55 protein-coding genes and 2 pseudogenes (2 of these 57 cut by a window edge) are annotated in these 57,671 nt (G+C 42.4%); 19 read left to right on the top strand and 38 right to left on the bottom strand.

Annotation, left to right across the window (positions count from 1 at the left end; translation table 11 throughout):
* The 3 genes from J7I96_RS08430 to J7I96_RS08420 form a co-directional block, all read right to left on the bottom strand.
* Window positions 1-154 carry the beginning of a hypothetical protein gene (locus J7I96_RS08430; protein ID WP_214922495.1) on the bottom strand. 371 nt of this gene lie to the left of the window's left edge, so 154 of the gene's 525 nt are visible here — the first part of the coding sequence; it begins with the start codon at window positions 152-154; its stop codon lies off the left edge, out of view.
* 245 nt (window positions 155-399) lie between these two features.
* Entirely contained in the window at window positions 400-1,500 is a 1,101-nt protein-coding gene (locus J7I96_RS08425) for a CaiB/BaiF CoA transferase family protein (RefSeq protein ID WP_214922496.1), read from the bottom strand.
* Window positions 1,501-1,742: 242 nt separating this feature from the next.
* On the bottom strand, window positions 1,743-3,224 hold the full coding sequence (locus tag J7I96_RS08420; protein WP_048683255.1) for an amino acid permease: 1,482 nt from the start codon (window positions 3,222-3,224) through the stop codon (window positions 1,743-1,745).
* 444 nt (window positions 3,225-3,668) lie between these two features.
* Here J7I96_RS08420 and J7I96_RS08415 point away from each other — a divergent pair, with 444 nt between their 5' ends.
* Complete coding sequence (locus J7I96_RS08415) at window positions 3,669-5,294, top strand: M4 family metallopeptidase (protein WP_214773158.1); 1,626 nt, start codon at window positions 3,669-3,671, stop codon at window positions 5,292-5,294.
* Window positions 5,295-5,576: 282 nt separating this feature from the next.
* On the top strand, window positions 5,577-5,978 hold the full coding sequence (locus J7I96_RS08410) for an SET domain-containing protein (protein ID WP_034310428.1): 402 nt from the start codon (window positions 5,577-5,579) through the stop codon (window positions 5,976-5,978).
* A 404-nt stretch (window positions 5,979-6,382) separates the two neighbouring features.
* Here J7I96_RS08410 and J7I96_RS08405 read toward each other — a convergent pair whose 3' ends face one another.
* Together J7I96_RS08405 and nagZ are read right to left on the bottom strand one after the other, a co-directional pair.
* A complete protein-coding gene (locus tag J7I96_RS08405; protein WP_034310424.1) occupies window positions 6,383-6,571 on the bottom strand; it encodes a hypothetical protein in 189 nt (62 codons plus the stop codon).
* 91 nt (window positions 6,572-6,662) lie between these two features.
* The gene (nagZ, locus tag J7I96_RS08400; RefSeq protein WP_214922498.1) at window positions 6,663-7,898 is read right to left on the bottom strand and encodes a beta-N-acetylhexosaminidase; all 1,236 of its coding nucleotides are present in this window, start codon (window positions 7,896-7,898) and stop codon (window positions 6,663-6,665) included.
* Window positions 7,899-8,065: 167 nt separating this feature from the next.
* Between nagZ and J7I96_RS08395 the strand changes: the two genes are divergently transcribed.
* A complete protein-coding gene (locus J7I96_RS08395; protein ID WP_214922500.1) occupies window positions 8,066-8,419 on the top strand; it encodes a hypothetical protein in 354 nt (117 codons plus the stop codon).
* Window positions 8,420-8,484: 65 nt separating this feature from the next.
* Here J7I96_RS08395 and J7I96_RS08390 read toward each other — a convergent pair whose 3' ends face one another.
* Window positions 8,485-9,267 (bottom strand): TrmB family transcriptional regulator, encoded by a 783-nt coding sequence (locus J7I96_RS08390; protein WP_214922501.1) that lies wholly within the window; start codon window positions 9,265-9,267, stop codon window positions 8,485-8,487.
* Between the two features lie 217 nt (window positions 9,268-9,484).
* On the opposite strand from J7I96_RS08390, the gene J7I96_RS08385 reads away from it, so the two are divergent.
* Together J7I96_RS08385 and J7I96_RS08380 are read left to right on the top strand one after the other, a co-directional pair.
* Entirely contained in the window at window positions 9,485-10,255 is a 771-nt protein-coding gene (locus J7I96_RS08385) for a sulfite exporter TauE/SafE family protein (RefSeq protein WP_214773154.1), read from the top strand.
* Between the two features lie 107 nt (window positions 10,256-10,362).
* Window positions 10,363-11,301, top strand: a complete 939-nt coding sequence (locus J7I96_RS08380) for an oxidoreductase (RefSeq protein ID WP_214922503.1) — start codon at window positions 10,363-10,365, stop codon at window positions 11,299-11,301.
* A 71-nt stretch (window positions 11,302-11,372) separates the two neighbouring features.
* Here the strand turns inward: J7I96_RS08380 and J7I96_RS08375 are convergent, their stop codons facing one another.
* Window positions 11,373-11,813 carry a peptidylprolyl isomerase gene (locus tag J7I96_RS08375; RefSeq protein ID WP_053536682.1) on the bottom strand — a complete coding sequence of 147 codons (441 nt, stop codon included), beginning with the start codon at window positions 11,811-11,813 and terminating at the stop codon, window positions 11,373-11,375.
* A gap of 162 nt (window positions 11,814-11,975) precedes the next feature.
* Between J7I96_RS08375 and J7I96_RS08370 the strand changes: the two genes are divergently transcribed.
* Window positions 11,976-12,968 carry an NADPH:quinone oxidoreductase family protein gene (locus tag J7I96_RS08370; RefSeq protein WP_214922505.1) on the top strand — a complete coding sequence of 331 codons (993 nt, stop codon included), beginning with the start codon at window positions 11,976-11,978 and terminating at the stop codon, window positions 12,966-12,968.
* Window positions 12,969-13,005: 37 nt separating this feature from the next.
* Here J7I96_RS08370 and J7I96_RS08365 read toward each other — a convergent pair whose 3' ends face one another.
* The 3 genes from J7I96_RS08365 to J7I96_RS08355 all read right to left on the bottom strand — a co-directional run bounded on the left by J7I96_RS08365 (window position 13,006) and on the right by J7I96_RS08355 (window position 15,540).
* The gene (locus J7I96_RS08365; protein WP_214922506.1) at window positions 13,006-14,472 is read right to left on the bottom strand and encodes a PAS domain-containing sensor histidine kinase; all 1,467 of its coding nucleotides are present in this window, start codon (window positions 14,470-14,472) and stop codon (window positions 13,006-13,008) included.
* 146 nt (window positions 14,473-14,618) lie between these two features.
* Window positions 14,619-15,047: a cell wall hydrolase gene (locus J7I96_RS08360; RefSeq protein ID WP_214922508.1), complete on the bottom strand. Its 429-nt coding sequence runs from the start codon at window positions 15,045-15,047 to the stop codon at window positions 14,619-14,621.
* A gap of 223 nt (window positions 15,048-15,270) precedes the next feature.
* Complete coding sequence (locus J7I96_RS08355) at window positions 15,271-15,540, bottom strand: DUF1292 domain-containing protein (protein WP_034310405.1); 270 nt, start codon at window positions 15,538-15,540, stop codon at window positions 15,271-15,273.
* 296 nt (window positions 15,541-15,836) lie between these two features.
* Between J7I96_RS08355 and J7I96_RS08350 the strand changes: the two genes are divergently transcribed.
* The gene (locus J7I96_RS08350) at window positions 15,837-16,241 is read left to right on the top strand and encodes a VOC family protein (RefSeq protein ID WP_214922510.1); all 405 of its coding nucleotides are present in this window, start codon (window positions 15,837-15,839) and stop codon (window positions 16,239-16,241) included.
* Between the two features lie 176 nt (window positions 16,242-16,417).
* Window positions 16,418-18,069 (top strand): annotated as a pseudogene (locus J7I96_RS08345) (alkaline phosphatase).
* 274 nt (window positions 18,070-18,343) lie between these two features.
* On the opposite strand, the gene J7I96_RS08340 reads toward J7I96_RS08345, so the two are convergent.
* The 13 genes from J7I96_RS08340 to katA all read right to left on the bottom strand — a co-directional run bounded on the left by J7I96_RS08340 (window position 18,344) and on the right by katA (window position 30,728).
* Window positions 18,344-18,616 (bottom strand): hypothetical protein, encoded by a 273-nt coding sequence (locus J7I96_RS08340; protein ID WP_214922511.1) that lies wholly within the window; start codon window positions 18,614-18,616, stop codon window positions 18,344-18,346.
* On the bottom strand, window positions 18,594-18,863 hold the full coding sequence (gene rpsN / locus J7I96_RS08335; RefSeq protein ID WP_214773148.1) for a 30S ribosomal protein S14: 270 nt from the start codon (window positions 18,861-18,863) through the stop codon (window positions 18,594-18,596). Before rpsN ends, J7I96_RS08340 begins: the two co-directional genes overlap by 23 nt.
* A 279-nt stretch (window positions 18,864-19,142) precedes the next feature.
* The gene (rpmG, locus tag J7I96_RS08330) at window positions 19,143-19,292 is read right to left on the bottom strand and encodes a 50S ribosomal protein L33 (RefSeq protein WP_214922513.1); all 150 of its coding nucleotides are present in this window, start codon (window positions 19,290-19,292) and stop codon (window positions 19,143-19,145) included.
* Between the two features lie 22 nt (window positions 19,293-19,314).
* Window positions 19,315-20,508: a GTP-binding protein gene (locus J7I96_RS08325; protein WP_285292094.1), complete on the bottom strand. Its 1,194-nt coding sequence runs from the start codon at window positions 20,506-20,508 to the stop codon at window positions 19,315-19,317.
* Between the two features lie 402 nt (window positions 20,509-20,910).
* Window positions 20,911-21,081: a hypothetical protein gene (locus tag J7I96_RS08320; protein WP_214773146.1), complete on the bottom strand. Its 171-nt coding sequence runs from the start codon at window positions 21,079-21,081 to the stop codon at window positions 20,911-20,913.
* Between the two features lie 154 nt (window positions 21,082-21,235).
* Window positions 21,236-21,616: a nucleotide excision repair endonuclease gene (locus tag J7I96_RS08315; protein WP_214773199.1), complete on the bottom strand. Its 381-nt coding sequence runs from the start codon at window positions 21,614-21,616 to the stop codon at window positions 21,236-21,238.
* Window positions 21,617-21,816: 200 nt separating this feature from the next.
* Window positions 21,817-21,969, bottom strand: a complete 153-nt coding sequence (locus tag J7I96_RS08310) for a YpzG family protein (RefSeq protein WP_072272311.1) — start codon at window positions 21,967-21,969, stop codon at window positions 21,817-21,819.
* Between the two features lie 103 nt (window positions 21,970-22,072).
* Window positions 22,073-22,720 (bottom strand): DUF4352 domain-containing protein, encoded by a 648-nt coding sequence (locus J7I96_RS08305; RefSeq protein ID WP_214922514.1) that lies wholly within the window; start codon window positions 22,718-22,720, stop codon window positions 22,073-22,075.
* A 20-nt stretch (window positions 22,721-22,740) separates the two neighbouring features.
* The gene (locus J7I96_RS08300; protein WP_214922516.1) at window positions 22,741-24,108 is read right to left on the bottom strand and encodes an alkaline phosphatase; all 1,368 of its coding nucleotides are present in this window, start codon (window positions 24,106-24,108) and stop codon (window positions 22,741-22,743) included.
* A 405-nt stretch (window positions 24,109-24,513) separates the two neighbouring features.
* Complete coding sequence (purT, locus tag J7I96_RS08295; RefSeq protein WP_214922517.1) at window positions 24,514-25,674, bottom strand: phosphoribosylglycinamide formyltransferase 2; 1,161 nt, start codon at window positions 25,672-25,674, stop codon at window positions 24,514-24,516.
* Window positions 25,675-26,292: 618 nt separating this feature from the next.
* Window positions 26,293-27,486, bottom strand: coding sequence for a M14 family metallopeptidase (locus J7I96_RS08290; protein WP_214922519.1), 1,194 nt, complete (start codon window positions 27,484-27,486; stop codon window positions 26,293-26,295).
* A gap of 60 nt (window positions 27,487-27,546) precedes the next feature.
* Entirely contained in the window at window positions 27,547-29,076 is a 1,530-nt protein-coding gene (locus J7I96_RS08285; protein ID WP_214922521.1) for a glycosyltransferase family 2 protein, read from the bottom strand.
* A gap of 197 nt (window positions 29,077-29,273) precedes the next feature.
* A complete protein-coding gene (gene katA, locus J7I96_RS08280) occupies window positions 29,274-30,728 on the bottom strand; it encodes a catalase KatA (protein WP_034310374.1) in 1,455 nt (484 codons plus the stop codon).
* A gap of 622 nt (window positions 30,729-31,350) precedes the next feature.
* On the opposite strand from katA, the gene J7I96_RS08275 reads away from it, so the two are divergent.
* The 4 genes from J7I96_RS08275 to J7I96_RS08260 all read left to right on the top strand — a co-directional run bounded on the left by J7I96_RS08275 (window position 31,351) and on the right by J7I96_RS08260 (window position 36,078).
* Window positions 31,351-32,241 carry a TetR/AcrR family transcriptional regulator gene (locus J7I96_RS08275; RefSeq protein ID WP_134782527.1) on the top strand — a complete coding sequence of 297 codons (891 nt, stop codon included), beginning with the start codon at window positions 31,351-31,353 and terminating at the stop codon, window positions 32,239-32,241.
* A 444-nt stretch (window positions 32,242-32,685) separates the two neighbouring features.
* Window positions 32,686-33,033, top strand: coding sequence for a phage holin family protein (locus J7I96_RS08270; RefSeq protein WP_214922523.1), 348 nt, complete (start codon window positions 32,686-32,688; stop codon window positions 33,031-33,033).
* A 201-nt stretch (window positions 33,034-33,234) separates the two neighbouring features.
* On the top strand, window positions 33,235-34,392 hold the full coding sequence (locus tag J7I96_RS08265; protein ID WP_214922525.1) for an endonuclease: 1,158 nt from the start codon (window positions 33,235-33,237) through the stop codon (window positions 34,390-34,392).
* Between the two features lie 318 nt (window positions 34,393-34,710).
* Entirely contained in the window at window positions 34,711-36,078 is a 1,368-nt protein-coding gene (locus tag J7I96_RS08260) for an amino acid permease (protein WP_214773137.1), read from the top strand.
* 46 nt (window positions 36,079-36,124) lie between these two features.
* On the opposite strand, the gene J7I96_RS08255 is transcribed toward J7I96_RS08260, so the two are convergent.
* Window positions 36,125-36,988: a DUF4349 domain-containing protein gene (locus J7I96_RS08255; protein ID WP_214922527.1), complete on the bottom strand. Its 864-nt coding sequence runs from the start codon at window positions 36,986-36,988 to the stop codon at window positions 36,125-36,127.
* Between the two features lie 304 nt (window positions 36,989-37,292).
* Here J7I96_RS08255 and J7I96_RS27975 point away from each other — a divergent pair.
* Window positions 37,293-37,580: pseudogene (locus J7I96_RS27975) on the top strand (TspO/MBR family protein).
* A gap of 40 nt (window positions 37,581-37,620) precedes the next feature.
* Here the strand turns inward: J7I96_RS27975 and J7I96_RS08245 are convergent.
* The 5 genes from J7I96_RS08245 to J7I96_RS08225 form a co-directional block, all read right to left on the bottom strand.
* Entirely contained in the window at window positions 37,621-37,779 is a 159-nt protein-coding gene (locus J7I96_RS08245) for a hypothetical protein (RefSeq protein ID WP_214922529.1), read from the bottom strand.
* A gap of 13 nt (window positions 37,780-37,792) precedes the next feature.
* Window positions 37,793-41,611: a bifunctional 2',3'-cyclic-nucleotide 2'-phosphodiesterase/3'-nucleotidase gene (locus tag J7I96_RS08240; RefSeq protein WP_251029117.1), complete on the bottom strand. Its 3,819-nt coding sequence runs from the start codon at window positions 41,609-41,611 to the stop codon at window positions 37,793-37,795.
* A 321-nt stretch (window positions 41,612-41,932) separates the two neighbouring features.
* Window positions 41,933-42,391 carry a DinB family protein gene (locus tag J7I96_RS08235; protein WP_214922531.1) on the bottom strand — a complete coding sequence of 153 codons (459 nt, stop codon included), beginning with the start codon at window positions 42,389-42,391 and terminating at the stop codon, window positions 41,933-41,935.
* A gap of 39 nt (window positions 42,392-42,430) precedes the next feature.
* A complete protein-coding gene (locus J7I96_RS08230) occupies window positions 42,431-43,249 on the bottom strand; it encodes a GNAT family N-acetyltransferase (RefSeq protein WP_214773126.1) in 819 nt (272 codons plus the stop codon).
* Between the two features lie 410 nt (window positions 43,250-43,659).
* Complete coding sequence (locus J7I96_RS08225) at window positions 43,660-43,824, bottom strand: YvrJ family protein (protein WP_081088496.1); 165 nt, start codon at window positions 43,822-43,824, stop codon at window positions 43,660-43,662.
* A gap of 156 nt (window positions 43,825-43,980) precedes the next feature.
* Here J7I96_RS08225 and J7I96_RS08220 point away from each other — a divergent pair, with 156 nt between their 5' ends.
* Window positions 43,981-44,604, top strand: coding sequence for a sigma-70 family RNA polymerase sigma factor (locus J7I96_RS08220; RefSeq protein WP_127777746.1), 624 nt, complete (start codon window positions 43,981-43,983; stop codon window positions 44,602-44,604).
* Window positions 44,597-44,815, top strand: a complete 219-nt coding sequence (locus tag J7I96_RS08215) for a hypothetical protein (RefSeq protein WP_214773125.1) — start codon at window positions 44,597-44,599, stop codon at window positions 44,813-44,815. Before J7I96_RS08220 ends, J7I96_RS08215 begins: the two co-directional genes overlap by 8 nt.
* 51 nt (window positions 44,816-44,866) lie before the next feature.
* Here the strand turns inward: J7I96_RS08215 and J7I96_RS08210 are convergent, their stop codons facing one another.
* The 3 genes from J7I96_RS08210 to J7I96_RS08200 form a co-directional block, all read right to left on the bottom strand.
* Window positions 44,867-47,236 (bottom strand): penicillin acylase family protein, encoded by a 2,370-nt coding sequence (locus tag J7I96_RS08210; RefSeq protein ID WP_214922533.1) that lies wholly within the window; start codon window positions 47,234-47,236, stop codon window positions 44,867-44,869.
* A gap of 274 nt (window positions 47,237-47,510) precedes the next feature.
* On the bottom strand, window positions 47,511-47,948 hold the full coding sequence (locus J7I96_RS08205) for a hypothetical protein (RefSeq protein WP_214922535.1): 438 nt from the start codon (window positions 47,946-47,948) through the stop codon (window positions 47,511-47,513).
* A gap of 167 nt (window positions 47,949-48,115) precedes the next feature.
* Window positions 48,116-48,979: an STAS domain-containing protein gene (locus J7I96_RS08200; protein WP_214773122.1), complete on the bottom strand. Its 864-nt coding sequence runs from the start codon at window positions 48,977-48,979 to the stop codon at window positions 48,116-48,118.
* Window positions 48,980-49,124: 145 nt separating this feature from the next.
* On the opposite strand from J7I96_RS08200, the gene J7I96_RS08195 reads away from it, so the two are divergent.
* A complete protein-coding gene (locus tag J7I96_RS08195) occupies window positions 49,125-49,268 on the top strand; it encodes a hypothetical protein (RefSeq protein WP_153246076.1) in 144 nt (47 codons plus the stop codon).
* Window positions 49,269-49,377: 109 nt separating this feature from the next.
* On the opposite strand, the gene J7I96_RS08190 is transcribed toward J7I96_RS08195, so the two are convergent.
* The 4 genes from J7I96_RS08190 to J7I96_RS08175 form a co-directional block, all read right to left on the bottom strand.
* Window positions 49,378-49,707 (bottom strand): hypothetical protein, encoded by a 330-nt coding sequence (locus J7I96_RS08190; RefSeq protein WP_096339280.1) that lies wholly within the window; start codon window positions 49,705-49,707, stop codon window positions 49,378-49,380.
* A gap of 99 nt (window positions 49,708-49,806) precedes the next feature.
* Window positions 49,807-51,000, bottom strand: a complete 1,194-nt coding sequence (locus J7I96_RS08185) for an MFS transporter (protein WP_214922537.1) — start codon at window positions 50,998-51,000, stop codon at window positions 49,807-49,809.
* A gap of 145 nt (window positions 51,001-51,145) precedes the next feature.
* Complete coding sequence (locus tag J7I96_RS08180; RefSeq protein ID WP_214922538.1) at window positions 51,146-52,468, bottom strand: APC family permease; 1,323 nt, start codon at window positions 52,466-52,468, stop codon at window positions 51,146-51,148.
* Between the two features lie 375 nt (window positions 52,469-52,843).
* Window positions 52,844-53,671 carry an undecaprenyl-diphosphate phosphatase gene (locus tag J7I96_RS08175; protein ID WP_285289444.1) on the bottom strand — a complete coding sequence of 276 codons (828 nt, stop codon included), beginning with the start codon at window positions 53,669-53,671 and terminating at the stop codon, window positions 52,844-52,846.
* Between the two features lie 147 nt (window positions 53,672-53,818).
* Here J7I96_RS08175 and J7I96_RS08170 point away from each other — a divergent pair, with 147 nt between their 5' ends.
* On the top strand, window positions 53,819-54,568 hold the full coding sequence (locus J7I96_RS08170; protein WP_214922540.1) for a glycerophosphodiester phosphodiesterase: 750 nt from the start codon (window positions 53,819-53,821) through the stop codon (window positions 54,566-54,568).
* Window positions 54,569-54,628: 60 nt separating this feature from the next.
* Here J7I96_RS08170 and J7I96_RS08165 read toward each other — a convergent pair whose 3' ends face one another.
* Complete coding sequence (locus J7I96_RS08165; protein ID WP_034310322.1) at window positions 54,629-54,838, bottom strand: alpha/beta-type small acid-soluble spore protein; 210 nt, start codon at window positions 54,836-54,838, stop codon at window positions 54,629-54,631.
* Between the two features lie 165 nt (window positions 54,839-55,003).
* On the opposite strand from J7I96_RS08165, the gene J7I96_RS08160 reads away from it, so the two are divergent.
* A complete protein-coding gene (locus J7I96_RS08160; RefSeq protein WP_214922542.1) occupies window positions 55,004-56,290 on the top strand; it encodes a glycoside hydrolase family 18 protein in 1,287 nt (428 codons plus the stop codon).
* A gap of 243 nt (window positions 56,291-56,533) precedes the next feature.
* Entirely contained in the window at window positions 56,534-57,526 is a 993-nt protein-coding gene (locus J7I96_RS08155; RefSeq protein WP_214922544.1) for a potassium channel family protein, read from the top strand.
* Here the strand turns inward: J7I96_RS08155 and J7I96_RS08150 are convergent.
* Window positions 57,523-57,671: the 3' end of a YugN-like family protein gene (locus tag J7I96_RS08150; RefSeq protein WP_214773116.1), read on the bottom strand. Its footprint extends 256 nt past the window's final position; only the last 149 of its 405 coding nucleotides appear in the window; the start codon falls outside the window, past its right edge; it ends in the stop codon at window positions 57,523-57,525. The two genes, J7I96_RS08155 and J7I96_RS08150, sit on opposite strands and share 4 nt — an antisense overlap.

The raw sequence follows: 57,671 nt of genomic DNA, 5'->3' as shown, positions 1-57,671 counted from the left end.
AAAGCTTATTGCCACAGCCGATCAATATTTTCTTTTCCGATCCCCCAAAGATCGTAACGAAGAAAATATGCCCGCTCAAATGTATCAATGTAACGATCGGCATGATCAAAAAAAAGGAAAATAGAAATTTAATGATATCAGAGAGACCAAACATATTTAACTAACCCTCCTTACCAGGATGCTACTCTGATACCCTGCCCACACTGCTTATAACTAGTAAATTTTCACAGTCATAATATGTTGCCTTCCACAAGTGATAAGAGGATAATTGTTCTCCTTCCGCTCCATTTCGATCTTGGAACGATTTTTTCGCCCCTCCTCCTTCTTTTTCGGCATTCAAAAAAAAACTGGCTATCACCTTCCGAAAACTCGGAAAAGTGATAGCCTTTACATCTTTATTTAGCGATTGGGGGTGCGAAGGATTTCTGTGTTGTTTTGTCCTGGCCTCAAGCCTGCATGTTTATATTCAGGGGTGAAAACCGATGTTTTGATCGGGCAGGCGATTTGCTTCTGGACATTTCCTTTTCCGTCAGGTACCTCGACGATCATTCCCCTCTCCTTCAACTGGGGGTGTTCGGCCGCTTCGCTGAAGGTCAGCACTGGTTCTGCGCAGGCCTCGAAATCAGCGAATATCTCCTGCCATTCATGAAAATCTCTTTCGAGGAAAGCAAATCGGACGGCCGTTTTAAACCTGATTCCGCTTTCTTCATCGCTTTCCATGCTCAGTTCATATAATTCGGGTGCACCGATCGCTTCACATAATGCTTTTCGAAAAGGGGGCTCAAGGCTGCCTACCGAAAAATAGCGTCCATCTTTCGTTTCGTAAAAGTCATAAAAAGACCCTCCGTTCAGCATCAGTTTTTCTGGTTCAAGTTCAAGGCCCCCTTGTAAATTCAGAGGTGCGGATATGGCATTCAAGGCAAAACTGCAGTCGGTCATGCTGATGTCGATGGCTTGGCCGAATCCTGTTCTTTCCCTGTGTATGACTGCAGATAATATTCCGATGACAGCATGCAGTGAGCCTCCGGCAAGATCTGCTATTTGGGTTCCGTTTTTTGCCGGGCCGTCCTTTTTCGTACCGGAATAGCCTGATAAGCCTGCTATCGAAATATAATTGATATCATGTCCCGGCCGGTCTTTATAAGGACCAGTCTGGCCGTAGCCCGTGATGGAACAGTAAATCAGCTTCGGGTTGATCGATTTTAATGCCCCATACCCCAGTCCCAGACGTTCCATGACACCTGGACGGAATTGTTCAATGACGATATCGTATTCCTTAACTAGGTTTCTTACGGATTCGATAGACTCGGATTGTTTTAAATCCAGTGTGATCGACTTCTTCGATCTGTTAAGATATTGGTTCACACCCCATGAATCCTTTGTCCCCGGCCTCTCCACCTTCAAAACATCCGCTCCTAAATCCGCTAGCATCAAAGTGGCAAATGGGCCTGGCAGTAACGTTGAAAAGTCCAATACTTTTAAATGAGTCAATAAGGTCATCAGGCGTGCACCTTCCCTTTCCCTTGAAAATAGTAAAAGCCTTCCAGTCGTTCCGTACATGCAATTTAGCCGAGTTTACGATTATCATATAACACCTACCATGATTTTTGTATAAATTCCCATTTAATAAAAATTAAAAGCCAGGAATCAGCTTCCTGGCTTTTGATGATAGCCTATAGAAAACAAGGAAAAGCCGGACAATTTAAAACTGCATTGTCCGGCTGCTTTTACTTAAAGCTCGTTCATTCATATTTTTTGTCAAAGTCAAATTCGACTTCATCAAGTTTTACGAATTTAGTTTTTCTTACAAATTTATAGCCAAGCCATAGACCAAGGAAAAGCGGGATTCCCAGGTATGCAGCTACAACACTGCCCCAATCGATATGGTCTGAGAAAAAAGCTTGGATATTTTGGGACAGGATGACGATCATGCCGATTAAAATGGCAAAGATCGGTCCGATCGGGAACCATAATGCCTTATATGGCAGCTTCTCCAATGAATGGCCTTGAGCGATGAACGCTTTCCGGAAACGGTAATGGCTGATGGAAATGCCGAGCCAAAAGATGAATCCTGTAATTCCGATGGCATTCATTAACCAAATATACACTTTACCATCGCCGAATATGGAGGCTAAAAAGGCCAGCATGCCGATGGAGCATGTCAAAATCATGCCTGCAACCGGTACGCCGCGTTTATTAAGTTTTGCAAAAATACGCGGTGCTTGCCCATCTTTTGCCATTGAGTATAACATACGAGTTGATGCATATAGACTTGAGTTACCTGCAGATAATACCGCTGTTAAAATGACGGCATTCATAAGCGAAGCGGCAAAGGCGACTCCAGCTTTTTCAAAAATGAGCGTGAATGGACTTACCATGACGTTATCACCCTGCAAACTTGAGTTCGTATATGGGATAAGCAGTCCTATTACGAAGATTGCCAATACGTAAAAGAGCAAGATCCTCCAGAAGACACTTTTAATGGCCTTCGGTATATTCCGTGCAGGATCTTCACTTTCCCCGGCCGCCACACCGACAATTTCAGTACCTTGAAAAGAAAAGCCCGCCGCTATGAAAACGATGAAGACACCCATGAACCCGCCCGGGAAAGGAGCGTCATCGACGGTGAAGTTTTTAAAGCCTACCGCTTCGCCGCCCATAATGCCGACGATCATTAGCAGCCCGACGATAATAAAAATAACGATGGCGGTTACTTTTATGAAGGAAAACCAGTATTCCCCTTCACCATATCCTTTAACGGATAAATAGTTCAATAGGAAAATGAGCACCAAGAATGATGAACTCCATAACAATGATGGACTATTCGGAAACCAGAATTTCATGATCATTGTCGAGGCTGCCAACTCTGCGGCTATCGTCATCGACCAATTGAACCAATACGTCCATCCCAAGGCAAAACCAAATGCCGGATCGACGAATTTCGATCCATAGGTACTGAAAGAGCCGCTTGTCGGCATAAAGGCTGCCAATTCCCCTAAGCTCGTCATCACGAAGTACACCATTGCCCCAACTAAGGCATAAGCAAGTAATGCCCCGCCTGGCCCAGCTGTATGAATGGCTGCACCGCTGCTGAGGAACAGCCCGGTACCAATAGCCCCGCCAATGGAAATCATCGTTAAATGGCGGGATTTCAAACCGCGCTTTAACCCTTGTTCTTCTTGCTTTGGAGGATGCAAGATGTCATTTTCTTGTTTTGGTATCATAATTTTTCATCCCTTTCTATATAAGCGCTTTCATATATGGGGAAATCATTTAATAAATTTTCCTATTTCATAGACTCTCAAATAGACCTAATTTACAATTCGAATTCCTTTTCTGAATATATGCAATTTTCATGCCAGTTTTACAAAGCGCACTATTCAACAAATTATCAAAAAAAATGCCCTCAATAGACAAATTTCTTTGCACGTTACGCCATGTTTTTTTGCACTTTATGCAATGTTTTTTTGCACATTTATTCATTTGGATTAATTTAAATACATTTAACAAATATTACTAAAAGAATATAATCAAAGAATATTTCTATTAAAATCCATTTTTCACCATTTTATTCCTTTAAATGTCATATTTTTTGCGAGTTTTCTCTATTTGATAATAATTACGAAACGATGTAAAAATGAGATATTCTCATGAAGGAGTTGAGTGTTATGAAAGGTAAGGTATTTTTAGGAACTGCACTATCCATCGGTCTATTATTTTCTGCTATTCCCCATCAAGAAGCTTTAGCGGCAAAAAATGTATTAAGTGTTGAAAAGTACAATAAGCATAGGGATTCGCTAGAATACAAGTCTGGGAAGCTTACAGACCCCTCAAAGCAAACGGCAGAAGATATCATTCTTACCTTTTTTGATGAAAACAAAAAGTCTTACAAGCTAGAAAAGCAAAAGGCGAAGGACTCCTTCACGATCGAGAAAGAGAGCAAGGATGAACTGGGCAATACCGTCCTTAAATTGCAACAAACCTATAAAGGCGTACCTGTATGGAATTCCACACAAGCCGTATTGATTGACGCTAAAGGTGTATTGACCGTCGTGTCCGGTACGGTTGAAGCCAATCTAAACACGAAATTAGGGAAAAAGGCTAAAAAAGGCATCAGTGAATCCGAAGCTATCAAAATAGCTGAAGCGGATCTGGGGTTCACCCCTGCCTACGAGCAATCACCTGAATCTGACCTGTATGTATACGCAAATGAAGGCAAGGCCGATTATGTATATAAAGTCAATTTGAAATTCTTAAGTCCGGAACCAGGAAATCATAATTATTTCATTTCAGTCAAAACGGGTAAAATCCTGAATAAATATAATACACTGGATGAAGTGACCGGGACCAACTCCGTCGGAACGGGCACTGGCGTCTTAAACAATACGGTGTCGCTGAACACTACCTTATCCAACGGTCAATACTACTTACAAGACAATACACGCGGTAAAGGCATCTACACGTATAACGCCAATAACCGTTCAAGATTGCCTGGTACACTCTTTTCCAACACAACAAATGCTTTTACTGCTTCTGCCGATAAAGCTGCGGTGGATGCCCATTATTATGCGGGTAAAACCTATGATTATTACAAATCCACATTTGGCCGGGACTCCTATGATGGTAATGGAACCATCCTGAAATCAACCGTCCATTATGGCTCAAGATACAATAATGCTTTCTGGGATGGCACCCAAATGGTTTACGGTGATGGAGATGGCACTACATTCATCCCATTGTCCGGCGGTCTCGATGTCGTTGCACATGAATTGACGCATGCCGTCACTTCCTCAGAATCGAACCTTACCTATCAATATGAATCCGGTGCTTTGAATGAAGCCATATCTGATATTTTTGGCACGGTCGTAGAATTTAAGAATCAAAGTGCCAAAGCCGATTATTTGGTCGGGGAAGATATTTACACACCTAACATTTCAGGTGATGCACTCCGCTCGATGGCTAATCCAACATTGAATGGGGACCCTGACCATTATTCGGACCGTTATACAGGAACGGGTGATAATGGCGGAGTCCACACGAACAGCGGGATCATTAATAAGGCAGCTTATTTAATCTCTGCAGGCGGAACCCACCATGGCGTGAGTGTGTCCGGAATCGGCATTGATAAACTAGGAACCATCTTTTATCGGGCAAACACAACATATTTAACTTCCTCGTCGACTTTTTCACAAGCAAGGGCGGCGGTCATACAATCGGCCTCTGATTTATACGGTTCAAGCAGTGCAGAAGTCACAGCTGTCAAAAATGCCTTTACAGCTGTCGGTGTGAATTAAGAGATTTACCTATATATCAAACACCTCCCTAGCTTCCCTGCTAGCGGAGGTGTTTTTTCTTATGTATCGGTCTACCATCCGAGGATCATTTCGGACGTTCGTTCCCTTTTTTCGTCCTTCATGCGAAGAATTCCGTCCTACGGTACAGTTGGAGCCTCAATAAAAACAAACTGATTCTTTTACTGAAAATGATTAATTCCGTAAAATAGTTGCTTTTCTTCTTATTAACTGTCAAGCTTAGATGATCTGGACTATATTGAATAGAACAAGTAGGTGACGAACATGATTGAAGTTAAAACTTCCACACTCAGTGATGGCGAGTTCAATAGAGGCGTATTCGCAACACGAGATATTAAAAAAGGTGAGCTTTTGCATGAGGCACCTGTCATTGCATATCCGAACGAGGAGCATGTTTTCATTGAGAAGACATTGCTGGCTGATTATGCGTTTGAATATGGAATTAACCATACTGCCATGCTTTTAGGCTATGGCATGCTGTTTAATCATTCTTATACACCCAACGCTACGTATGACATAAACTTCAAGAATCATACGTTTGATTTCTTTGCTTACACCGACATAAAAGCAGGAGAAGAAATCCTGATTAATTATAATGGTGAAGTCGATAATGAGGACCCGCTTTGGTTCAATAAAGAAAATGACGGCGAAGATGAAGCTGAATGATCATTGATCCCTCATGAAAGCACTTGTACTTTTGAATGCCTATCCATGGTTTTCGAAAGAAACGAGTGCTTTTCCTTTTTCCTTTCACCAGCTTGAAGGTTTCACGGTGATTTTAAATCGTATTAGTTGTTTACTAAGAGAATATTAAGCAATAAAAAAAAACCAATAAGAAAACTTAATGGGGTCAATTTGATTTCGGAATGCTTGCACCCCGAACCATGATTTTAAACTTGATTATCTGTTGGCATGGAACCCTTTCTAGATTGACACTCCTGCTCAATAACTGGCTAGACGAGACCCCACAGACGCTTGCGTCGAGGAGGCTTGTCAGACAGTCGGCGGAAAGTTCTCTAATTTGTCTATAGTTTGACCCCATTAAGAATAACTAATGGGGTCAATTTACCTTAACGTACGGAAGGGTTACTTGATTTTGTTTTGGTTATTGATTGGAATTGGCTCTTCACCTTATCAATGGTTTCCGGGGTGGCCAGAGATCTTATTTGACTCATAGTTTTTTCACGGGTTTTCTTATTGCGCATTAAAAATGCGGCTGCTCCTATCAGGACGGTTCCAAGCATTTTGTTTGATGGCATGTTAGTTTCCTCCTTCAAGTTAGTCCTATATAGTGTTCCCTCTACGGGCTGAATTAAACAAAAACATCCTTTGGAGAGAGCGGTTTCGCGTTTATTCATCCCCGCTCAGGCTTTCGATGAACTTTATGCTTTGGGGATTTTTCACGACTTTTTCCGCTTGATCCGGGTCAGCTTTCGTTTGCTTCATGTTGTTAAGTTTATATGTCAGCACTCTTTTCACTGACTCGTTAATTCTATCCATTGGAACTTCCCCTGCTTTTACTGCTTGCAGTAACCCGTTATATACCTCAAGCTCATGGGAATATTCATGACAGACAAGCAAAAGGTCAGCTCCTGCGAGGATTGCCTGCTTCCCCATCTCATCATAGGAGAAATACTTGTTCACAGCCCCCATTTCCAAATCGTCGGTGACGACAAGACCCTCATATTTGAGCTTCCCCCGAAGCAGGTCTTCTATGATGATTTTAGAAAGGCTTGCTGGTTTTTCTTTATCATAGGCCGGATATTTAATGTGGGTCACCATCACGAAAAACTTTTGGTTATCCATTTCACTTATGATTTGCTTGAAGGGATAGATATCCGAATTTTCCAGATCCAGTTGGTTGGCCTCCACGGATGAAGTTTCGACATGCGGATCGATTTCGCTGCGTCCGTTGCCGGGAAAGTGCTTCAATGCACCCGTTATCGATACATCATTCAAGCCTTGAATGGCTTTCTTTCCGTATTGATAGACCTTTTCCGGATCTTGCCCCAATGAACGTTTATCCGTTTTTGATAGATCAAGTACAGGGGCAAAATTTATGTTAATCCCCATGGATCCCAGTTCTGTCCCATTCAATCTGGCCACCTTGTACATGTCTTCAATAGAGGCATTTTTACCAAGATCCTGTTGTGCAGGGAGGGGCGATACCCTTTCCTTCATCCTGATGATGTCCCCGCCTTCCTGATCGATGGCCACCATCAACGGAAGCGAATGTGCACTTTGATTGGCCGTTTGCTGGAGCGAGTTGGATAACCGGGCCACTTGTTTAGGTGATTTCATATTGCGGTCAAAATAAATGACGCCCCCTATATGTTTTTGTTCGATGAGTTCGGTAATTTCATCGCTCTTTTCAGTTCCCTTGAAACCGACCATCATAAGCTGTCCGATTTTTTCTTCAAGCGTCATACTATTCAGCAATTTTTCTATTCTCTCATGATTATCTGCATCGGCGCCTTTCCCTTTTTCCGCTCTGGAATTGCCATCCATATTCATCTGAATGAACACGGCTGAAAAAGCGAGGATTGCGATGAAAAGCAGGCCCATAAATATTTTTTTATTCCTCATTCTTTGACCTTCTGTCCTTTCTTGATTCCCATTTTATTGATTTTGTCGCACACTTCTTAATCATGTTCATAAAGTGACGATTCTATATCATCATTGCCGATTTTTTGCATAAACCATTAACCGCGTATAATACTACATACATAGCCTAATTCAAAGGAGATGCACCCATGAACGGAATCTTGAAGAACATTGCCGGCACTTTCAGTCATGCAGTCGATTATGCAAAAGAAAAAATAACAGCCATTACAGGAACAACTTCTGTTACGATAGCTGAATTGAGTGAGCATATCATCAATCAGCCCGAAACAAAACTAATCAGGAAAAGCCTTTTAGGGATACCTTTTTCCTTTTATCATTTACAAAAAGAAGACGTTACGTACTATTTGGAAATGAAAAGCTCACAGGTTCTCCAGTTGGATGTTCAAGCGCATAATCATACGATTGTGTCTTACAGGTCTTATCGAGATAAATCCAGCTTGCCCACGGCCATTAGATTTCCTAAAACCCTTTTATCCGAATGACTCCGGTACAAAAATAAAAAAGCTGATCTCCCCTGCATATGGGGTTATCAGCTTTTTTTCATATCTTATAGGGAGAAAAAACGGTCTCTTTCACTTGAAATCCATTTCTCGGCATCCTCTTCATCCTTTTTAACCAAGCGGTTAACGAGGATATCATGCCAAATATAATTTTCGAGAAAATTGATATGAATGGGATCATCTGTGTAGAACGCCGTTTCTCTCGTTTCGGGCGAAGGGCCGTAAATCGTCTCCTTGCCATCAATGGATAAGATGAACCATTTGTTTTCCCCGATATTTTCCACATAGCTTGTTTGGCGATGTATATCTATACCTGATAATGGTTTTTCAACCTGAAATGCAATCCCCTTGAGCGTGCAATGCGCGGCGGCTCCTATTAGCTCTTGTTCAAGTTTTCCATACATCTCGTCCCACAGGGAAACCACCACCCTTTTCTCGGCTTTGTGAATCAAAGTACGGCAGAAGGAAAGGATGTGCCCTTCACCTTTAAGCGTCATTACACGATTGTCTGACTTCGGTTCGTTTTTCTCGAATTGCTTTAATGTATGGCTGATGGATTGATAGGTATTGTCCCATTTTGATTGAACCGATTCCAAAAAAATATCGACTGGCAGCGGTGAATATTTTATCGAGTCATTGATCTCCTCTTTTAAGACGATTCCTTCTTCTTGCAGGCCATTTAATATTTCATAGATGCGTGCCCTTGGAATCCCTGACTCCTTGCTTACTTGATAGGCACTGGTTGGTCCTTGGCGAACCAAAGAAACATAAGCCTTTGCTTCATATTGACTAAACCCGAGAGACTGTAGTTTTTGAATGATATCTTGCATAGTACCTCCTAGTGCTTTTAGTAAGTTATATGCCTATCATACCAAATCTCTTATCGAAATCTATTCGATATCAAACAGTATGACTCAAATATTCTTATTTACAGGACGGTCCACATTAGTTACTATTTAAATAGTGACTAATATAATAAAACGTGGTTTATGGCTTCAGCAAAACAAGCATTTCAGCCATAATGCCATTGATACGGAGGCTTCTTGGATGGAAGATATACATATTTCGACACTTTTGCTGCTGATGTTTTTTGGATTTTTGGCAGCATTCATTGATTCCGTGGTCGGCGGCGGCGGCCTGATCTCGATACCCGCTTTATTATTTTCAGGACTTTCCCCGTCAGCAGCGATCGCTACGAATAAGTTAGCAAGTTCCATGGGGTCTTTAACAAGCACCATTGCCTTCATTCGCTCAGGTAAGGTTGATTTCAAATTGGTTTCAAAACTTTTCCCATTGATTTTCATAGGTTCCCTGCTGGGAGCTTGGGTTGTCAATTTCGTCTCGCCTGAATTATTAAAGCCAATGATCTTGGTTCTATTAATAGCTATTGCCATTTATACCTTTTTTAAAAAGGACTGGGGCCAGAAGTCGACTTACCATACACTCACATGGCAAAAGGCTGCACTATTTGCGTTCGCTATATTTGCCATTGGTTTTTATGATGGCTTTTTAGGCGCTGGAACGGGATCCTTCATTTTGTTTGCCTTTTTAATGATTGGCTTTGATTTTTTGCACTCTGCAGGAAATGCCAAATTTTTGAACTTTGGAAGTAATTTGGCGGCACTGATCATGTTCATATTCCTTGATATCGTCAACTTTTCCTACGGAATCCCAATGGGGATCTCCATGATAGCAGGAGCGTTGGCCGGTTCTAAATTTGCCATTAAGAAAGGAGTGGCATATGTAAGAGTATTATTTATCATCGTGACCGTCATTTTGATCGTGAAAAATATAATGGATTACTTAATGGGCGGCTAAACTTTTAAAAAAATAGACGACAGCACACTGTTCCCCGCACAGAATGTGACATATAGGAATTATTTGGGTATATGATAGGTAAAGACTGTGTGGAAAGGTGTGATTGGATGATTGAAAAGTGGAATGGCGAAGAAATGGCAGATGTATCGGGGCAAACCATTGTGATTACTGGTGCAAATAGCGGGCTTGGCTTCGAAACGGCTTTTGCACTGGCCGGTAAGGGGGCAGAGATCATCCTTGGGGTCCGGAATGCTTCAAAGGGTGAAAAGGCGGTCGATAGAATCTTATCGGTCCACCCAAAGGCTAATGTACGTGTGATGGAGCTGGATTTAAGTGATTTGAGCAGCATTCGGCATTTTGCCGCTTCCTTTCAGGAAAACTATGAATCTCTCTCCGTCCTCATCAATAACGCAGGTGTGATGATTCCGCCCTACAGTAGGACGAAGGATGGCTTCGAGCTGCAATTCGGCTGCAATCACCTCGGTCATTTCGCTTTGACAGGCCTACTACTTCCGTGTATCCTTTCTACGCCAAAATCGCGTGTGGTCACATTGAGCAGCTTGGCCGCCATCAATGGATATATAGACTTCGAAAATCTAAATGGTGAAAACGGTTATAAACCAATGAAATACTATGGGCAAAGCAAGCTGGCCAATCTGCTCTTCGCCCGCGAATTACAAAATAAATTCAACCAGCATGGCGCAACCCCGATCAGTCTTGCCTGTCATCCGGGCCTTTCCCATACTAATCTCATGTCCCGCGGTTCTGGCAAACCCATAAATAAATTCGTGCACTTTCTTTCCAAAACCATTACCCAGCCGGCAAGTATGGGAGCATTGCCTACTCTTTATGCCGCAACGGAACCTTCATTGACAGGCGGGGAGTATATCGGACCCGATGGAAAGAAGGGAAGAAAAGGTTTTCCCAGAAAAGACAAGATCATCGACACCTTATATAATGAAGAAACATCGAAAAGATTATGGGATATTTCAGAAACTTTGACAGGGGTCAACTATCGTTTCACTGAAAGCATCACACCTAAATGACTTTATATAATTTCGCTCATGAACAGCGCAAAAAAAAAGAGGGAGCATAATGCCCCCTCTTTTCGCTTCCATCATTCAGCGTCAAAAACTTCGACTTTTTCCATTTTGTCGCCATTTTTCATAGCTTTGGCTGTTTCAAGTCCAGATGTCACTTTACCGAATACTGTGTGAACACCGTTAAGATGCGGTTGTGGTTCATGCACGATAAAGAATTGGCTTGAGCCTGTGTCTTTTCCGGCATGTGCCATAGATAGGCTGCCTGCCTCATGTTTATGAGGGTTTCCTACTGTTTCACATTTGATTTGCGTTCCGCTTCCGCCTGCGCCTGTACCTGTTGGATCTCCGCCTTGGCTTACGAAACCAGGGATTACACGGTGAAAGACTACGCCATTATAAAATCCTGTGTTTGCCAAGTTTTCGAAGTTAGCCACTGTGTTAGGTGCTTCGTTCGGGAAAAGGTCGAATTCGATTTTTTCCCCATTTTCCATAAGTATGTATCCTTTTTTAGCCATGTTAAACATCTCCTTTAATATGAACTGAATCAAATCTAATAGTACCATTTTTAGAAGCAGAAAGAAAAGGAAGCGCTACTTATTTCGAATTGTATCATTATACATTCTTCTATTTTTTCTTTTATAATGGGGTAGATTCATTATTATAAGGGGGAACGAACCATGATTCAGCAATTTGATGCATTAGTCGTGAATAAGCAAGATGATCAATTCACCGTTAACATTCAGCAGCTATCACTTGATGATCTACCTCAAGGCGAAGTGCTCATCCGTGTCCATTATTCCGGTGTGAACTATAAAGATAGCCTTGCTTCTATTCCAAATGGAAACATTGTCAGCAGCTATCCGATCGTTCCGGGAATTGATATGGCTGGTGTTGTCATTTCATCTGAGGATTCCCGCTTTAAAGAAGGAGACGAAGTCATTGCGACCTCCTACGGAATTGGCGTTTCCCAATCAGGGGGCTATAGTCAATTTGCCCGTGTTCCTGCAGAGTGGGTCGTCCCGCTTCCTGATGGCCTAACAATGAAAGAGGCGATGATCATCGGAACGGCCGGTTTCACTGCAGCACTATCGGTACTGCGGCTGGAAGAAAATAACCTCACACCTGAGCAAGGGAGCGTTCTTGTCACTGGTGCAACTGGCGGGGTCGGCAGTTTTGCCGTCTCGATCCTTTCCAAACTTGGCTATTCCGTTGAGGCGAGTACTGGAAAGGAATCGGAACATGGATATTTGAAGGCAATCGGTGCGGCGACCATTGTATCGCGTGAAGATGTATATGATGGCAAGCTGCGGGCTCTGGGCAAACAGAAGTGGAGCGGGGCGGTAGATCCCGTCGGCGGTGAACCGTTAGCTTCGGTCCTTAGTCAAATCAAGTATGGCGGAGCTGTGGCGGTCAGCGGATTGACAGCCGGGACAAGCCTTCCTGCCACCGTCTTTCCATTCATCCTAAGAGGTATTAATCTACTTGGGATCGATTCGGTCAATTGCCCGATGGATACAAGATTGAAAGTTTGGCATCGCCTTGCCACCGACTTTAAACTGGAGGATTTGGAACAGCTCGTTCAACAGGAAATTACACTTGAGGAATTGCCTGACGTCCTTCCTACCCTACTAAAAGGGGAAGCAAGAGGCAGGACGATCCTTAAACTTTGAACCAAAAAGTGACGAGAGCATGGCTTCTCGTCACTTTTCATTGTGAACTTTCATTGATAGGGAGACTGATATCTACAATCGTCCCTTCTCCCACTTCGCTGGTGAAATGAATTTCCCCATTATGTTCATGGATGATTTTGGTGCTGACCATGAGCCCGAACCCTGTTCCTTTTTCAGATGTGCTATAAAAAGGCTGCCCTAGATGCTTCATGCGCTCATTTGAAATTCCGCAGCCTTGATCAATGAACCGGATCATCGCAAAGTCACCTTCATGGTTTAACTGTATATGAAGTTTGCCGCCATTCGGCATGGCTTCTATCGCATTATTGACGACATTCGTGAATACTTGTTTTAACTGATTCGGTTCGCCAAAGACAGATGCCGAATCCGTATTATATGCCTTGATGATTTCGACATCATTCAATATCGCTTGAAACTCGGCTAACGTAACCACACTGTCCAATATCTCATTAAGCTGAATGAATTCACAAACCTTCGCTTCAGGCTCTGCTAAACTTAAAAACTCATTGGCCAGGATTTCGATTTTTTCAACTTCACTGACCGTCATTTCAAGATAGTCCTTTTGCTCAGGGTCTTCCCTTAATAATTGCAAAAACCCTTTGACCGTAGTTAATGGATTTCTTATTTCATGTGCGATGCCTGCAGCCATCTGTCCTACCGCCGATAACATATTGGATTTACAGAGCAGCTCTTCGGTTTTTTTACGCTCTGTAATATCCCTACAGAATACCTGTATGGCTGGTTGCCCATTATAAATAATCGGAAGACCGAGTGTTTCACCATAAAATTCTTGTCCATCAAGCCGAATGAACTTTTGTTCCAGTAAACCGACCGCCTGATGATCGTCCCTCATGATTTCGATTCTTTTTTGTACACTTTCCCGGGACTCCAGGTGGACGAACTGAAAAACCGATTTACCGATAATATCTTCCACACTATCCATCCCAAGCATTTTTGCCCCCATGGGATTCATATACTCGATGATCCCATTGCGATGTACAAAAATCGCTTCAGGTGACACCTCCACTAAACTGCGATACCTTTGTTCACTTTCCTTCAAGGCAGCTTCAGCAAGTTTTTGATTCGTAATATCCCGATAAACGAAAACCAATGCGCACGGCTCATTTTCATTATCGCGGATATTAAACAGGGAGATGCTTACATCGATTAACTGGCCATCCTTCCTTAACCTGACCGTTTCAAAGCCTTTCTTTTGTACCCCAGCCTTAATTTGGTCATGCAATTCATTGACTGACTCCTTCAAGAAATCAGGAATAATTGGAAACGGCATGCCAATGAGCTCATCATTCGTCCATCCGAAAAACTCTTCAAAAGCTGCATTCACCTGAAGGGTCTTTCCTTCCAGATCAACAATGGAAATGGCGTCCGGGTTGTTCTCCATGAAAGACTTGAATTTCCCGGTACTATCCTCCGGCTGTTCTCCCATTTGCCCTTGTCCATAATCAATAAGCTTTTTACTCATCAATTTTTTATTCCTTTCTTATCCGGAAATTTACAGTCTCAATTTTACAGTATCAGTAAATCATTTGCCAGTTTTATCATATGTTTTATACAAGTTAAGGATTGATGCACAAAGAGGCTAAACCCCCGTAAGGTTCAGCCTGTTCCTTAAAATGTATTATAAATATTCGGGCATTCTGTACCTGTTGGTTCATAAAAGCAATGGAGCTTGAAACGCCCAACCAGGGGCTGATTATACCAGGTTGCCGGACAATCTCCCTGTGGCCTGAAGTACCATAGGCTAAATTTCGAGGGCCATATCCTTTCACCATTTACACTTCGTCGTGCAAGTCTTTTTTCCCTGTCCCTTGCCCGCTGATAAAAATACCCCTTCTGTACAGCTTCAAAGGCATGCTCCTGATAGATCATGTCTGGAATCGTCCTCAGCCCTTTGAAATCGGAACAATTCGATCTAATCCGATTGATCCCTACATTACCGATCATCAACATGCCCTGATCACCTTCGTCCTCTCCTTCCGCCCTAAGCAATCTTGCCAATAAGGCTATATCGGCATCAGTGTGCTTTACAACGGCCATTCCATCACCTCCACTTTTTTTATCCTATGCCTATGAGATGGAAAAATACTCCGTTTATTAACAAAATCTTCATACGGTGTACACGTCCTATCAATAATACAACCCTATACTTAAGTAAGGCTGGATAGCACGCGTGGCTATCATGGTATTTGGCGAAGGCGGGGCCGGTACTTTCCTTATACATATAAAAAAGGCGGCACACATTGTGCCGTCTTTTATCTTGTCATTCTTTCGCTTCAAATGCCGCTTCAAACGCCAATGATACCTTTTCGAATTCCTCATCCGATTCGATATCGAGCAGTTCACCTTCGCCTTCGACCCTGAAAAAGAAAATATCGATATCTTCATCCGTATCCTCTTCAATATCTTCAAGCAAGCCTACTGCAACATATTCCGTTCCTTCTACATCCAATGAACCTAAAACCTCAACTTCATGGCCTTCATCACTGTCATCAGTAAGAGTGAAAACTTCACCTTCACGAATTTTTCCCATACTACCTCTCCTCTCCTATCCATTAATAATGGAGTTGTTTCCATAGTATATCGGCTATTCCATTTAGAAACAAATTTTTGCCCTGGAAAATGATGAATTCATTTACTCCCAAAGAAAAGAATCTATCAAGAGATACTACGGAAGAAAAGTATTATACCAATTTGTCACCTTTTATCATTTACCAATTTTCCTCCTTTATTACCATCATTTTTAAAAAATATCTAAAAACGGCTATAAAAAAGTAATTTAATTCCGAATAATCTTATATATGCTTTAGCAAGTTGTATCCGGATTTAATGAAGGAGGAAGATTTCTTGGCTGTAAAAAGGGTCGATCACATTGGCGTTGTTGTAAAAGATCTCGAAAAGTCCATCGCCTTTTATCAAGATGTGCTGGATTTGAAATTAAAGAAACGCATGACTCATACTAATGGAGTGATCGAACTGGCATTCCTCGGTTACGAAGAGTCGGACGAAACAGAAATAGAATTGATTCAGGGATATAGCGACACCCTTCCCTCCGAAGCAACGATCCACCATTTTGCCATTACCGTTGATGATATCGAAGAAGAATATGCCCGGATCAAAAGCTTGGATAACACCGAACTGATTGATGAAGTGATTGTCACCCTTCCGAATGGTTATCGCTATTTCTACGTATATGGGCCGGAAAAAGAGTGGATTGAATTTTTCCAAAGGTAAAAAACCATCCTAAAAAGGCAGAGTCTTGTAGACTTCTGCTTTTTTTAACGTTCACTCTGCAAGTGGCTACTTCAAACAAAATTTACAGATAAAAATCCTTTCTTTACTTATATGAAGTAATTTCTTAATATACTGCATTTATCCTAAATGTAATCATATTTTTGGAGGTATGCATTTTGGGGAAAGTGAGCAAAAAGGTAGCTGGAATTACTTTAGCGGGCGCGGTGGCCATATCATCACTAGGTATTTCAACAATGAAGGAAGATGTTCAGGCTAAAGACAAGAAAAAAGAGCCAACCAACGTCATCATGATGGTGATGGATGGAACAAGCACAGGAGCCACAACCCTTTCAAGGTGGTATAAAGGCGATAATCTAGCCATGGACGAAATGCTGTCTGGCGGCATGCGTACATACTCGGCTGAATCGGCGATCACCGACTCAGCTCCTGCAGCAACAGCGCTTGCGACAGGAAATAAATCAAATGATAAATTTGTCGGTGTCCTGCCAACCATCGTTAATTCTCCAGGGCTCGATCCAGTTAATCCGAAAAATGCCCATAAACCAGTCGCTAACGTTTTGGAGGGTGCGAAACAAGCTGGAAAGGCTACTGGCATCATTTCTACATCTGAAATCCAGCATGCTACACCTGCCGGCTTCTCCGCTCACGTGACACATCGAAGCAATTATGGTGATATTGCGGAACAGCAGGTTTATCAGGGGATTGACGTCGTTTTGGGAGGGGGCAAAGAATCCCTTTTACCAGGTAAAACAAAAAATGCAAGAATTGATGGAGAAAACCTTTTGGAAGTGCTCGATGAAGACAAATATGATTTTGTTGAAACCCGTGACGAGCTGTTAAAATCCAAATCGAATAAAATTTGGGGAAGCTTTGCACCTAGCGCCCTGGCATATGATTTAGATCGTAAAACAACAAAGCCAAGTGAACCCACTTTAGCTGAAATGACCAATAAAGCCCTTAAAACCTTGAAAAAAGATAAGATGGCTTCTTCTTATTTGTTGAAGGAAGCAAGATTGACTGGGCTGCTCACGGAAACGACACGATCGGAATGATTAGTGATACTTTAGCTTTTGATGATGCCGTGAACGAAGCCCTTACGTTTGCAAAAAATGACGGAAACACGATGGTCATTGCTGTAACGGACCATGGGAACAGCGGAATTACAATGGGTAACGTAAACACGAACTCCTCCTACCCGGAAACACCCGTATCAGCTTATATCGATCCATTAAAGAAAGCGAAAATGACTGTTGAAGGGGCCTTAAGTAAGCTAAAACCAGATCATTCCAATCTGAAAGAAGTTGCAGCACTGTATGGACTGGATAATCTGACTTCTGAAGAAACAGCAAAACTTACCTATTCTAAAAACGTAGGTGCTGAAATGACAAAGCTGCTTGCTAACCGTGCCAACATTGGCTTTACAACTGGCGGTCATACAGGGGAAGACGTATTCCTGTATTCTTATGGCCCTTCAAAACCGACTGGATTAGTGGAGAATACAGACCTCGCTAAAAAAATGGCCGAATTCATGGGCTTCAATTTACAAAAATTATCGAACAAACTATACATGAATGCCAAAGATTCCTTTGAGAAAAAAGGATATACAACCCGCATTGATGTTACAGACCCGAATAACCCGGTTTTCGTAGCGAAAAAGGGGCAGCAAAAAGTGGAGTTGCCTGCAAATAAGAATATCGTTATCAGCAAGACTCCTAAATCCACTAAACAAAAAGAAATTAATGCGATCACCGTTTACAACGGAAAAGACTTCTATATATCCGAACAAGCATTAAAGGCAGTCAAGTAAGCAACACTTTTGAAAGAAGGAGCCCTTGTTTTTAACAAGGGCTCCTCAGACTGTAAACAAGTTATTTAAAGTCCCAGTTGATTTCAGATTCCGCTCCCTTTCCGCCGACTGTCTGCCAAGCCTCCTCACTGCAAGCGCCTGTGGGGTCTCGACTAGCCAGTTTTCCGGCAGGAGTGTCGCAAATTTCTTCAATCTTATGGGGATTACAGGTGAAAAACTTAAAGGATAAACTAGTCTTAAATATAAGTTGGGATGAGACAGCCCTCAGTTTTTTCTAGAAAACATTCCAGTTGATTTCAGAAATCCGCTCCCTTTCCGCCGACTGTCTGCCAAGCCTCCTCGGCGCATGCGCCTGTGGGGTCTCGGCTAACCAGTTTTTCGGCAGGAGTGTCGCAAATTTCTTCAATCTAATGAGGTTTCGTCCGTATAAACAAGCACTACAATGCCCCTTATTCGGACTCCATCCCCCTTTTGTCGCCAAACTGATGGGCCCTTTTCTTATGAATGATTCAGAACTCCCCGCTTCACCAGCTTGACTTTTTGACACCCGGCAGTTGCCCTTTATGAGCAAGGTCCCTAAAAACGATACGCGACATGTTGAATTTGCGCATATATCCACGGGGCCTCCCCGTTACTCCACAACGATTGTGAACCCTTGTAGGCGAGGAATCACGAGGGAGTTTGGCCAATGCGGCATAATCCCCTTTCTCCTTCAATTCCTTTCTAAGTTCTGCATACTTTTCGACCATTGCCAACTGTTTTTGCGCTTTTATCACCTTGGATTTTTTCGCCATTTATATTCTCCTTTTTTAAGATCTTGAATGTATGAAAAATCTATAAACTATTCACGATTCGTTCCGCTGCCTGTCTTGCTCCCGATATATTCCTGGATATCGGTCCCATTTCAAGTTCAGCCAATGCACCCGTGACATATAAACCAGGTCCCCACTGCAGCGACTGCGATACGCGCAGCGTAAATCATGCGACAGGATGACTGGCGTCAGCCAATCTTCCCTCCTTTTACATCCATTCTCTCTTGTTAAAACATAATCATTACGATTTAAACCTTAAAATTACTTCGTTTCACGGTGGAGCGTGTGTTTCTTCAATCGCGGGCAGTACTTTTTCAATTCGATCCTGTCCGGATTATTCCGCTTGTTTTTCATCGTAATATAATTTCGGTCCCCTGTTTCTGTGCATGCTAACGTAATGTTTACTCTCATTTCTATTTCCTCCTAAAGTTTTTTAATGAACGATTTCCGTAAATGCAGGCAATCGATCTTCATAAAGAGACCAATCCTGCTGCATCTCCATTTCCGTCAATAAGCATTGATCCAATTCATTTTCGATTTCCTGTTGATTCATTTGAATGCCAATCATCACAAGCTCCGTCATCCTGTCACCGTAAACTGCATTCCACCGTTCCAATAATTCAGGTGCTTCAATTAAAATTTGGCGCTGTTCTTCCTCAGGGTAAGCTGCAATCCATTTACCGGCTGCTTGGAAAGTCAATGACGGTCCTGCCTGCGAAAGCAAGCCTGCCGTATCATTTCTCGATGCCAGCCAAAGGAATCCCTTCGACCTCACCACTTGTACGGGCCAGTTCTCCAACCACTCCATCAGCCGTTCTGGATGAAAGGGTATTCCCCTCCTGTAAACAAAAGAAGAAATCCCATACTCCAAGGTCTCCGGGATATGCTCTTCATTCAATTCCTTTATCCAGCAGGCTCCTTGGCTTGCCTCTTCAAAATCAAATAAATGTGTATTCAATACATCCTTTAGCGGCACCTTGGAATGGTCTGTTTCGATAATTCTCGCATCGGCATTCATTTTATGTAGAACCGCCTTCAATTCCGCAACGGAATCAGCATCCATCAGATCGACCTTATTTAACAGGATGACATTGGCGAACTCTATCTGATCTATTAATAGATCGACCACTTCCCTGCCATCCGCAGCATCAGTTGCCTGCATCCTGTCAATAAGCGTTTCTCCGGAAGTGAAGTCTTGCCAAAAATTATACCCATCAACAACGGTAACCATCGTATCAAGCCGGCAAGATTTCGATAAATCAATTCCCATGCTTTGATCAACATAGCAGAAGGTTTGGGCTACAGGGACCGGTTCGCTTATCCCAGTCGATTCAATCACGATGTAATCAATGTCCCCTTGTTTCGCCAATCTCTCCACTTCAATCATCAAATCCTCACGAAGCGTACAGCAAATGCAGCCATTCTGCATTTCCACCAGTTTTTCATCCGTCCGGGTAAACCCTCTCTGTTTGACCAGCGAAGCATCAATATTGATTTCACTCATATCATTAACGATGACGGCAACCTTCAGATCATCCCGATTCTCAAGAATATGATTCAAAAGCGTCGTCTTTCCGGCACCAAGGTATCCACTCAATACCGTAACCGGAATTTTCTTCATCTCCATCCCATACCACTCCTTTACCTAATTTCTTTGCTGCAATTAAATCAAAATCATTACGATTTAGAAACCGAAGCAATCTCCATATAAAAACACTCTCTAATAATAAAACGTAATCATTACTATTTGCAAGTTTTTTTCAAAATTGCTTACGAATACTTCTCCTGAACCCATGTAACCACGCTTGCACCGACAAACGGATAAACGAAAGGGGTGACATTAAAACAATAAAATTAAATGGAAGCCCAATCACACATTACATCATGTGTAAGGAACCTCCATTGCAGTTTAATCTTTTTAATGTACTTCTATATTTACAAACAGCTGCTCATTAACAACGTTTCATTATCCAATACATTTTTCTTTTTCTTTGTTGCTAATCGAGGAAAAAATTATTGGCCATTGTGCTTATTCCGCCATTTCCCACCCTGAAGATGTTGCTGTCTTTTGTTCAAAAGTTTCAATCTCTCTCTTTTTCGCCAGCTTAGAAGCTTGTGATACGGACCACGTTAAATTCCCAAAGGCAATCACTGTCCCGATCGAGATAACTAACACCTTTTTACAAAGTATTTTCTTCAATAGCTTCCTCCCGAGAATGTATTGGAATACTCTAAATATAAACCAACATTGTTAACCTAACATGTAGCTGCTGTAAATGTACGAAATTATTTTTGTACATATGTAAACATAAAAAAGCTGAGTGCATATGCAGTCAGCTTTTCATAGGTGTTTCTTATTTATAAAACACTTTATCGACGTTGTATTTAGCATGAAGTTTATTGATCATGTACGTTTCATAGATTTCACGTTCCATAGCATCTTCAACTAAAATAATGTCAATTTTCTTGACTTCATTACGATGCTCTTTAAGCGGAGATACGTTATCCTCGAAATGCTTCTTGACCCTTGGTCTTAATTTACGTGCTTTACCGACAAAAATCAGCTCATCGTTTTCATTGTAAAACAAGATGATGCCGCCTTTATCACGGGGAATCAAATGAAAATCGATAAACCCGTAAATTTCAGGAATGACAGGCTCGTCTCCTTCAATCACTTGCTTTCTTTGTTTGATGCTTATATCCGCTGCAGGGATTTCAATTTTAATCATTACAATTCACGTCCTCTATTTGTATAAGGTGAAACTTTCAATCGGAATCAAAATACGGTTTCACGGAAGCTAATCACTATAATCTTAAAGGTAAATGGTATCATAATTATGAATGAAAAGCCATGTATGCCTTGATTAGTTTAAGATGATTCTAAATATAAAGAAGAAGACCCGCTGGGAGCCTCCTTCTTTATCGGAAATATCCGTTACCACCTGTGAGCCTTTGCATTGCTTCTTAGTATAATGTTTGTTTGCGATTCTTGCGTATGGCCATTAACTTGAGATTTTGAACGCTTAGGTCTTGTCCAATTATGGTGAAACTTTTGAGAATGTGGATCTAATTGATCTTTATAACTCATTCTGTGTCACCTCATCATTAGGATTTGGATATTCCGTTCAGTGATAGTAATCCCCATCACTTGTTCTAGTATCTTATTTTTCCAAGGCAATTATACATATCCTTTAAAAAGTGAATTCAGCTGACTTGCCTTTTGCAAGGACTTTCCCTTCGTCATCCACCGCATCACTTGACATGACGGATATGCCTTTTATGTTTCCATCATTTAGAATGAAACCAATGTTTCCGCTTTTTGAACCGTTTCCTTCTATTTCACCAGTAAGTTCTTCCAAATAGATCTCATCTTCCCATGTCAGATGTTCTCCTCTGTCCGTTTCAAGGAAAGCAACTGGCGAAAACTTAATTTTTTTATCCGAATTGTTTTTGATTTCCACGTTCACTTTTACGATATCAAAATCTTCATCATGCGTATAGCCGTGGAAGAAATCGATCATGCTGTAATCCGGAGTGGCATGCATCACTTTCATTTCTTTGACTTCAACCTCAATCGGGCCAACATTCAACGTTTCATTCACTTTTTTATAGGCCTTCAAAGTTAATTCGCCTTTGGCATCGGAAACGTTCTGTCCGATCTGGTTCAAGTTTATATCATCAGGAAGCTGCGGATTCGGAACATAGACATCCTTTTTTTCCAGTGGTCGTGCAATTTCCTCTGTTTTTTCTTTAGCTGTCGTTTCTTCTTCGTAAGCTGGTTGGGTATTAAGAGCACCAAATGCCGTTAATAACAGGGCACCAATCATCAGTCTGTTCATTGAATCCCTCCCTGAAGTCATTATTTCTTTAATAGATCAAAAATGATTTTGGCTTGATCCGTGTTATCGACCTGCCCGGCAAAACGTTCTTTATATGGCCCGTATGCGTAGACCGGAACATCTTCACCCGTATGTCCCCCAGTAGTCCAGGCAGTATTGGTCCGGTTATCGAATATGGCTTCGATGGCATTATCGACATTCGTCACATTTTTTGATTTGGCAGCTTCAGTTACCGTTTTGATTTCACCGTCAGTCAGCTTCACTACATTCTGGTTAATATACTGCTTTAACGTCTTTTCGACATCAGCGCCTTTGACGATGGCATCCGCCATGAAGTCAGGAGTGCGCTTGGCTGCCTTGATTGGCTCACCGTACCAGTTATATATTCCTTTTGCTCCGATCGAGAATCCTCCTGTAGAGTGATCCGCAGTAGCCACCACTAAGGTATGTTTGTCTTTCTTCGCAAATTCAATGGCCGCTTTGTATGCTTTTTCAAAGTCTTCCATTTCACTCATTGCACCTACGATATCATTATCATGTCCTGCCCAATCGACCTGGCTTCCCTCGACCATAAGGAAGAATCCATCTTTATCTTTATTCAAGCGCTGGATCGCCGAACTTGTCATGTCTGCCAAAGAAGGCGTTTCACTTGGGCGGTCAATCATTTTCGGAAGTCCTTCAGAAGCGAATAAACCAAGGACCTGCTCATTTTTGTCCTTTTGCATTTGATTTTTATCCGTCACATAACTGTAACCGTCTTTTTCGAAGGCTTTCGCCAAATTGACATCAGGCCGGACAAAATTGGACTTCCCTCCGCCCAATAGGACGTCAATTTTATGTTTACCTTTGATTAATTCGTTATAATAATCGTCTGCGATTGAATTCATGTTTTTCCGATTTTCATCATGGGCGCCAAAAGATGCAGGCGTAGCATGAGTGATTTCCGAAGTGGCAACCAATCCCGTCGCTTTTCCTTTTTCCTTTGCTGCTTCCAATACGGTTTTGACTTCGGATTTATCATTATCCACTGCAATGGCAGCGTTATAAGTTTTCACTCCTGCAGACATTGCCGTAGCGGCTGAAGCTGAATCCGTTATATTCTGTGCAGAGTCTTCTGGGTAAGTCATCTGCTGGCCAACCAAGTATTTATCAAACTCTGTCCGTTCTGCCACCTTCGTACCAGGATTATCTTTTAAATACCGGTAAGCGGAGGTATAGGAAACTCCCATGCCGTCACCGATAAGGAAAATGACGTTCTTGATTTCCGGTTCTTTATTTGGGTTCCCCTTTGCCGAAACTCGATCCGCACCGGACCATGATAAACTTCCAAATGCCAATGCAGAAACGAGCGTGATGGGTAAAACCTTTTTACTCCAAGTGCGATTCAAATGAATGACCTCCCGTTAATGTTTTCTATTTAATTTAACTATAGGTGAAGAAAATGAACTCAATGTCAAGGCTATGTAAAAAAGCGACAGGATAATTGTTAAGACAAAGTAAAGACAGCATGTGGAATTGGTTATTCATAGCAACCATCAGTATCTGGGGTATATTACAGGCCATTTTGCGTCTTCAAATCGGGTGGTTGTCAGGAGTTTAATGTGCTATTAATGGAGTAAAGAAATAAAGCATCCGAATTAGGATGCTTCATAGTCAGACAGCAGACAAAGTCAAAGAAAGTGAGTTTACCTACATTTTTTTTATAAAACGTTTCAGTTGAACCTTTTGCCAAGCCTTCAGTCGTTTTCAGAAATCCGCTTCCTCTTGTCCGACAATCTGAAGCGCTTTTTTCACTATTCTTTCCCTACAACTAAACATTCCAAAGCACGGGCCGCATTCACTCTCGCAACCTCGATGGAATCGGCAGACGACAGGGCGACCGCAACCCTTCTACCTGCCTTTGTAACAGGTTTTCCGAAAAGACGCACTTGTGTATCAGGTAAAGCCAAAGCCTGTTCAACACCGACTATTGAATATTCCGACAACTCTTCTTGCGCTTTTAATGGACGGCTGGCACCCGGACTGATCAGCTTGATTTCCGGGATGGGGAATCCTAGAATGGCCCGAATATGGAGGGCAAACTCGGACAAATTCTGAGTCACCAATGTCACTAGCCCCGTATCGTGCGGACGTGGGGAAACTTCACTGAAATAGACTTTATCCCCTGAGAGGAACAGCTCTACCCCGAATAATCCGTACCCGCCAAGTTCATCCGTAATGGCATGGGCAATTCTTTTCGCTTCCATTATTTGTGTTTCTGTCATATTATGCGGCTGCCAGGATTCAATATAATCCCCGCCCTGCTGAATGTGACCGATGGGAGCACAAAACATGGTACCATTTACGGCCCTGACAGTAAGCAGCGTGATTTCCGAATCAAAACGGATAAATTCTTCAATGATCACCCGTCCATTTTGAACCCGGCCGCCTTCCATCGCGGTTTTCCAGCAATCCTCCAGGTCACCTTCCGTACGGCACACACTTTGCCCTTTACCTGAAGAACTCATCAGCGGTTTTACGACATTGGGAAATCCAACTTCCTTGGCAGCTTGGACAAATTCCTCATAAGTGTTTGCGAATTTGTAGGCTGCTGTCGGAATCTCCAGAGTTTCAGAAGCAAGCCTCCTGATCCCTTCACGATCCATCGTCAATTTAGCGGCTCTTGCTGTCGGAATGACATGAAAGCCTTCCTCTTCCAACTTGACTAATTCGGATGTGGCGATGGCTTCTATTTCCGGTACAATCAAATCGGGGTGTTCTTTTTCTACAACTTCCCTTAGTTGTTCCGCGTCCAGCATATCGATCACATAACTGCGATGAGCGACTTGCATGGCAGGGGCATGTTCATAGCGGTCTACAGCAACGGTCTCCACACCAAGTCGCTGAGCTTCCAGTATGACCTCTTTCCCCAATTCACCCGAGCCCAATAATAAAATCTTTTTCGATTTATACATTCAGTCTCTCCTCCTTAATTCCTCAAAAACATTATATACGAACTATAAACGAATAAACATAAATATTTATTCGTATTTACACTTAGTATTACTTTAATAAATATAAATACAGCTATTGATTTAAGTTTTTTAAAAAAACACCTCATAAGCTGACCCGTTCACTGGATCCTCCCCATTCAACATTGATTACGGTGAAATTCACTCCGCAAAAAATCGAATCCCCATTATCTTCTGCTGAAATGAAGCAAATGTCGAAATTTGCATTACGATAATTTTTGAAAATGTAAGCGCTTTCTATTATAATGAAATTAGGTTGGATGGCATGCGTGGCCGTCACAGTATCTGGCGTAGGTGGGGCCAATACTAGCGCTAAGGAAGGTAAACTTCTTTAACGTAAAACTATTAGATTTCCTTTTGGTAGGGGCTGCAAAATCACCGAGGCATGGAAAATGCCCGTTCATTTCAAGTTGAAAAGCGAGTTAATCATGCAATCGATAAGTAAAGCATAACTTTACTTATTTTTTGCAGCAGCCCTCATCGTTTCAAGTCTAATAGTTTATAAGACTAAAAAGCTCTACCCCATGGAAACGGAGTTGAGCTTTTTCATTTGGTCAGATTTCACATATATAACCCTGCCAAGAAAATCCCAAGCGACTTCTGATAAATCTCATCGAACTGTGATATGGGAAGGGGATTCGTTCCTTTGCCCAGCTCCACGGTAAATCCCGGCCTGCGCCAATCCTGAATGAACCAATCCTTATACCCTGCATAACTATTGGCGGATTTAACAGGCTCATATCCACTGACCCTCGCAAACTCATTGACTATCGTTTCCGACTCGGGTGGTTCCAAACCTTCAAACCCCCAAAAAATCACCTCTCCTTGGGTGTGAAACGCAAGGACTTTGCCAAAATCACGTTTTTTTGTCAACTCTGACATTGCAATAGCCTCTGGCTGTGTAAGCGGCCCTTCCCCTGGATAATTAGCCGGACCTGGCTCCGTTACATTATTACGGGCTTGTTCCAGTTCCCATTCGGCGGGAAATTGATCATTCAGATCCACCCCATTAATATTGGCTTTCCAGCCAGAGAAGTCTTCGCTGCCATTATTCCATTCGATGAGCCGTCCTCTCAATGACTCATCTGCAGGCGGCCCTTTCAGAACCAACTCCACTCCGTCCGGATTCACCATTGGGACGATCGACAGCATCGTCTGTTGATAAAAGGGAAACATATCTAGACCCCGGATGTCAGCCTGATTCGTGATTGCGAGTAAATAATCATTTAAAAAGGTCATGATAACAGGCGTCGTTATCCACTCATTCGCATGAAAGGAACCATTATAGTGAACTCGTTTGTTGCCATTTCCAATCAGAACTTCGGGGATATCCCTTTCAAGCACGGAGTCCCCGGTGGGGGAGGTTTTTATAAATGGATAGATTGTTTTCAAACGTCTAACATCGGTCATCATCGTCCCATAATCATATTCCCGATTTCCTTGAATGAGCCTCCACGTAATCCTTAATGGCACAGATATTGTCTGACCGATTTGCAAGGCATTCGGGTTGAGATTTGGATTAACTAAAAATAGGGCATCCAATGAAAGATTGCGGGACCTGGCAATTGCCCATAACGAATCACCTTGCTTTATGCTATAGCCGGTCGTCGTAAAGCCAGGTATTTTGATTTGTTGGCCAATCATAAGTGCAAGTGGATCAATCCCACTATTGGAATCAATGATAAGTTGGTAATTCACCTTGAATAATTGGCTATAATACCACAAGGAATCATTTTGCCGCACAAAAACGTCCATACTGCACCTCCTCTTAACCAAAAGTATGCGGATTCGATTTAATTATTGCCAAAGCAAAAGTCACTCCTCAAAACGAACCAAATTGGGGTTTTCATCCAGAATGCTTTGATATTGCTCAGTACTTCCATACGTACCATCAGGGTCTAATTCCCGATATCTTTTGAATTTCGCCATCCGATCTTCTTTTTTGACCCAGCCCAGATGCTTCAATCGTATGTCGGATAACTTGTGAGGCAATTCAAAGACATTTTCTGCAAATCTACCGCAATGCTGCGGCCTATCGTTCCATTTGCATTCAAACCCCTCCCGATATCTGACAAGGAACGGCCGGTAATACTGGTGAGCGTACCAGTGTTCATCCTCCCTGTAATGGGTTTCATTCCAAAAGTCATATAACCGGAAACAATATACATCCACTTCTTGATCGCTTATCAGCTGCCTGACTTCCTCTTTGAATCTATTTTCAAACACTTCATCGGCGTCAAGATTTAAAATCCACTCGGGATTTGACTTCACTGTCTCTGTCCATTGCATTTTACGAAGTTCAATTTCATTGGAGAACTTGGAGATATCATTCCTGATCATACGCACCGGTATCCCGTTCAAAACCTCTAAACAAACCTCTGCGGAATTGTCCGTGCTGCCGTCATCAATAATCACCGCTTCATCAATATAATCACGAATTTCCTCTAAAACCTTCCTTAGATAGCGCTCGCTTTCATTTTTCATGACCATGCTCAGCGTTATTTTAGGACGTGATGCCTCTGAACCTTCCCCCATATCCGTTCGATCAAGGAATTCCATCGCACCTTCCAAATCCGAATCCCTGTATATATGATAAGCGGGTAAGTGGGTATCAACATACATCGAAATCCCTAAAGCTGCTGCACGGATGCAAAAATGCCGGTCTTCACCCCAAAATGACAGATTCTCGATTCTATTAAAATTCACCCCAGCTTTCAAAGCTCTTTGGCTGATGAGTGTACAGGCACCCAGTCCCCCAACTTTATGAACACCAGGTGTTCGCATCTGTCGGATGAACGACTGATAACGTGTGTTGATCTCCGAGTCCGTCAACGCCTGATTGCGTGATATCTCCCATTGGGTATATTCATCATATAGCCATACTTGAGGCCGCTCTTCGGCATCAGGCTGCCATTTTGTCCAGAAAATATTAGAGGTGATATCCTTATTTGCAGAAATAAGCTGGTTGACGGTCTGAGGATATAGCAGGAGGTCTGAATCGATTAGAAATAAATAATCATATTGTTCTTTAATCGCGTGTTCGATTATCATATTTTTGAAATCCGCGACCTTCCATACCAGATTTTCATTCCAGTAATGGGTAGTGCCATTACACACATAAACATCGCTTTGATTGGATGCCAGTAATTTGACATTGTTCTGCTCCTGACTGAAATCTTCGAGCATCTTGCTTGATCGCTCATCTTCATTGTCATCAATGAAGAAATAGGCAAGTTCCTTCCCCGCCGCATCCAACCGTTTGAGTGAAAGCAGGAACTTTTGTAAAATATGTGGTTTTTGGTAAATTGGACTGCCCACTAACACCCGAACCTTTTTACTCGTCATTAATACCACCCTTTACCATTAATCTTAACTGGCCCCCAATTAATCTGACTGCAAAACTTTCCCTGAAGACATTTATAACTATATATTCTTACCGAACTTGTCGGATGTCATTTAAAAACGGCGTCCTGCGTAAACAAAACAGGCATCCATTCATGAATGGATGCCTGTTGCATTTACCAGATTGGGAGTACCATATATTACACTTCTTGCGGTACTGATAAACCTAAACCTTCTGCTATGCGTGTTCCGTATTCAGGATCGGCTTTATAAAAATGACCGATTTGACGAAGCTTGATTTCCTCTAATTCCACAGGTTTCATTGCGCCCACGATCGTGTCAACAAGGCGCGTTTTCTCTTCGGCACTCAATAGACGGTATAAGTCGCCTGCTTGAGTGTAGTGATCATCACTATTATGACCAACTTGTGCAGCTTTCCCGGTCACCTCGAAAGGAGTGACTTTATTTTCCGTTGATTCGGCAGGGCCGCCAAAACTATTCGGCTCATAATAAACCGATCCCTTGCCATTGTCATCTGCACGCATGAAGCCATCACGCTGATAGTTGTTCGCTTCCACTTTCGGACGGTTAACCGGAAGCTGGTTATGGTTCGAGCCCACACGGTAACGGTGTGCATCTCCGTATGCGAATAGACGCCCTTGAAGCATCTTGTCCGGGGAAGCCTCAATTCCCGGTACGAATGTTCCCGGTGAGAATGTAGCTTGCTCTACTTCTGCAAAGTAGTTTTCAGGATTTCTGTTCAATTCCATACGGCCAAGCTCAATCAGCGGATAATCTTTTTGAGACCATACCTTCGTCACATCGAATGGATCGAAACGGTATGTATCCGCATCTTCCAGAGGCATGATTTGAACATATAATTTCCATGCAGGGAAGTCCCCTTTTTCAATGGCATTGAAAAGATCTTCCGTATGGTAATCAGGGTTTTCCCCTGCTAGTTTTGCAGCAAGATCCACATCGAGGTTTTTGATGCCCTGTTCTGTTTTGAAGTGGTATTTCACCCAGACGCCTTTTCCTTCTGCATTCACCCATTTAAATGTGTGACTACCGAAGCCATGTGTATGACGAAGTGTAGCAGGAATGCCCCGATCGGACATCAGGATCGTCACTTGGTGCAGAGATTCCGGTGAATGTGACCAGAAATCCCAAACAGCCGTAGGGTTTTTCAAATGTGTTTTAGGATCTCTCTTTTGTGTATGGATGAAGTCGGGGAATTTAATCGCATCGCGAATAAAGAATACTGGCGTATTATTACCGACGATATCGTAGTTTCCTTCTTCGGTGTAGAATTTAACGGCAAATCCACGCGGATCACGGACTGTATCTGCAGAACCCAATTCACCTGCAACCGTGGAGAAACGAATAAAAAGATCCGTCTTCTTGCCCACACCATTGAAAAGTTTAGCTTTCGTGTACTGAGAAAGGTCGTTCGTTACTTCGAAAGTGCCGTATGCACCGGCACCCTTCGCATGAACCACACGTTCAGGGACACGTTCACGATTGAAGTGGGCTAGCTTTTCCAATAAGTGTACATCTTGAATGAGCACAGGGCCGCGTTCGCCGGCAGTGATAGAGTTTTGATTGTCTCCAACTGGGGCTCCCCAGCTTGTAGTAAGGTTTTTCTTATTCGACATAATTGAACCACCTTTTCATTATTATTTATGTATATAATGATAAAGCTTCTCAGAAAAAAATCAATACTTATTTATAATAATTTTAATATAATAATCAATTCATTATTAACTTGCTGATGATATACACCAAACAAATCCATAATATGTATAGTCCAAAAGGTATAAACGTTGGGGTAACAGTCTATTCACATAAACCCATTCCTAATAATGGTATACGACCCTTATAGGCGATTTTCCTTCATGACGAGTGATTTTATCATTTCTCCTACCAATGGGATATCAATCGAGAATGGTTAACGAATAATCATAGATACTTTGAACTACTTCACCTCTTTCCTTCTATTCATCTTATAACAAACCAAATTGTTCTCCTGTGACTTTGTTCACTTCCTCAGCCTTTATTTACAGAATGAGAATAACCGGATGCATGCATGGAAACTGAATTTTTCATTGCTTTTTGTGAATCCTATCTTTCAGCAGAACCCTTCCTGAATCAGCTTAAACAAAAGGCCATCCCCCTTATTTTGCTAGAGAATTTGTAAACATACCGGTTTGTGTTCATATAGAAAATAAGATACTATTACGTTAAAATGACCGTCCAATAAGAGTAAGGGTGATATATATGAATGAGCGCAAACAACTGGTAGTTAAATATGCGCACCAATTATTTATTGAAAAGGGTTACCAAGCAACTTCCATTCAGGATATTTTAGATTATAGCGGCATTTCAAAAGGAACATTTTACAACTATTTTTCTTCTAAAAGCGAATTGCTTAAGGCAGTCTTCCTAACTTCGCAAGAGAAATTCGAAAAAGAGCGGAATGAATTGCTGATTGGGCAAAACCTTGCAGATATTGAAATATTCATCAAACAATCAGAATTACAAATGCACTCAAACAAAAACAACAAAATCTTTTTCTTATATGAAGAAGTAATGATTTCAAATGATAACGAACTTAAGAACTTCATAACACATGCTAAATTCCAGCATATCCATTGGTTATCAAAACGGTTTCTGGATATTTTCGGTGCTGATAAAAAACCTTATATTTTGGACTGTGCCATTCTTTACTCGGGAATGATGCATCAAACGATTCATTTTAATGCCTTGGCTAAAGAGCCCGAGTTCAACCCTACTGAAATTATCCGTTATTGTGTCGATAGGATTAAATCGATTTTCGAAGATGTCAGCAAGTCAAATGCACAGCTTTTGGAACCCGATCTCATCAAGCAATGGCTGCCTGAGTGCTTCCATAACCAGCAGGATTTTCATACAGCACTCCTGCACTCTGCAAATGACCTAAAAAAGATGATCTTGAGGCTTTGCCAAGATGATGAAGCGGAACGGGTTAAAAACTTAAAATTGATTCACTTTATCCAAGAGGAATTATTACAAAACGTTGAACCGCGAACCTTTCTTATTGAAAGTGCCCTGCTTTCCTTAAACACCAATCCCAAATTAAAAAACACTTTGGAATTAAGTGAATTCGAAAAGATCATTGCCAACAACTAAAGAGAACCTCATGAATCCCATTTTGTAGACAAATGGGGCTCGGAATGCAGGTTATCCTTCATGGTTTTTTACTGTTTTATAAAACCCTCACCGGATTGAAGAAAACTAGATAAAACGTCCTTTTTGAGGGTTTGTAAAATGAAACGTTGATTTCCACTACAGGCACTCGCTTTCCGCGGGCGGTCCGCGAGCCTCCTCGGCGCGAGCGCCTGTGGGGTCTCCCGTAGACGCGCTTTTCCCGCAGGAGTCTCGTTCCTTCCGTTCCAATCAACTGGACTGTTTTTAAAGAAAAACTCTTTTAAGACCCTAAAAAGCGTCTATTCCATTCTGGGGGAATGCATATCGTATCCTCTTTTTTTTGTGACAATTCTGCAAACATATAACTGAAATTCATCAAATTTTAGTATAATGACTTGTAGAAAGTGACTTCAGGAGGAGTTTTTCATGAACATAATCATGCGTTTTCTTATCAACGGGCTGGTATTGCTCGTTATTGACTGGCTTCTCGACTCCATCACGATCAAATCTTACGGAACTGCCTTGCTGGCGGTTTTTATATTATCGATCATGAACTTGCTGGTTAGACCCATCCTCCAACTTATCACATTGCCGATCACCATCCTGACGTTCGGGTTGTTTTCTTTCATTATCAATGCCTTCACATTCCAAATCACTTCCTATGTTGTCAGTGGCTTTGTAATAGATTCTTTTTGGGGGGCTTTAATCGGATCATTTTTATTGAGTATCATTCAAAGTCTTCTTATAAAACAGAGTAAAAAAAACCGTCAGTAGCATGCTGACGGTTTTTTCGTGTCATTTCCATGACAGCCTTCGATATTTCCCGGGCTATTTCACTAAATTCCGCTAAGTATCACTAGCTGTTTTCACTCATTTTTGACAATCCAGAAGGAAAAAGCGGCTAATATCCATAACTTCACATATACATGCCAATTTCTCTGGAAATGGGTATGAATCGAATTATGGAGGAATCACATGTTCACAAAACATGAACCAAGATTTGCCCTGTCCATTTTACTCGTGCTCGCTTTCTTTATTCCCGCTCTTTTCATTACTCCATCACTAGCCGCGGCTGGCGATGGCAGCTTGTCATCTCCTTACTCCGTTTCCCAAGCCATTGCGAATCAAGACAGCACGATTAAAGCGGTCAATGGATATGTGGTGGGACAGCCCACGTCAGCCAATACCGTCATTACGAGCGGCTATCCGAATGATTATGCCATAGCACTGGCAGACAGCTCATCGGAAACAAACATTACCAATATGGTTTATGCTCAGGTTCCATCCTCCTTCCGCTCAGAATTTGGGTTAAAAACAAATCCTGCATTAAAAGGAAAAAAAGTCACCGTCACCGGTACTCTGAGTGCCTATTTCACCCATCCTGGCTTAAAAGATGTATCTGCCATGTCTTCAGGGAATGATTCACCGGAACCGGAGACACCGGGGGTTGGCTCATACTATGATTCAGCCAGCGGAAAATCAGGGGCGTCATTAAAGAAGGCCCTCCATGAAATCATAGATGACCATACGGAAATATCATATTCAAATGTCTGGGAAGCTTTACGGATAACCGATGAGGACCCAAATAACGCCAATAATGTCATTCTACTTTATACAGGGCGTTCCCAAGGAAAAACGCTGAACGGATCAGGTGTTAATGATTGGAATCGTGAGCATGTATGGGCAAAATCACATGGTGATTTTGGTACCTCTTTAGGACCCGGCACCGACCTGCATCACCTTCGGCCTGCTGATGTCTCCGTCAACAGTACAAGAAACAACCTGGACTTTGATAATGGAGGTTCTGAACATTCCGAAGCGACAGGAAATTACTATGATTCTGATTCGTGGGAACCTCGCGATAGCGTCAAAGGTGATGTCGCCCGGATGCTGTTTTATATGGCGGTTCGTTACGAAGGTGATGCAGGGGAAGTCAATTTGGAGCTGAATAATCAAGTGAACAATGGTACCGCCCCTTATCATGGTAAATTGGCTGTCTTACTGGAGTGGAATGAACAGGATCCTGTAGATGCCTTCGAGCGTAACCGAAATGAGATCATTTATAATCAATATCAGCATAATCGCAACCCTTTCATTGATCATCCTGAATGGGCCTCCGCCATCTGGCAATGATGAAACGATTCAAGCTGTCCCTTATCTTCGGGACAGCCTTTTTTCACTTTCAAATGTCTAAATTTTTAGAAAAATCACATAATTATATTTTGTTTGTATAGCATTATAATTAGTTTTAGAGATTATATTACGATGAAAAATCTTTGGAACACTTTCTTAGTAAGCGTTTTCATATTTTTCTTTACATTCTAACTATTAAAATATATTATTTAATTGTAATATTATGTGAAAAATCAATAAATAATATGTATTCACCTCTACTAGTGATAAAATGCTAGATAGAGAAAATTAAACTCCAACATAGAAAAGGGGAAAATTATGCAAAACTCCAAAGAATCTCAACTACATAGAGGTTTGGAAGAAAGACATATCGCATTAATGTCTCTTGGCGCAGCCATTGGAGTCGGTTTATTTCTCGGCTCGGCATCTGCCATTAAATTAGCCGGTCCAGCCATCATCATTTCTTATGCCATTGGCGGACTTATGATCTATCTTATCATGCGTGCTCTGGGTGAAATGGCAATAAAAAATCCAGTCGCAGGCTCCTTCAGCCGTTACGCAAGCGAATTTGTCGGTCCTCTTGCCGGATATATAACCGGATGGAATTACTGGTTCGTTTGGATCGCCACCTGTATGGCTGAAATTACGGCAGTCGGAATCTACATGCAATTTTGGTTCCCTGATACTCCGCAATGGGCTTGGGCATTAGCCGCACTTGCCATCATGACAACAATTAACTTTCTTGCTGTAAAGGCTTACGGCGAATTGGAGTTTTGGTTCGCCCTTATTAAAATCGTAACGATCATCCTGATGATTGTCCTTGGCTTCGGAATGATCATCTTTGGTTTGGGGAATGGCGGAATCGCGGTCGGTTTCGGCAACCTTGTTGAAAATGGCGGATTTTTCCCTAATGGGATTTCTGGGGTCATCCTCTCGTTCCAAATGGTCATGTTCGCCTATTTGGGAATTGAAATGCTCGGTGTAACCGCAGGTGAAGTTAAAAACCCTGAAAAATCATTAAAAAGAGCCATCGATACCGTTTTTTACCGGATTTTACTTTTTTACGTTTTAGCTCTGACGGTCATTTTATCCATCACTCCATGGGATGAAATGAATGGAGAAAACAGCCCATTCGTTATGATGTTTGATAAAATCGGTATACCAGGCGCAGCAGGAATCATTCAGTTTGTCGTACTGACAGCAGCCCTTTCATCTTGTAACAGCGGGATCTTCAGTACGGGAAGAATGTTATTCAACCTGGCACAGCAAGGTGAATCACCAAAAAGTTTCGAACGTACAACAAAGTCAGGCGTTCCTGGCGTGGCCATTATCGTTTCGGCTATCGTACTTCTTTTCGGCGTTTACCTTAACTACATGGAAGCCGATAAAGTTTTCACTTACGTCACAAGTGTCGCTACATTCGGCGCCCTCTGGACATGGGGAACGATACTTGTCACACAGATTATGTCTAGACGAAAAATGAGTCAGGGAGAAAAACAAGGCTTATCTTACAAGATGCCTCTTTTCCCATTCACTTCTTATTTCACTTTAGCCTTTTTAGTATTCGTAATGATCGTACTCGGTTTTTCAGCAGATACAAGAATCGCTCTAATCGTTGGTCCGATTTGGATCTTACTGTTGGTAGTCCTGTATTATGTGACCGGCTTGCATAAACGGAAAAGATAAATGCCAGAGGGTGCCCAATCTAATTGGCACCCTCTATTTCATTCCTTCACCTTTTGCCCCTTCTTTTGATCACCCAATGGACCACCGCACCAGTTCCGCCTAAAATAATGAGGAGCGGCAAGTTTCCGATTATAAAAACAATGATTCCTGAACCCGCTTTAAGTAATAGATTCGCACTCGTTGCAAGTTGTTTCTTCGTCCTCTCCCATGTATTCAATTCCTTATTATCAATGCCCGGCACAACTATCCTGTCCTGTGATAACGTGATGGTGACCGTCGAATATGAGGTCTGGTTCTCAAGATACTTCATTTGCCCGGTCAGCTGCTCTATTTCTTCTTGCACCACGGCAAGGTCGGATGATATTTTCAGCAAATCTTCCGTCTTCTCAGCATCCTTCATGAATGCAAGTAACCTTTCCTCCACTGCCCTCTTTGACTTCAACCTTGCTTTTAAATCCACATATTGCTCCGTTACATCCTGACCTGTCACATTCCTTCCGACCACTTCTGAAGCCTCGCCCTCGCTATCGGTTAGAAAATCCTGAAAATGGGCTTCAGGGACCCGAACAGTGATCGTTCCTTCCACCAGTTCTTCATCTTCCCTGTATACATTGGACTCAACAACATATCCGCCATATTCAGCCGCCTTATTCTCAATCTTCATTTGTGTCTTTTCAAGGTTCTTCACTTTCAACTCGAGCTGGGCCTGATGTATGACCTTTCTTTCATCCGTCATCCCTTCCTTTTCCGCTGCTTCTTCCTGCACCTTATTCCCGGAAATGGAAGCGTCCATTTTACTTTCCGCCTTTTCATCCTGTGATTCCGATGCTGAATCATCTTTTTCGTTACTGCTGCATCCAGCAAGTAAAAGGAACAAACTGAACATGAGCATCATTGTTTTACGGTTCATCGGTATCCCCCCTTTTCTTAATAGTACCGACGTAAAGTTTGGAAGAAAGTTACACTTCTTGATTAAAGGGGATGTTTTATTTTCAGGTGCGAAGGTACAGGTATAAGAACATACAAATAATGAAGAAAGAACAGGATTGCATTATGAACTACGGAAAATTGGCTAAAAGTGTATTGGTACCCGGGGTCGGAGGTTCACTTGTGGGGATATTCGCCACAAGGAATTCAAAAGAAATTTATGACCACCTGCTTTTGCTCCTCCCTCCTGGACTTTCCCCGTTGCTTGGACCAAGCTTTATACGATTATGGGAATAGCGAAATATCGCATTGCATCCAAAGAAAAAGAATCGAAGTCCGCTGAACTCCTCTATGATACTCAACTAGGGTTGAATTTCTAATGGTCTTTTTTATTCTTCAAATGGGGCTTGCGCAGAACAGCCTTTATTGAAATGGCTGCACTGCTGACCTTGATTACATTGACGGCATTCGAGTTTTATAAAATAGACCGTACATCAGGTTTAGCAATGATTCCCTATATAGCATGGGTCACCTTGCTATTTAGATTGAACTTTTCCATTTTCAGAAACAATTAATCAGAAAAAAGAGCGCCCCTTAATTAAGGAGCGCTCCCTTTTAGAATTTCACGATTAAAAGTCGAAAACTCACGAGTAAATGTGCATTTTTCACGAGTAAATCTGCTAAACTCACGAGTAAATGCTTAATTTTCACGATTAAACCCGCTAAACTCACGAATAAATGCTCAATTTTCACGATTAAACCCGCTAAACTCACGAGTAAACCTCAACTAATTATTGATATTCGTAATTCTGCCTTCAATTTCTGCCGTGATCTTTCCGCCTTTAAAGGTCTCTTTCACATAGTTAACGAATGCTTCCAGGTCTGCATGTCCAAACACACGCTCTTTTCCTTTCAGGACGGTATAGTTATCACCGCCGCTTGCCATGAAATCATTGACGGCCACCGTGTATGTTTCGGTATCCTTGATCGGTGTTCCGTCCGCTTTCTTCAATAAGGTAACACGTTCCGTGACAGGTTTACTGAAGTCGGCTGTATAGCTCAGTCCAGAAATTTGCAAAGTTTTCGGAGATCCTTCCACGATCCATTGCTGTTGTAGCAGCGTTTTCACTTCCGCTCCAGTCAGTTCCAGCTTAACCAATACGTTTCCGAACGGCTGGATTTTCGCTAAATCGGAAAAAGTGACTTCCCCCTTTGGAATATCTGCACGGATTCCGCCTGGATTCATGAAGGCAAAATCGGAGTTCAAATCGGCCTTCATTGAATCGGCAATTAAATTCCCAAGGCCCGTTTCCTGCGTATAGGCATTGGTTCTTATAATTTTCTCATCCGTTGTCCCAAGCGGAACTTTCAGCTCGGGGAACATGTCCAGGTAGTCGTTGATGAATTTCGTCGTCCCGGCATCCGGTGTGATGCCATCTTGTGTAACCGTAACAATCTCAGCTGACTTTTTGACAATATCCCGTGTGCTTGGATCGATTTCCAAATCCACATCTTCAAAAGCGGTTCCATAAGAGTAAGCTTGTACGATCAATTTATTATCGACATAGTTATTGACCTTTGCATGATTATCTCCGGCTAAGATCACATCCACTTCATCATCCACGGCATTAGCAAGATCAGCCACTTCGCCTGTGATGACCCCTTCCTTTTCAGTGCCTGGGTCATGTGAGATGATTACGATCGATTTGACGCCTTTACCTTTCAACTCACTAACCGCCTTATTTACGGCAGGTGCCTGTTCTATGAATTCCACATTCTTAATGCCATCCGGACTTACTTTTTGAGGTGTGGCATTCGTGACTACACCAATGAACCCAATATCAACCCCGCCGACCTTTTTTATGACGTAAGGGTCCAAAATCGGTTTTTTCGTGTCTTTATATACGACATTGGCCACTACATAAGGAAAGTTCAATTTATCGAATACCACTTCGGATGTTGGCGACTTTCCGCCATTAATCTGAGCCATCAAGGTTTCTATCCCTTTGTCGAACTCATGGTTCCCAACAGTTCCGACATCGAATTTCATATTATTCAAAAACTGAAGCGTCGGTTTATCCTGGATCAAAGAAGAAACGGGTGCACTTGCCCCAACAGCATCCCCTGCCGAAAGTAAAAGTGTATTTTCAGGGTTTTCAGCTTTACGCTGCTTCAAGTGTGCGGCTAAATAATCGGCACGCCCTTGTTTGATGCCGCCAAAATCGGAGGTGGTATCAAGCTGGCCATGAAGATCATTGATTCCGAGCAGTTGAACCTTAACGTTTTCTTTGCCCAAATTGTATTTGTAAATGCCAAAGCCTTTATCATCCTTTTTGCCTGTATAGGAAATCGGGCTGTCTTCCTTTAAATATTCCGCACCTTTTGGCGATGAGGTGAAAGTAACGTTCACCTTGCCTGAAATCGGGGCTATCGACCAATTATTATCAGCGGTTGGATTGATCTCACCCTCTTGTGTGATGTAATCCATCAAGATCTGGCGATTTTCATCCGCAGAGTCAACCACATATTCGCTGCCCTTGACTCCCGGGAAGTTCCCCCCGCCCGAAGCACGGTAATTATTCGTCACGACGATGAAATCCTGATTCGGGTCCACTGGTTCTCCATTATATTTCAAATCTGCAATCCTGCTTGAATCCGACACTTTTACCCCTTTTTCATCATAGCGCGGAGCCTTGGTGACATCGATTTGGTAAGTGACACCGTCAATCACATCAAAATTATAGACGGCAAACTTTCCATTAAGCAGCTCCTGTTCCTCAGACTTGGCAGGATCGATCATATTAAACTTCCCGGCAGACATCTCAAGCCACTCTTTAACCACGGACCCTTTAATCTTGATTGCCTTCAAGGTATTATCGTATAAATATAAATCACCGGCGCTGCGAATGGTCAGTCCGCCTTCCTTGATTTCCGTGAATTCCTCAACGCCATTGCGACCCGCTTTGAATGGGGCTCCTACAGAGAGGATGGGCAAGTCTTTGTATTCAGGGCGGTTGCTTTGAATGTATTTTTCTACATACCATTTCTGCGCACTCGTCACGACCTGTACGGAAGGATCGTCTTGAACAAGGGCGAAATAACTATGAATTGGGGCTGTAGTCGTTCCGATTGGCGTGTTAACATACTTGATCGTTCCTTCGTGATCCTTCTTCACGGCTTTGACGACAGCTGCATCTTCAGCCGCTTTTTTTCCTGTTATCTTGTCGTTGATTGCCCGTGTTGATGAATCGGAATTGACGACTTTCCATTTACCCTTGATATTTTGGATATCAAGATCGATGATCCCGAGATTACTGCCGCCATATCCTGCTTGAACGGCTGGTACACCATTGATGGTACCCTTTTTATTATCCACGCCTTCAAGGACTTTTCCTTGGCTATCTTTGAATAGGCTGTCTAAAGAAGCCTCATCTTGTGCCGGGAAGACTTTATGCGTGTGGGAGAACGTGATGGCATCGATGCCGGATACCTTGCTTAATGAATAGATGACATCCTCGGTATTCTTGGTATCGCCATTAAACCCGGAATGTGTGAGGGCCACGATGACATCCGCGCCTTTTTTCTTCATTTCAGGTACATATTTTTTTGCAGTCGTGACGATTTCCTTTGTCATGACCTTACCGTCTAGATTCGGTTTATCCCAATCCATGATTTGCGGAGGGGCAAATCCAATGTATCCTATTTTTACTGATTTTTCTTTTCCATTGATGTCCTTCACTTTCTTCGTGACGATTTTATAAGGAGCATATTTATTTTTATCATTCTTTGGATTATTGTCTTTATCCTTTTTATAAACATTGGCATTGACGTAAGGGAAGTTCGCATCGTTGATGGCCTCGTCCAAATAAGATAAACCATAATTGAATTCATGATTGCCGAATGTGGCCACATCATAGTCAAGCAAGTTCATCGCTTTATAAACGGGATGGACTTCACCCTTTTTCAATGGCGCTATTTTCGCTTTGTACGTACCTAGGGGGGTCCCTTGAATAAGGTCGCCGTTATCCACTAAAACGCTATTCTTCACTTCTTTTCGTGCCTGCTTGATTAAAGATGCCGTGCGGGAAAAGCCGACGGAGTCCGATACGGCATCCTTATAATAATCATAGCTCACCAGATTAGTGTGTATATCAGTCGTTTCCATGACCCTTAGTTCAAATGGCGCATCCGAAACGGAGGCTGCCAGGCTTTTGCCGAAGTCACTCGTATGGCCGTTATAATTGGAGACAACCGATACGTTAACCCAATAACCCGATTTGTACGAGTTGAAGTACGCCGAGAACTTTTGGGCCGATTTAATATCCGCCTCAACGGCTGATTGTGAAATGACCTTCGTCCCATTCATTAATTGAAAGACAACGGTTTCATTTCCTTTGTTCCCCTTTTTCGGTGTGACCGTTACAGTCGCTTTGGTGCCTTTTGAGTAATGAACAGTAGGAGCTGAAATGATAAATGGTTCAGTCGTGTCCGGTTTCTTATTAGACTCTTTGGCCGATGCCTCCCCCGGTACTGTAAATGGCGCTGTAATCAAACTCACAGCAAGAATCGGGGCGAGCATCTTCTTAACATGCATCTTGTACGACATACTTCACAACCCTTCTAGTTTTGTAAAATGCTAGAATAATATATCATGATTTTGTCGAATTATCGCCAAAATTTACCGTAATATTACGGATTTCTCATAAATGGTACTTTTTATCCATTCCCATCCAGATCGCCTAGATCTATATACCTTCAATCATGTATAAAAATCATCAAAGAATCCCTTTGAATCCTTAGGGATACTGTCCCCTCCTGATAGAGAAAGCTGGCACATGAAAATGAACCAGCCTGCTAACATCGTATGGATTTCAAAGATCGTTCCTTACTCTCATTTTTTCAGGGAAACCCTTTGAAAACGGCAAACCTATATATCCCGATCTATTAAACTGGCGGATACCGGTTCGATGCCCATCTCCCTCGACCAGATGGACAGCTGGCCTATATGGTGGATTTCGTGCGCTATGAGATGGCGCAGTATCCTGCCTTCTTCATATGTCCCCTCCATCCAGGATGGCTGAACCATTCCACACTCTTCTTCAATTGCATGCGAGTTCAAATAGTCCATGACCTCTGAGTGATATTGGTTAGATAAATCTTCCACTTTTCCGATCGTATCATAAGTGTCCAAATCGATCGCGACATCAGGCCTCCCTTGTATGGCCCTGATCCAGCTGGATTCGACATCGATAATATGGGCAAGTGTCCGCAATATATTGCCCATCCCTCCCGTACGCTGCCGTTCCAGCTCCTCATTCGGTAAGGATCGGCACCACTTGAACCATTCCCTTCTCACCTGCCAGTTATAATTGAATAATGTCAACATCCATCCCATCCCCCCAACACTCTTTGTCGTCAAATCCCTTCAGCCTTTGTATTGATAATAATCCTGTCTTTGAATCGTTTTGAAGCCACAAGATTCATAGAGTCTTAACGCATGCTCATTAGTCGCCTCGACCTCGAGAAAAATATCATATCCCAGCTGGCATTGTTCGGCTACGACCTTTTTCAACGCCTTTCTTCCAAGTCCTTTTCCCTGGTATTTTGGCAAAATGGAAAATCCATAAATCCAAGCTTCCCGTCCTGAGTGATCAACACGGATCTTGCCGACTGCGCGGCCGCCCTTTTCAATCATCATGGTTTTCAGAGTATCCTCATGTAGGATGCGCTGATAATAATCCTTCGCCTCTCGTTTCGTAAATCGGAAACATTGAATATCCAGCTGAATTTCCGTTTCCTCATCATCTCTCCGTGAAGGGCGAACGACTGCATCATCATAATCATCAAGCTCCGTTTCGGACCACTTCATTTGAAACTCTGAGAAAACAAACTCACATGGGAGCTGTTTCAAAAACTCTGTCCCTGAATGGGATTGAGCAGGTGAGTTCAAGAGAATCACCTTATAGTTGCGCTCCACGGCACTCTTTATCGCCTCTTCCAGCAGCTTAGTAAAAATGCCTTGCCTCCGGTAGTCGGGGTGCACCATCCCGCACATCTCCGCTTTGTTTCCAAAATCGTAAAGACCAAGAAAGCCAACAAGCTTCAATCCATCATAGTGGAGAAAATCATTCTTATGAACACCATTTCGATTGCGAAGCGTTTCCCAATTCAGTTTTAACGTAAAACCTTCCCGTTCACATTCTTGCTGCAGGATCCGAATATCTTCCAGCTGTTCATTTTTCAAATTTGCCACCCCTTTTCCATATTATCAGTTTATTACCAAAAAATTAGAAAAGCAGCACCCATTTACTTGGGTGCCGCACACTATTCAGAAGTTTATTGATGAATGTTGTTTTTTTAAAAGTATTTTCACTTTAATCCATAAAACTAAAATCCTACGAGGGGAGGATTTCCTATCTAATTCCATTGACGGATGAATTATAGCAGTAAAATGATTCCAAATGACGATTATTTTTTACCTATTTTGTGCTATATTCCAAATAATGGTTTATTATTATTTTATTTTAGGTTAAGGGAGGGATTTAACAAAAGTTTTAATCAGTTAGTACCCATTTCTTTATACCCGAATTCCGGACCCTTTTTAGTATAGAATCCGAAACTCGGTGTTTACCATCCGGCACTTACGTCCTGAGGTTATCGTTTTTTTGTTTTATGAGCGGACTTTTTTAAGTTCTCTACGTCCGTTGTCAGTTCTTTTAATTGTTTACCGAAGCGGAAGAGCAAAAACATAGAAACGACGAATGGATAGCCAAATTCGCTAACTAATGAAACCCACATAGTAGCATCCTCAATCATCATCCTCTTCACCCCTTTTCTTGTATCTGATATCTAAAGTGAAACTTGTCAAAAAAAATCAATCTAGCACTATTGATTTATGGAAAAAAGAACGAATGTTCCTATATAATTGATTTATTCCCCTTGTCTATCACTTTATTAATAAAAGGAGGGATAACAATGAACCAATTAACTTCTCATTTTTTTTCTCATTCATTGGAGTTTCTGCAGCAACAGTACTCATCTTTCTTTGCACAACCGATCATTCAATTATTCTTACAGAACCCAGAGCATTTAAAGATTTTCACTGAAACTCTTGATTCCCCTTCTTCCCACAACATTGATCATCTCAACGAGACTTTCAAAATTTTCTATTACCGGGCTAAAGTATACAAATACATGTGCTCCTTAATTTACTTTTTCTCTGTTGATTTTGATAAAAGGGCACGGAAGCAGCGGGAACGCTATCGAATGGTACTTGATGCGACACCAAGGGATACTGGCGGATTGATCGATCGAATCGGCACCTTGGATGTTCAACTTGAAAAGATGGGGGAATCGAATGAACTCGCTTCACACATAAGTGATGAAGAGATGATAAAAGCCTTGAAGAAGTTAACAGCCAAACAAAACCTGGTGCTGACCATGATCTTTTCCTACGGCCTATCCAACAAGGAAATCGCTGCCTATTTCCAGGAGTCGCCACAGAATATCTCAAGTATCCGTAAACAAGCTCTTAAAAAACTTCGAAAGCACTATATGGATGAGGTATATGTTAGAAAGGAGAAAAGCCATTGTGGATAAAAAACTGTCAAAAGAAGAATTGGTGGATCTAATCGACTCTTTGAATCCTAAAATAAAAAAATCATTAAAAAACACGAACTATCAAGACCGGAATGATCTGGAGCAAGAAATTAAACTTAAGATCATTGAATCATATGAAAAAATCGCAGCAATCGAAGCCCCTAATTTTGAGGAGTTCCTTGCAGAATTCCTGACTAAGCAAAAACAATGAAAAAGTACCAAGTCCAGAGAAAGATGCTGGACTTGGTACTTTTTTTGAATCTCAGTTTGATGGTTTCAATGTCAGCTTATCCCCTTTTGGATCGTCCATCGTGGTTTTGTGATAAGTACCCTCTGCCCAATCATCAAGCTGGTCGTGATACCACTCACTTTTAACGTTACCTGATTGACCCGGTCCAACAAGGTGATATCCTTGTTTCATGTCGGCTAGGTCGATGACGAATCTCCAGGAGCCGCCATGATTAACGGTTCCATCATCTAAAAATGCCGCCGCCTGTACGGTGACACTGCTGCCTCCTACCGGAATGCCACCGCCGCCGTTAAATAAATAATGTAACGGGGCGACACTTGATAGCGGGTGGTTAAACCTGACCTGGTGATAGTCTCCCCATTCCCAATCAGCTATATCATCACCTTGTGATTCTGCCAGTTCCGTTAACGTCACCTGTAACGACTTGGCAAGCACCTGCTCAAGTCCGCCTGCCTCTTCAATCCAAGGGCCCGGCTTACCGTCCAGTGCCCGCCTTAGTAGTTCATCAACGGCCGAACGCCTTCCATTAAAAAGGTTAAGGGTTTCTTCCGGTATTTCTTCTTTAAGCAGAACATCCCCTATATTTCGCATCCAGACATTAAAAATCATCGGTGCCGCTTCATCAGCGGAATCGATATGATTCCATTTCTTCAGAATCGTCAGTGCCTGGGCTTCCTGTTTTCCAGATGGACCTTTCAATACCTCCACGAATCGAGGAACAAACTCCTTAGCTTGCAAATTCACTTTATCCATCTGCAGGCTTTGCATATCCTCGGCCGTAAGCTTTTTATTCGCCTTTAAAAACTCCTGTATCCTCATCTGGCGGTATGGCTGTGCCCAGTTATTGCTGATATGGTAAGGGTAATCATCCGAGATGACTTTATTATTCGCTGTCGAAATGAATCCCTCTTTTGGATTCAACGTTTTTGGAAGTTCATCGAAGGGAATATAGCCTTTCCACTCAAATTCATCCGTCCAGCCAGGTACAGGCAGCATACTATCACCTTTTTTCCGGATTGGGATTTTCCCATTCGCCTTGTAGGCAATGGTCCCATCGGCTGAGGCAAAGACGAAATTCTGTGCCGGCGTTTCGAATTTCAAGAGGGCCTTTTCGAATTCTTTCCAGCTTCCCGCCTTATTCATATTCAGTACCGCTTCAAGCTCGGCAGATGGATCATGTGCCGTCCACCTTAAGGCAAGCACGCTATCTTTTCCGCTTTTCCCGGCAAACTCGGAGACAACGGGTCCATGGCGGGTAACCGTCACTTGATAGTCCAGTGTTTTCCCATCCTTCACCTTGATGGGTTCGTCCAAGATTTCAGCTTTTTCCCATTTACCTTTGTAGGAGAATTCTTTCTCGTTTTCTGGGTTTCTCCTCTCAATATACAGATCCTGAACATCCGGACCGGTATTGGTCACACCCCAGGCGACCTTTTCGTTATGGCCTAGTATGATTCCCGGAATCCCGGCAAAAATAACACCGCTCACATTGACTGACGGGGCCTCCAAATGCATTTGATACCAAACCGACGGTGTAGCCAATCCCAGATGGGGATCATCCGCCAATAACGGCTGACCGGATCGCGTTTTCTTGCCTGAAACGACCCAGTTATTGCTGCCGTTGAATTCATAAGGAATAACGGCCCCGGCAAAACTTTTTTCAATATCCAGTTCTTCCTTGCTGATGATATATGGAGCGTCCTTTGGATAATCAGGAAATAAATCATATGCCTTTTCCTTGGGGAACGTTTGCAGCAAATACTGCCTAAACGCCTGATCTTCCCAGTTCCCGCCTAAATCAAAGGCCATATATTTACCGATGGTCAGCGAATCGACGGGTGTCCAAGGCTCCGGTTCGTATCCAAGCAAAGTGAACTCCGCCGGCCATTTCCCATTCTCCCTCAATTCATCGATATAAAGATTTACACCCTCGGCAAACATATCCAAGGCTTCTTTTCCGTCACTTGAATATGCAGCATAAGAGGCTTCGGCCGCCCGCCTCAAACCAAGTGTGCGGAAATACTTATCATTTTTGACGGTTTTCTCACCAATCACTTCACTCAATCTACCTGACGCCTGACGCCTGCTCAAATCCATTTGAAATAAACGGTCCTGTGCCTGGATATATCCTTGGGCTAAATACAAATCATGTTCACTCGCTGCGTTGATATGGGGGACCCCACTCGAATCCCTCACCACCGTAACCGGTTTCAAAAGACCTGGAAGCGATATTTCCCCCTTTGTTTCCGGCAAGGATCTTGAAAGAAATATATTTACGGCAATCAAGACTGACAGCAAAAGTATGATCAGGATTCCAAAACTCCATATCGCCCGCTTTCTCCACTTCCGTTTTGGCTTTTGCTGAGGTACGGCAACTTCCATCGATTCATCTTCCTCTCCCCTTAAAACTCTCTTTCTTTCTATTTAAGATATTCCGCGTTTAACTCCATCTTTCCTACCACCCTCCCCACATTCTCTCTTTTTATTTCAAGGAGGAAGAAAGGTGCAAGTACGGATTATTCCGAGCAAACGCGAATTATTACACTCAAGGTCGAATCAACTCGCTCAAGGTCGAATTTTCACCGTGAAATTGTTCCGATAAACAGTAAATCAAATGCAAAAACACCGATACAATGTATCGATGTGGCAGGGAATGCTAGCTATTTGCAATAATGTATTCAATCACTTTATCTGCATCGTCTGTATAAAAAAGAGCTTTATCAAAGTCATGGGCCGCCTTCGTCTCGGCCTCCATATATTCAATCGGGGAAAGGAGACCAAATATCCTCTTCCATTTATGAGTTTTCTCCAGAAGTTTTCTTTCCTTTTTTATATCCTCTGGTATGAATTCATTAATGATAAACCATGGGTCGGAAAGTGAGGGGTCCCCAAAACGTTCATTCAAGGCTCGCAATTTGTCACGATCCCATTCCACCCTTACCAAGTCCGATATGACCGAGACATTTTGGACCGAGTCGAGGATGCGTTTGGACAAAGCATCATACTCTTCATCTTCCAGCCCATTATCCGTCATGATTCCTACACAATACCATTTTTCGTAATATTCAGGTCCTTCATTTTTCTTGAAAAACACTATTCAACCACCTTCCTTACACGCTTTACATGTCCTATTTAATTAAAATCAAAAACAACATGTCCGTCCACGTCACTTCACTATAACATGGAGAAATATCGATGGGCGATTAAATATGGGAGCAGCAGGAATGTTAGCCTGACATAGAAAAAAAGATACCCTAAAAATCATACTGGCTGAAGAGCCAGCCCTCTTTGATTAAACAGATATTCCATGGCCTTCCTGAACGATAGAAAGGCTTTTACCTGATTTGCAAAATCATGTTTGACGATCCCTTTCACGACATCAGGGGTAAAACCGACAAACATCGTTTCCGTTCCCATCAAGGCCAATGCCCCCACTAATTGATCCAGCAGGGGAAGCATATCACTTTCCTTCGTAAAGATAATTCCCGAGAAATCCATGATCAATACTTCCGCATGCAGATCTGCACATTTTTGCAGCACCGTCGATAGCATCGACTCCATTCTCCAATCGTCAATGCGTCCGATCAACGGTAAGAGCAGCACATCCTTTAATACGGTCTGAACAATCGGGGTGGACAATTCTTCCATGACTTCTTGGTTTTCCTTTATCTTCTGCAAAGAATCGTTTGCCATTTTCGCCATTTCTTTATAATGATTCACGTAACTGATACTCACACAGTGTATGAACTGGTCCAGGATTGCATCAATTATCGAGCTTGCCTTTAACAGAATTTCAATGGAGTAATATCGGTTGCTCACCTCTTCTTCAATGAAACTCCAGAAAAGGTTACGCATCGCTTGAGCTTCCTCAATATTCTTATCTAAAGGAATGCCCATATCCACGATGCGCTTACCTATTTCCATACCCGTTATTTTCATGCTTTCCATCGCTTGTGCCTTTCCATGAATCAAGGCATCTGCATGAATTTGAATAAGTTTTGACCGTACCTCTTTACTGGTTTCTAAATCATAGAGCGGTTCCTCTTCTTCAAACAACTCGATATGCTCCACTAAGATATATTTAAATTTTTCAATTTTTTCGCCGATCATTCTTAATTCTTCCATATGGACCTCCCATACAGGGCTTTTATCATATTTTAGCAAATAAACGAGGGTTTAGGATATAAAATCATTCTATTACCAATATGCTAATAGACGTTTACCTTTTTCTTGATAAGGGTATTATGATATATGACTTGGAGGGATGAACATGAAAAAAGATCAACAAGACTTCGAATCTGAAAACATGAGCGATTTAGTCGAGCTCATAAACAGTAAAAATAACAGCCGCAGAATCTTGAATGTACTTCGGCGTAATAAAAAGGATAAAAGTAAAGGCAAAGATAAAAAATGAAAAAGCCCAGTCCAAATTGGCCTGGGTTTTTTGAATGGGATAAAAATAAAAGAGCTGAGTTGTTCATTAGGCAAGCCCAGCTCTTTCGTCATTAAAAATCGATAAGCCACTACCTTTTTCTCCGGATCTCCTTCACATGGTTCCCTTCAGTAGTAATATAAACTGTTTCATCAATTTTGTATGTTAAATAACGGTCACAATCAATTTCAAACGTTTTCCCATTGTCGAATTTCATTGCGCAATTGGATCCCTCTTCGGTTTCCGTCACATCAATGACTTCGTTCGTCTTAAAACCGACTGCCTTGCCATCGGAGAAATGCGGATAGTATTTTTCAACAATCTGCACCTTTTGCAATCTGCCCGGACTTGTTAAGTATACAACGAATAATATAATTAAAACGGCTATTAACCCAATGAGAATTACTGCTTTTCGTTTCACTCTATCTATTACCCTCTTCTCTTATCAATCTATTATTCAATATCCATTTTCACTAGATTATATTCAGGATTCCGGAAAAACATGATAGAAAAGATCATTTTATTTAACGATTTTCACTTTTTCAACCATCATCGCACAAGCGGCAGCAAGGAGGATCAGAATGGATACAGCCGAGATGACCCCTCCCCAGCCGAACTTCATCAGGAATAAACCGCCAGATGCCCCCACTAGACTTGATCCTGCATAGTAAAACAGGAGATATAATGCGGATGCTTGTGCCTTTTCACTCTTATCTGCCAAACTGCCGACCCAGCTGCTCGCAATGGAATGAGCTCCAAAAAAGCCAAATGTAAATAGGGCAAGCCCCATTATTTTCAGCAGAAGCGGGTCCAATAAAGTTAACAGGGCGCCCATCAGCATGATTGCGATTCCGATAAGAAGGACACCCCTCCGACTATATTGATCGGCAAGCTTCCCCATCCATGTTGAACTGAACGTCCCCACAAGATAGATTATGAATATGAAGCCAATCCATGTCTGTGATAAATGATATGGCGGTCCCATTAAAGGTATACCCACAAAGTTATAAACGGTAACGAACGAGCCCATTAATAGGAAGGCCATGCCGAATAAGAGTACTAGTCTGTTATTCCTTAAGTTATTGATAAGGGAGGTTTTGATTCTCGATAATGAGATCCGTTCGCGGACAGCATGCTGCGAAGGCGGTAGCATCCACCAAAAAGCCAGACTGATGATCAAACTTAAAGCTCCAAGGCTTCCAATCGCTATGTTCCATGAGAAATGGTCGGTCAGCACCCCTACAATCAGCCTGCCCGCCAATCCTCCGATACTCGAGCCGCTCACATAGATCCCCATCACATAGCCAAGGCTTTTCGGATGAAACTCTTCATTGATATAGGCCATCGCAATGGCCGGGAAACCTGCAAGCACCGCTCCTTGAATCGCCCGAATCGCGATCAGGATGTATAGATCATCCTGGATGAAGCTGACACATATGGATAACAATGCAGACAGAGTGAGCGCCGTCCCCATTATTTTTTTCCTATCGATATTTTCTGAGAAAAAAGAAACAAGCAATAAACAGAGTGCAAGCGTTCCAGTCGCGAAAGATAATGTAAGGCTTGCCATTGCAGGAGAGACCCCAAATTGCTTTGCGAAAACCGGAATGACCGGTTGGGTACTATACAGATCCGCAAACGTTACAAAGCTACCAAGAAATAAAGCCAAAATCGTCTTCCTGAATGATTTACCAGCAGGCTCGATATAATTCACTTTTGTTCAGACCCTTCACTATTTAACTTTCCCCCTATGTTAATACGAACTTCCCGAGTTGTCTATTTCACCACTTTTGTCCAACGGGAAAATTTCATTCCAGCAACTAAAAAACCCTTCACTGCATGCAGTGAAGGGTTTTTCATTAATTTGAACGTTTGCCATCCCGCTCGCTTTTCTTCAGGAGCCAGTACACTGGCATACCGATAATGAGGATGATCACTGAGTACAGGGCATTTAAAGGTGTTTGGATTAACGTGCTTAAAACAATGTATATTGCACCAGCAATCGCCACGATGGGGATGAATGGGTAAAACGGCACTTTATACGTTTTTGCCTCCGGATCTTTTCTGCGTAAGATGAAGACCGCAAAGAAGGCTAATCCATAAAAACAGAAGACAGAGAATACAGCCATATTGGTAAGTTTGTCAGGGTCTGTTGCAACCATCATGATGATTGCAATGATCACTTGCAATACCGTGGCATTTATAGGCGTTTTGAACTTGGGCGATATTTTGCCGATTTGTTTATGGCCTGGCATCATTTTATCAGTCGCCATCGCCAAGGTAATGCGCGGAAAGGTCAAAAGCTTTCCGTTCAAGCAACCGAAGATTGAAATCGCAATTCCGATCGATATCAATTTCCCGCCCACTTCTCCGAAAAGAAGCGTTGCTGCAACATTCGCTGCATTCGTACCATGGGCTATGACTCCCTCCGCCCCCAATACATGAAGCATGGCAAGATTCACACCCAAGTAAGCGACCATGACCACGACCAATCCCGTTATGATTGCCCGCGGCAACGTTTTCTGCGGATTTTTCATTTCCCCTGCCATGAAGCCGACATTCATCCAGCCATCATACGCCCAGAGCGTTGCCAAAATCGCACCGGCCATACTGATTTTCATTGAACTTTCGCTATCGATATTGAATACAGGCATATCACCTTGTGCGATACCGAATACCGCTATGAAAATGATCGGGATCAATTTAGCAATAGTCGATAAGGTTTGGATGATACCTCCGTATTTTGTCCCCAGCAAGTTCATGCCTGCTATGAATACAATCGTAAGAATCCCTATCGCCAAAGAGTAGCTTGAAGCGATCTTAAATATTCCTGCAACTAATAACCCGAAGTATAAACTGAGGGCACCCATGACTGCAGGTCCGTATACCAATGTCTGAACCCAGCCGCATAGGAATCCCCATGCTTTACCGTACACTTCTTCCATATAGACATATAAGCCGCCCGTTTTAGGAATCCGTGTACTCACTTCCGCAATCGTCAACCCGCTTGCAAGGGTAATCAGACCGCCTATCAGCCAAGCTAACAAGGCCATGGTTGAATTACCGCTCAATTCAAGCACGTCACCAGGTCTCATGAAAATACCAGAACCGATAACTGTACCAACTACAATAGATGTTCCAACCCAAAAGCCAATCGTTTTCTTCAATTGGTCATTTCCCATGTTGTCCTCCCCAGGTGTACACATGTACTTTATTTATACTAAAATTATAACATATAAATTATTTGGAAATAGTTTATGTAATCATTTGAATATTTTAAAAAATACCCAAACACGTTGGTATCATTACGCTCAGGCAGCTTTATTTTTTTTATATTTTTTTTACTAATTATGACTGGAACTGCACTAAAATCCGAATATTATTTTATTATAAAAAGATTTATTGGATTTTTAATCAAAAATAACGAATTAAAAACTCCTAAACTCAACTATCATTCGTTATTAATTTTATGGGAACTCTGCTTATTTTCGGACACACAAAAAGACCACCCCGAATCAACGGGGTGGTTCCACTCCAATTCCAAGCTTCATTTCGTATTACCAAATAATGAATAGAAGCACAACCGCCAAGACGATCCGGTAAATGGCAAAAGGAGTCAATTTAACTTTATTGATTAAAATCAAGAAAAAGCGGATACAGAATAAGGCAAAGATAAATGCGCTTATGAAACCTGCAATAAAGAATGGCAGAACTTCAGGTGTGAAGTGTTCCCAATATTTCACGATTTTCAACAAACTGGCACCAGCCATGATCGGCACTGCCATGATGAACGTGAAATCGGAAGCCGCCCGGTAGCTCATCCCTAATAGCACTCCACCAGAAATGGTCGAGCCTGAACGTGAGAATCCCGGCCATAGTGACAAACATTGAATTAACCCTACACCAAAGGCTTGTTTATAAGTGATTTGGTCAACCGTCTCTGCAGTCAGCTTTGGACGGAATTTATCCGCAGCAATCATCAAAAATGCGCCTAAGAATAATCCGACGATAACCGTCTTCATCGTAAATAAATGATCATCAATATAATCTTCGAATAATAGGCCTAATACGCCCGCCGGCAACAATCCGACGATAACCTGCAATAGGTTAAGCTTTGGGCCGTTCGCAGCGGATGTGCCTTTCAGCTTCCTTAAACCAAGCAAGTCCATGAATCGCCCCCAGAAGAGCACGACAACGGCGAGTATCGAACCAAGCTGGATGACCACCTTAAAGGCATTGGCCACTTCACTCCCGAAAAGTTCTTTCGAATTCAGCCATAAATCATCGACGATAATCATATGCCCTGTTGATGATACAGGAGCAAATTCAGTTAATCCTTCTACAAGTCCAAGAATAACTGCAACAAAAATTTCCCACATATTCATTTTATTCACCTCATATTTCGAACACCTATTTATGGAAATACCATATGTATTTTACTCGTTGTTTAAAATATTGTCTATTAAACATTGCTGAAACAATTCAAGCGTACATGTATGATAGGGTTCAAGATAAAGTTTAAAGGGGAAGTGATGATTTTGCAAAACATACTGATTTTCGCCCATAGGGGGTCCAAGGGGACGCATCCTGAAAATACCATGGCAGCATTTCAAAAGGCGGCAGAAATCGGGGCCGAGGGGATCGAGTTCGATGTCCACCTCAGTTCTGACGGGGAATTGGTCATCATCCATGACGAAACACTTGATCGAACGACCACCCTTACTGGTTATGTAAAAGATCATTCGGCACAAAAACTCAAAACGGCTGATGCCGGGAGCAAATTTTCCAATAAATTCGTTGGGGAGCGGATTCCTTTTTTAATGGACGTTTTCGACTGGGCTAAGGGAAATGCTTTGTTGATGAATGTCGAAATCAAGACGGATAAACTCGCTTATGAAGGAATCGAACAGAAGATCATTGATTCAATTCGTCAATATGGAATGGAAAAGCGAGTGATCCTCTCTTCCTTCAACCATCAATCCATTGAAAAAGTGAAGTTGCTTGCCCCAGATCTTGAACGGGCATTATTGTTCGAGGGACTTCCTGAAAACTTCGAAGAAATCTTACGTGATAAAAAAGAATCGGGTTTTCATCCAGATAAAAACAGCCTGACTCCAGCGGTTAAAGAAAAAGCGAAAAAACTTGGATATAAAATCCGACCTTGGGTCGCCAATGATGAAGCCGACATCGTCAGGCTGGCAGGGTTGGGAGTCGACGTCATCATGACCGATTTCCCTGAAAGGGCAATCAAGATTTTAAAAGCTTGGCAGTCACATGGCTGAACCATGCGAAAGAGAAGGAGCGATGCCCCTTCTCTTTCTAAGCCATATTTATTCAATTAATTAACGAGAAAAGTTTGAACCGCCTAGTTGTTGTTCAGCCATTTGAACCAAACGTTTTGTGATTTCCCCACCAACAGATCCGTTAGCGCGAGAAGTAGTGTCAGCACCTAGGTTTACACCAAATTCACTAGCGATTTCATTCTTCATTTGTTGTAGAGCTTGTTCTGCACCAGATACTAAAAGTTGATTGCTGTTATTGTTGTTTGCCATGTGTTTTCACCTCCTACTAATATTAATTAGCATTTTAAGCTTAAATTATTATTGCCAATTTATTGAATTTTTTTGTTTGCATTTCTCTCAATCCTAAGCTCTTTATCATGAATTTCTTTTTATGCTCATAAACTGTTAGGAAACTTTCAGTAGGAGGGAAAAGAATTGCAAATACATGTGGTTAGGCCAGGCCAGACGTTATATGGCATCGCCCAGACGTACAGCGTAACCGTTGACAGGCTCGTTGAATCAAATAAGATCCCTAACCCAAATAATCTTGTTTCGGGGCAGGCCCTTGTCATTCCAATCGTCGGCAGTTATTATTTCGTTCAACCGGGTGATAGTCTTTATTCCATTTCCCAAAGGGTTAATGTCCCTGTTCAAGAATTGGCAAATATAAATGGCATTTCCGAAAATCAAAGCCTATCCGTTGGATACCGGCTTTATATTCCGGCACGGAGGAAAAGGACCGCCGAATTCAACGGCTATGTCGAGCCGAGGGGTACGACGGTTGCACCGGCCCTTGTGACGGCCGCCAGGGAAGCTGCGCCCTATTTAACCTACTTAGCCCCTTTCAGCTTCCAGGCGCTGCGAGACGGCTCCTTAAAAGAGCCATTACTCGATGACTTCCCTGCCATCGCCAGGGAAAATAAAAATGTCCTGATGATGGTGATCACGAATCAGGAGAATGACCAATTCAGCGATGAGCTCGGGCGAATCATCTTAACGAATACTTCCGTTCAGAATAAGTTCTTGAACAATATCGTTACAACGGCAAAGAAATATGGTTTCCGGGATATCCACTTTGACTTTGAGTATTTACGGCCTGCCGACAGAGAAGCCTATAATCAATTTCTCCGAAAAGCCAGGGATCGCTTCAAGAAGGAAGGATGGTTCATTTCCACGGCACTGGCCCCTAAAACAAGTGCTGAGCAAAAAGGCCGATGGTATGAGGCGCATGACTATAAAGCACATGGTGAAATCGTCGACTTCGTCATCATCATGACATATGAATGGGGATATAGCGGCGGACCGCCAATGGCAGTGTCACCTATCGGACCTGTTCGGGAAGTCCTCGAATATGCCGTCACCGATATTCCTTCCAACAAGATCCTGATGGGGCAAAATCTATATGGCTATGATTGGACCCTGCCTTTTGTACAGGGATCCACTGCCAAGGCCGTAAGTCCGCAGCAGGCCATCCAAATTGCGGCGGACAATGATGTTTCCATCGAGTATGATGAAACCGCACAGGCCCCTCACTTCAATTATACCGATATTGAGGATAGGCAGCATGAGGTGTGGTTTGAAGATGCCAGATCGATTCAGGCAAAATTCGATTTACTCAAAGAATTGAACTTAAGGGGAATGAGTTATTGGAAACTCGGCTTAGCCTTCCCCCAAAACTGGCTGCTCATCAGTGATAACTTCAACGTACGGAGAAGGGTTTAACAAGAGATATAGGAATACCGAAGCTGAAATGGGCATATAATCAACCATCGAGCATGAAGTCCATTCAGGATACGTGACTCAGCACTAAAGCCTTCCGACATCTTCCGGAGGGCTTTTATCATTTACCGGATTCGATCAGGCAATATGCCGATATTCATCATTCAAAGTTTGTCTGTCGGGACCCTTATGAGCCATGCCTTTTTTGACCATACTATTAGAAACAGCTTAAAGGGTGTGAAAAAAATGATTCGAATCGGTCCATACATCAGTACCGTTCCCAGATTTCCGCGTTTCATCAGATTGCTTTCCATCATCGCATTATTTTTACTTTCATTCGGGGTCTTGATCCACATTGTTGAGCCGAAGAGATTCCCCACCTTACTTGATGGCATCTGGTGGGCAATCGTGACGATGTCAACGGTCGGCTATGGAGATTTCACTCCCGTGACCAATCTTGGCAAAATCATTGGGATGGTCCTCATTTTGTCAGGGGCCGGCCTGATTACTTCTTATTTTGCGTACATCGCTAAAATCTCCATATCCAATGAACAGCAATTTCTAACTGGTAAGAAAGTCTTCGGCGGCGGCGGACATATTATCATTGTGGGCTGGAATGGCCGATCCAAGAGAATCATCCAAAACATTCATGATCGTAAGCACCATCAATCCATTGTCCTTATCGATGATACTCTGCAAAAGCACCCGCTTCCACGAACGAATATCCACTTTATCCAAGGAAAAGCTACATTGGATTCCGTTTTGCAGAAAGCCAATATTAAACAAGCCATACGCGTCCTTATTACGGCTGACCTTAAGCAGGACGAGCTGCAAACGGATATGTTCTCGATTTTAACGTTACTGGCCGTCAAAGGGCTGAATCCGCATGTGTATTGTCTTGTGGAAATATTGACGCATGAACAAAAGGAAAATGCTTTACGGGCTGGGGCGGACGGTATAGTCGAAACGAATAAATTCGCGAGTGAATATATGCAGGATTGCTTATCGAAGGGGATCATAACGGAAGCCAGCGAACAGAATGAGCGGGATGGATTGAGCCTCAAACAGCTGCCCATCCAGGATGACTGGGCGGAATTGACGTTCAAACAGCTGAACGTTAAGCTATTCGATCAAGACATTTTATTGGTCGGCATCATTTCAGGAGGCAAGACCTTAATCAAGCCCCCCGGAGATGTAATCATCCATCGTGATGACACCCTAATCATCATTGATGATTAATGCAATAAAAGCTTTTCCAGATTACGGACAAGCGTTTTTCCTAATGAGATATAGTTTTCCGGAAATTCTGCATCCGGATTTTCAGGCTCGGCAAACTGATTGAAGGAAGCGGAAAGGTTTCCGATATTTCCTTCATCGTCCATCC

It is taken from the genome of Bacillus sp. ISL-78 (assembly GCF_018613455.1).
Taxonomy (GTDB): domain Bacteria; phylum Bacillota; class Bacilli; order Bacillales; family DSM-1321; genus Peribacillus; species Peribacillus frigoritolerans.
The sequence above is the reverse complement of the archived record's forward strand: the minus strand, read 5'-3'. Positions and strand labels throughout refer to the sequence as shown.

Coding starts and splice junctions, on each gene's coding strand:
- J7I96_RS08425 (WP_214922496.1), bottom strand. CDS start 1,500: ATGACCTTATTGACTCATTTAAAAGTATTGGACTTTTCAACGTTACTG.
- J7I96_RS08420 (WP_048683255.1), bottom strand. CDS start 3,224: ATGATACCAAAACAAGAAAATGACATCTTGCATCCTCCAAAGCAAGAA.
- J7I96_RS08415 (WP_214773158.1), top strand. CDS start 3,669: ATGAAAGGTAAGGTATTTTTAGGAACTGCACTATCCATCGGTCTATTA.
- J7I96_RS08410 (WP_034310428.1), top strand. CDS start 5,577: ATGATTGAAGTTAAAACTTCCACACTCAGTGATGGCGAGTTCAATAGA.
- J7I96_RS08405 (WP_034310424.1), bottom strand. CDS start 6,571: ATGCCATCAAACAAAATGCTTGGAACCGTCCTGATAGGAGCAGCCGCA.
- nagZ (WP_214922498.1), bottom strand. CDS start 7,898: ATGAGGAATAAAAAAATATTTATGGGCCTGCTTTTCATCGCAATCCTC.
- J7I96_RS08395 (WP_214922500.1), top strand. CDS start 8,066: ATGAACGGAATCTTGAAGAACATTGCCGGCACTTTCAGTCATGCAGTC.
- J7I96_RS08390 (WP_214922501.1), bottom strand. CDS start 9,267: ATGCAAGATATCATTCAAAAACTACAGTCTCTCGGGTTTAGTCAATAT.
- J7I96_RS08385 (WP_214773154.1), top strand. CDS start 9,485: ATGGAAGATATACATATTTCGACACTTTTGCTGCTGATGTTTTTTGGA.
- J7I96_RS08380 (WP_214922503.1), top strand. CDS start 10,363: ATGATTGAAAAGTGGAATGGCGAAGAAATGGCAGATGTATCGGGGCAA.
- J7I96_RS08375 (WP_053536682.1), bottom strand. CDS start 11,813: ATGGCTAAAAAAGGATACATACTTATGGAAAATGGGGAAAAAATCGAA.
- J7I96_RS08370 (WP_214922505.1), top strand. CDS start 11,976: ATGATTCAGCAATTTGATGCATTAGTCGTGAATAAGCAAGATGATCAA.
- J7I96_RS08365 (WP_214922506.1), bottom strand. CDS start 14,472: ATGAGTAAAAAGCTTATTGATTATGGACAAGGGCAAATGGGAGAACAG.
- J7I96_RS08360 (WP_214922508.1), bottom strand. CDS start 15,047: ATGGCCGTTGTAAAGCACACTGATGCCGATATAGCCTTATTGGCAAGA.
- J7I96_RS08355 (WP_034310405.1), bottom strand. CDS start 15,540: ATGGGAAAAATTCGTGAAGGTGAAGTTTTCACTCTTACTGATGACAGT.
- J7I96_RS08350 (WP_214922510.1), top strand. CDS start 15,837: ATGAAGGAGGAAGATTTCTTGGCTGTAAAAAGGGTCGATCACATTGGC.
- rpsN (WP_214773148.1), bottom strand. CDS start 18,863: ATGGCGAAAAAATCCAAGGTGATAAAAGCGCAAAAACAGTTGGCAATG.
- rpmG (WP_214922513.1), bottom strand. CDS start 19,292: ATGAGAGTAAACATTACGTTAGCATGCACAGAAACAGGGGACCGAAAT.
- J7I96_RS08325 (WP_285292094.1), bottom strand. CDS start 20,508: ATGGAGATGAAGAAAATTCCGGTTACGGTATTGAGTGGATACCTTGGT.
- J7I96_RS08310 (WP_072272311.1), bottom strand. CDS start 21,969: ATGAGTTATAAAGATCAATTAGATCCACATTCTCAAAAGTTTCACCAT.
- J7I96_RS08305 (WP_214922514.1), bottom strand. CDS start 22,720: ATGAACAGACTGATGATTGGTGCCCTGTTATTAACGGCATTTGGTGCT.
- purT (WP_214922517.1), bottom strand. CDS start 25,674: ATGTATAAATCGAAAAAGATTTTATTATTGGGCTCGGGTGAATTGGGG.
- J7I96_RS08290 (WP_214922519.1), bottom strand. CDS start 27,486: ATGGACGTTTTTGTGCGGCAAAATGATTCCTTGTGGTATTATAGCCAA.
- J7I96_RS08285 (WP_214922521.1), bottom strand. CDS start 29,076: ATGACGAGTAAAAAGGTTCGGGTGTTAGTGGGCAGTCCAATTTACCAA.
- katA (WP_034310374.1), bottom strand. CDS start 30,728: ATGTCGAATAAGAAAAACCTTACTACAAGCTGGGGAGCCCCAGTTGGA.
- J7I96_RS08275 (WP_134782527.1), top strand. CDS start 31,351: ATGAATGAGCGCAAACAACTGGTAGTTAAATATGCGCACCAATTATTT.
- J7I96_RS08270 (WP_214922523.1), top strand. CDS start 32,686: ATGAACATAATCATGCGTTTTCTTATCAACGGGCTGGTATTGCTCGTT.
- J7I96_RS08265 (WP_214922525.1), top strand. CDS start 33,235: ATGTTCACAAAACATGAACCAAGATTTGCCCTGTCCATTTTACTCGTG.
- J7I96_RS08260 (WP_214773137.1), top strand. CDS start 34,711: ATGCAAAACTCCAAAGAATCTCAACTACATAGAGGTTTGGAAGAAAGA.
- J7I96_RS08255 (WP_214922527.1), bottom strand. CDS start 36,988: ATGAACCGTAAAACAATGATGCTCATGTTCAGTTTGTTCCTTTTACTT.
- J7I96_RS08240 (WP_251029117.1), bottom strand. CDS start 41,611: ATGTCGTACAAGATGCATGTTAAGAAGATGCTCGCCCCGATTCTTGCT.
- J7I96_RS08235 (WP_214922531.1), bottom strand. CDS start 42,391: ATGTTGACATTATTCAATTATAACTGGCAGGTGAGAAGGGAATGGTTC.
- J7I96_RS08225 (WP_081088496.1), bottom strand. CDS start 43,824: ATGATGATTGAGGATGCTACTATGTGGGTTTCATTAGTTAGCGAATTT.
- J7I96_RS08220 (WP_127777746.1), top strand. CDS start 43,981: ATGAACCAATTAACTTCTCATTTTTTTTCTCATTCATTGGAGTTTCTG.
- J7I96_RS08210 (WP_214922533.1), bottom strand. CDS start 47,236: ATGGAAGTTGCCGTACCTCAGCAAAAGCCAAAACGGAAGTGGAGAAAG.
- J7I96_RS08200 (WP_214773122.1), bottom strand. CDS start 48,979: ATGGAAGAATTAAGAATGATCGGCGAAAAAATTGAAAAATTTAAATAT.
- J7I96_RS08195 (WP_153246076.1), top strand. CDS start 49,125: ATGAAAAAAGATCAACAAGACTTCGAATCTGAAAACATGAGCGATTTA.
- J7I96_RS08180 (WP_214922538.1), bottom strand. CDS start 52,468: ATGGGAAATGACCAATTGAAGAAAACGATTGGCTTTTGGGTTGGAACA.
- J7I96_RS08175 (WP_285289444.1), bottom strand. CDS start 53,671: ATGAATATGTGGGAAATTTTTGTTGCAGTTATTCTTGGACTTGTAGAA.
- J7I96_RS08170 (WP_214922540.1), top strand. CDS start 53,819: ATGATTTTGCAAAACATACTGATTTTCGCCCATAGGGGGTCCAAGGGG.
- J7I96_RS08165 (WP_034310322.1), bottom strand. CDS start 54,838: ATGGCAAACAACAATAACAGCAATCAACTTTTAGTATCTGGTGCAGAA.
- J7I96_RS08155 (WP_214922544.1), top strand. CDS start 56,534: ATGATTCGAATCGGTCCATACATCAGTACCGTTCCCAGATTTCCGCGT.